At 72.5% G+C, this 57,054-nt stretch carries 51 protein-coding genes and 1 pseudogene (1 of these 52 only partly in view); 21 read left to right on the forward strand and 31 right to left on the reverse strand.

The genetic code is table 11. The features are described 5' to 3' along the window. The first annotated feature begins 84 nt into the window (after positions 1 to 84). Entirely contained in the window at positions 85 to 1,332 is a 1,248-nt protein-coding gene (locus JWP64_RS04605) for a DUF349 domain-containing protein (RefSeq protein ID WP_297492773.1), read from the forward strand. Positions 1,333 to 1,628: 296 nt separating this feature from the next. Beyond that, the gene (locus JWP64_RS04610) at positions 1,629 to 2,282 is read left to right on the forward strand and encodes a hypothetical protein (protein WP_297492625.1); all 654 of its coding nucleotides are present in this window, start codon (positions 1,629 to 1,631) and stop codon (positions 2,280 to 2,282) included. Here the strand turns inward: JWP64_RS04610 and JWP64_RS04615 are convergent. After that, positions 2,279 to 2,773 carry a hypothetical protein gene (locus JWP64_RS04615; protein WP_297492627.1) on the reverse strand — a complete coding sequence of 165 codons (495 nt, stop codon included), beginning with the start codon at positions 2,771 to 2,773 and terminating at the stop codon, positions 2,279 to 2,281. The genes JWP64_RS04610 and JWP64_RS04615 overlap by 4 nt on opposite strands. Next, entirely contained in the window at positions 2,770 to 4,260 is a 1,491-nt protein-coding gene (gene miaB / locus JWP64_RS04620; protein ID WP_297492630.1) for a tRNA (N6-isopentenyl adenosine(37)-C2)-methylthiotransferase MiaB, read from the reverse strand. The genes JWP64_RS04615 and miaB overlap by 4 nt, the downstream gene beginning before the upstream one ends. A 66-nt stretch (positions 4,261 to 4,326) precedes the next feature. On the opposite strand from miaB, the gene JWP64_RS04625 reads away from it, so the two are divergent. Next, complete coding sequence (locus JWP64_RS04625) at positions 4,327 to 5,304, forward strand: TAXI family TRAP transporter solute-binding subunit (protein WP_297492633.1); 978 nt, start codon at positions 4,327 to 4,329, stop codon at positions 5,302 to 5,304. Here the strand turns inward: JWP64_RS04625 and JWP64_RS04630 are convergent. After that, on the reverse strand, positions 5,280 to 6,728 hold the full coding sequence (locus JWP64_RS04630) for a HAMP domain-containing sensor histidine kinase (protein WP_297492635.1): 1,449 nt from the start codon (positions 6,726 to 6,728) through the stop codon (positions 5,280 to 5,282). The genes JWP64_RS04625 and JWP64_RS04630 overlap by 25 nt on opposite strands. Positions 6,729 to 6,732: 4 nt before the next feature. Continuing rightward, complete coding sequence (locus tag JWP64_RS04635) at positions 6,733 to 7,425, reverse strand: response regulator transcription factor (RefSeq protein WP_297492775.1); 693 nt, start codon at positions 7,423 to 7,425, stop codon at positions 6,733 to 6,735. 152 nt (positions 7,426 to 7,577) lie between these two features. Between JWP64_RS04635 and JWP64_RS04640 the strand changes: the two genes are divergently transcribed. The 4 genes from JWP64_RS04640 to JWP64_RS04655 all read left to right on the forward strand — a co-directional run bounded on the left by JWP64_RS04640 (position 7,578) and on the right by JWP64_RS04655 (position 10,914). Then, entirely contained in the window at positions 7,578 to 8,306 is a 729-nt protein-coding gene (locus JWP64_RS04640; protein WP_297492637.1) for an amino acid ABC transporter ATP-binding protein, read from the forward strand. Between the two features lie 41 nt (positions 8,307 to 8,347). Continuing rightward, positions 8,348 to 9,232, forward strand: a complete 885-nt coding sequence (locus JWP64_RS04645; protein WP_297492640.1) for a glutamate ABC transporter substrate-binding protein — start codon at positions 8,348 to 8,350, stop codon at positions 9,230 to 9,232. Positions 9,233 to 9,317: 85 nt separating this feature from the next. Next, entirely contained in the window at positions 9,318 to 9,965 is a 648-nt protein-coding gene (locus tag JWP64_RS04650) for an amino acid ABC transporter permease (protein ID WP_297492642.1), read from the forward strand. Positions 9,966 to 10,014: 49 nt separating this feature from the next. Then, positions 10,015 to 10,914, forward strand: coding sequence for an amino acid ABC transporter permease (locus JWP64_RS04655; protein ID WP_297492644.1), 900 nt, complete (start codon positions 10,015 to 10,017; stop codon positions 10,912 to 10,914). 3 nt (positions 10,915 to 10,917) lie between these two features. Here JWP64_RS04655 and JWP64_RS04660 read toward each other — a convergent pair whose 3' ends face one another. The 3 genes and pseudogenes from JWP64_RS04660 to JWP64_RS04670 form a co-directional block, all read right to left on the reverse strand. Beyond that, the gene (locus JWP64_RS04660; RefSeq protein WP_297492647.1) at positions 10,918 to 12,873 is read right to left on the reverse strand and encodes a S9 family peptidase; all 1,956 of its coding nucleotides are present in this window, start codon (positions 12,871 to 12,873) and stop codon (positions 10,918 to 10,920) included. A gap of 135 nt (positions 12,874 to 13,008) precedes the next feature. After that, a complete protein-coding gene (locus tag JWP64_RS04665) occupies positions 13,009 to 13,335 on the reverse strand; it encodes a hypothetical protein (RefSeq protein WP_297492650.1) in 327 nt (108 codons plus the stop codon). Further along, positions 13,332 to 13,626: pseudogene (locus tag JWP64_RS04670) on the reverse strand (excinuclease ABC subunit A); the annotation flags it as partial. The pseudogene JWP64_RS04670 and the gene JWP64_RS04665, both read right to left, overlap by 4 nt. Before the next feature lie 217 nt (positions 13,627 to 13,843). Here JWP64_RS04670 and JWP64_RS04675 point away from each other — a divergent pair. Beyond that, the gene (locus tag JWP64_RS04675; RefSeq protein WP_297492653.1) at positions 13,844 to 14,158 is read left to right on the forward strand and encodes a hypothetical protein; all 315 of its coding nucleotides are present in this window, start codon (positions 13,844 to 13,846) and stop codon (positions 14,156 to 14,158) included. A gap of 200 nt (positions 14,159 to 14,358) precedes the next feature. Here the strand turns inward: JWP64_RS04675 and JWP64_RS04680 are convergent, their stop codons facing one another. From JWP64_RS04680 to JWP64_RS04705, 6 genes are all read right to left on the reverse strand, one after another. After that, positions 14,359 to 15,108, reverse strand: coding sequence for a succinate dehydrogenase/fumarate reductase iron-sulfur subunit (locus JWP64_RS04680; protein ID WP_297492655.1), 750 nt, complete (start codon positions 15,106 to 15,108; stop codon positions 14,359 to 14,361). A 73-nt stretch (positions 15,109 to 15,181) separates the two neighbouring features. Then, positions 15,182 to 17,107, reverse strand: a complete 1,926-nt coding sequence (locus tag JWP64_RS04685; protein ID WP_297492658.1) for a fumarate reductase/succinate dehydrogenase flavoprotein subunit — start codon at positions 17,105 to 17,107, stop codon at positions 15,182 to 15,184. A gap of 5 nt (positions 17,108 to 17,112) precedes the next feature. Beyond that, positions 17,113 to 17,928 (reverse strand): hypothetical protein, encoded by an 816-nt coding sequence (locus tag JWP64_RS04690; RefSeq protein WP_297492661.1) that lies wholly within the window; start codon positions 17,926 to 17,928, stop codon positions 17,113 to 17,115. A 228-nt stretch (positions 17,929 to 18,156) separates the two neighbouring features. After that, positions 18,157 to 18,915, reverse strand: a complete 759-nt coding sequence (locus tag JWP64_RS04695; RefSeq protein WP_297492663.1) for a succinate dehydrogenase/fumarate reductase iron-sulfur subunit — start codon at positions 18,913 to 18,915, stop codon at positions 18,157 to 18,159. Beyond that, positions 18,912 to 20,855, reverse strand: coding sequence for a fumarate reductase/succinate dehydrogenase flavoprotein subunit (locus JWP64_RS04700; RefSeq protein ID WP_297492665.1), 1,944 nt, complete (start codon positions 20,853 to 20,855; stop codon positions 18,912 to 18,914). The genes JWP64_RS04695 and JWP64_RS04700 overlap by 4 nt, the downstream gene beginning before the upstream one ends. Position 20,856: 1 nt before the next feature. Continuing rightward, positions 20,857 to 21,591, reverse strand: a complete 735-nt coding sequence (locus JWP64_RS04705; protein ID WP_297492668.1) for a succinate dehydrogenase cytochrome b subunit — start codon at positions 21,589 to 21,591, stop codon at positions 20,857 to 20,859. Positions 21,592 to 21,668: 77 nt separating this feature from the next. Here JWP64_RS04705 and JWP64_RS04710 point away from each other — a divergent pair, with 77 nt between their 5' ends. After that, complete coding sequence (locus JWP64_RS04710) at positions 21,669 to 22,607, forward strand: LysR substrate-binding domain-containing protein (protein WP_297492671.1); 939 nt, start codon at positions 21,669 to 21,671, stop codon at positions 22,605 to 22,607. A 165-nt stretch (positions 22,608 to 22,772) separates the two neighbouring features. Here the strand turns inward: JWP64_RS04710 and JWP64_RS31380 are convergent, their stop codons facing one another. The 3 genes from JWP64_RS31380 to JWP64_RS04725 form a co-directional block, all read right to left on the reverse strand. Beyond that, on the reverse strand, positions 22,773 to 24,110 hold the full coding sequence (locus JWP64_RS31380) for a regulatory protein RecX (protein ID WP_366889396.1): 1,338 nt from the start codon (positions 24,108 to 24,110) through the stop codon (positions 22,773 to 22,775). A gap of 2 nt (positions 24,111 to 24,112) precedes the next feature. After that, positions 24,113 to 25,165, reverse strand: a complete 1,053-nt coding sequence (gene recA / locus JWP64_RS04720; protein ID WP_297492673.1) for a recombinase RecA — start codon at positions 25,163 to 25,165, stop codon at positions 24,113 to 24,115. Between the two features lie 253 nt (positions 25,166 to 25,418). Beyond that, positions 25,419 to 25,631, reverse strand: a complete 213-nt coding sequence (locus JWP64_RS04725) for a DUF3046 domain-containing protein (protein WP_297492676.1) — start codon at positions 25,629 to 25,631, stop codon at positions 25,419 to 25,421. Between the two features lie 59 nt (positions 25,632 to 25,690). Between JWP64_RS04725 and JWP64_RS04730 the strand changes: the two genes are divergently transcribed. Further along, entirely contained in the window at positions 25,691 to 25,843 is a 153-nt protein-coding gene (locus JWP64_RS04730) for a hypothetical protein (RefSeq protein ID WP_297492678.1), read from the forward strand. A 4-nt stretch (positions 25,844 to 25,847) separates the two neighbouring features. Here JWP64_RS04730 and JWP64_RS04735 read toward each other — a convergent pair whose 3' ends face one another. Continuing rightward, positions 25,848 to 26,414, reverse strand: coding sequence for a TetR/AcrR family transcriptional regulator (locus tag JWP64_RS04735; protein WP_297492681.1), 567 nt, complete (start codon positions 26,412 to 26,414; stop codon positions 25,848 to 25,850). Positions 26,415 to 26,470: 56 nt separating this feature from the next. Between JWP64_RS04735 and JWP64_RS04740 the strand changes: the two genes are divergently transcribed. Next, entirely contained in the window at positions 26,471 to 27,400 is a 930-nt protein-coding gene (locus tag JWP64_RS04740) for a DMT family transporter (protein ID WP_297492684.1), read from the forward strand. Further along, on the forward strand, positions 27,388 to 32,169 hold the full coding sequence (locus JWP64_RS04745) for an ATP-dependent helicase (RefSeq protein ID WP_297492686.1): 4,782 nt from the start codon (positions 27,388 to 27,390) through the stop codon (positions 32,167 to 32,169). The genes JWP64_RS04740 and JWP64_RS04745 overlap by 13 nt, the downstream gene beginning before the upstream one ends. A gap of 169 nt (positions 32,170 to 32,338) precedes the next feature. Here JWP64_RS04745 and JWP64_RS04750 read toward each other — a convergent pair whose 3' ends face one another. From JWP64_RS04750 to JWP64_RS04760, 3 genes are read right to left on the reverse strand one after another with little or no spacing between them, the layout of a single operon-like run. Beyond that, a complete protein-coding gene (locus JWP64_RS04750) occupies positions 32,339 to 32,965 on the reverse strand; it encodes a TetR/AcrR family transcriptional regulator (protein ID WP_297492689.1) in 627 nt (208 codons plus the stop codon). After that, positions 32,962 to 34,524: a class I adenylate-forming enzyme family protein gene (locus tag JWP64_RS04755; RefSeq protein WP_297492691.1), complete on the reverse strand. Its 1,563-nt coding sequence runs from the start codon at positions 34,522 to 34,524 to the stop codon at positions 32,962 to 32,964. Before JWP64_RS04755 ends, JWP64_RS04750 begins: the two co-directional genes overlap by 4 nt. Continuing rightward, a complete protein-coding gene (locus JWP64_RS04760) occupies positions 34,521 to 35,159 on the reverse strand; it encodes a nitroreductase family protein (RefSeq protein WP_297492693.1) in 639 nt (212 codons plus the stop codon). Before JWP64_RS04760 ends, JWP64_RS04755 begins: the two co-directional genes overlap by 4 nt. A gap of 150 nt (positions 35,160 to 35,309) precedes the next feature. Between JWP64_RS04760 and JWP64_RS04765 the strand changes: the two genes are divergently transcribed. From JWP64_RS04765 to JWP64_RS04775, 3 genes are all read left to right on the forward strand, one after another. Further along, positions 35,310 to 37,205 (forward strand): NAD(P)/FAD-dependent oxidoreductase, encoded by a 1,896-nt coding sequence (locus tag JWP64_RS04765; RefSeq protein WP_297492696.1) that lies wholly within the window; start codon positions 35,310 to 35,312, stop codon positions 37,203 to 37,205. Between the two features lie 135 nt (positions 37,206 to 37,340). Then, on the forward strand, positions 37,341 to 38,237 hold the full coding sequence (locus tag JWP64_RS04770) for an alpha/beta hydrolase (protein WP_297492781.1): 897 nt from the start codon (positions 37,341 to 37,343) through the stop codon (positions 38,235 to 38,237). Positions 38,238 to 38,319: 82 nt separating this feature from the next. Further along, positions 38,320 to 39,261 carry an alpha/beta hydrolase gene (locus JWP64_RS04775; RefSeq protein WP_297492698.1) on the forward strand — a complete coding sequence of 314 codons (942 nt, stop codon included), beginning with the start codon at positions 38,320 to 38,322 and terminating at the stop codon, positions 39,259 to 39,261. Here JWP64_RS04775 and JWP64_RS04780 read toward each other — a convergent pair. From JWP64_RS04780 to JWP64_RS04795, 4 genes are all read right to left on the reverse strand, one after another. Next, positions 39,258 to 40,493 (reverse strand): Ig-like domain-containing protein, encoded by a 1,236-nt coding sequence (locus JWP64_RS04780; protein ID WP_297492699.1) that lies wholly within the window; start codon positions 40,491 to 40,493, stop codon positions 39,258 to 39,260. The genes JWP64_RS04775 and JWP64_RS04780 overlap by 4 nt on opposite strands. A gap of 242 nt (positions 40,494 to 40,735) precedes the next feature. Next, entirely contained in the window at positions 40,736 to 41,194 is a 459-nt protein-coding gene (locus JWP64_RS04785; protein WP_297492701.1) for a hypothetical protein, read from the reverse strand. Between the two features lie 9 nt (positions 41,195 to 41,203). Beyond that, the gene (gene yidC, locus JWP64_RS04790) at positions 41,204 to 42,178 is read right to left on the reverse strand and encodes a membrane protein insertase YidC (protein WP_297492703.1); all 975 of its coding nucleotides are present in this window, start codon (positions 42,176 to 42,178) and stop codon (positions 41,204 to 41,206) included. A 104-nt stretch (positions 42,179 to 42,282) separates the two neighbouring features. Continuing rightward, positions 42,283 to 42,582 (reverse strand): DUF6412 domain-containing protein, encoded by a 300-nt coding sequence (locus JWP64_RS04795; protein ID WP_297492705.1) that lies wholly within the window; start codon positions 42,580 to 42,582, stop codon positions 42,283 to 42,285. Positions 42,583 to 42,700: 118 nt separating this feature from the next. On the opposite strand from JWP64_RS04795, the gene JWP64_RS04800 reads away from it, so the two are divergent. Further along, complete coding sequence (locus JWP64_RS04800) at positions 42,701 to 43,525, forward strand: DNA-formamidopyrimidine glycosylase family protein (RefSeq protein WP_297492707.1); 825 nt, start codon at positions 42,701 to 42,703, stop codon at positions 43,523 to 43,525. 92 nt (positions 43,526 to 43,617) lie between these two features. Here the strand turns inward: JWP64_RS04800 and JWP64_RS04805 are convergent, their stop codons facing one another. The 4 genes from JWP64_RS04805 to rimO form a co-directional block, all read right to left on the reverse strand. Continuing rightward, positions 43,618 to 44,433, reverse strand: coding sequence for a PspA/IM30 family protein (locus JWP64_RS04805; RefSeq protein WP_297492709.1), 816 nt, complete (start codon positions 44,431 to 44,433; stop codon positions 43,618 to 43,620). A 325-nt stretch (positions 44,434 to 44,758) separates the two neighbouring features. Then, positions 44,759 to 45,145, reverse strand: a complete 387-nt coding sequence (locus tag JWP64_RS04810) for a helix-turn-helix transcriptional regulator (protein ID WP_297492712.1) — start codon at positions 45,143 to 45,145, stop codon at positions 44,759 to 44,761. 134 nt (positions 45,146 to 45,279) lie between these two features. Continuing rightward, positions 45,280 to 45,924 (reverse strand): CDP-diacylglycerol--glycerol-3-phosphate 3-phosphatidyltransferase, encoded by a 645-nt coding sequence (gene pgsA, locus JWP64_RS04815; RefSeq protein ID WP_297492714.1) that lies wholly within the window; start codon positions 45,922 to 45,924, stop codon positions 45,280 to 45,282. After that, complete coding sequence (gene rimO, locus JWP64_RS04820; RefSeq protein WP_297492716.1) at positions 45,921 to 47,414, reverse strand: 30S ribosomal protein S12 methylthiotransferase RimO; 1,494 nt, start codon at positions 47,412 to 47,414, stop codon at positions 45,921 to 45,923. Before rimO ends, pgsA begins: the two co-directional genes overlap by 4 nt. A 45-nt stretch (positions 47,415 to 47,459) precedes the next feature. Here rimO and JWP64_RS04825 point away from each other — a divergent pair, with 45 nt between their 5' ends. From JWP64_RS04825 to JWP64_RS04835, 3 genes are all read left to right on the forward strand, one after another. Further along, positions 47,460 to 47,957 (forward strand): amino-acid N-acetyltransferase, encoded by a 498-nt coding sequence (locus JWP64_RS04825; RefSeq protein WP_297492719.1) that lies wholly within the window; start codon positions 47,460 to 47,462, stop codon positions 47,955 to 47,957. Positions 47,958 to 48,176: 219 nt separating this feature from the next. Continuing rightward, positions 48,177 to 49,007, forward strand: coding sequence for a helix-turn-helix transcriptional regulator (locus JWP64_RS04830; protein WP_297492721.1), 831 nt, complete (start codon positions 48,177 to 48,179; stop codon positions 49,005 to 49,007). 12 nt (positions 49,008 to 49,019) lie between these two features. Continuing rightward, entirely contained in the window at positions 49,020 to 49,526 is a 507-nt protein-coding gene (locus tag JWP64_RS04835; protein ID WP_297492724.1) for a tRNA (cytidine(34)-2'-O)-methyltransferase, read from the forward strand. Here JWP64_RS04835 and JWP64_RS04840 read toward each other — a convergent pair. The 3 genes from JWP64_RS04840 to JWP64_RS04850 form a co-directional block, all read right to left on the reverse strand. Continuing rightward, positions 49,495 to 50,304: a YceI family protein gene (locus JWP64_RS04840; RefSeq protein WP_297492727.1), complete on the reverse strand. Its 810-nt coding sequence runs from the start codon at positions 50,302 to 50,304 to the stop codon at positions 49,495 to 49,497. The two genes, JWP64_RS04835 and JWP64_RS04840, sit on opposite strands and share 32 nt — an antisense overlap. A 229-nt stretch (positions 50,305 to 50,533) precedes the next feature. Continuing rightward, positions 50,534 to 53,098: a DNA translocase FtsK gene (locus JWP64_RS04845; RefSeq protein WP_297492729.1), complete on the reverse strand. Its 2,565-nt coding sequence runs from the start codon at positions 53,096 to 53,098 to the stop codon at positions 50,534 to 50,536. 218 nt (positions 53,099 to 53,316) lie between these two features. Next, positions 53,317 to 54,744: a DHA2 family efflux MFS transporter permease subunit gene (locus tag JWP64_RS04850; RefSeq protein WP_297492731.1), complete on the reverse strand. Its 1,428-nt coding sequence runs from the start codon at positions 54,742 to 54,744 to the stop codon at positions 53,317 to 53,319. A gap of 126 nt (positions 54,745 to 54,870) precedes the next feature. On the opposite strand from JWP64_RS04850, the gene JWP64_RS04855 reads away from it, so the two are divergent. Both JWP64_RS04855 and JWP64_RS04860 read left to right on the forward strand, forming a co-directional pair. Then, positions 54,871 to 55,620 carry an IclR family transcriptional regulator gene (locus JWP64_RS04855; RefSeq protein ID WP_297492734.1) on the forward strand — a complete coding sequence of 250 codons (750 nt, stop codon included), beginning with the start codon at positions 54,871 to 54,873 and terminating at the stop codon, positions 55,618 to 55,620. Between the two features lie 186 nt (positions 55,621 to 55,806). Then, on the forward strand, positions 55,807 to 57,054 hold the 5' portion of the coding sequence (locus tag JWP64_RS04860) for an MFS transporter (RefSeq protein ID WP_297492737.1). Its footprint extends 57 nt past the window's final position; the window shows 1,248 of its 1,305 coding nt (coding positions 1-1,248); it begins with the start codon at positions 55,807 to 55,809; the stop codon falls past the right edge of the window.

The raw sequence follows: 57,054 nt of genomic DNA on the forward strand, positions 1-57,054 counted from the left end.
CCGCCCGCGGGCGGTGCCCGCCCGGGCCCGCCTCCCGGGCCGCGCCCCACCCCCGCCGCCGCACCCGTCGCGGAGACGCCCGCCGTGGCCGTCGAGCCGTCGCCCGTGCCACACGCGAGCACGGACCCGGCCCGGTGGGGCCGATTCGAGCCGGACGGCACGATCTACCTCTTCGCCGCGGAGGGCGAGCGCGTCGTCGGCTCGTTCCAGGCCGGCACGCCCGAGGAGGGGCTGGCGCACTTCGCCCGCCGCTTCGACGACATGCTCACCGAGACCGAGCTGCTCGCGGCCCGGCTCGCGACCGGCGGTGGGGACCCCAAGCACGCCCTGACCAGCGCCCGCGCCCTGCGCGACGGGCTGGCCGAGGCCGCCGTCGTCGGGGACGTCGCCGCGCTCGGGGCCCGGCTGGACGAGCTGATCGCCCGCGCCGAGGAGGCCGTCGGCGCCGCCCGGCACGCCCGGGACGCGCAACGGAGCGCGGCCGTCGCCCGCAAGGAGGCCCTGGCCGTCGAGGCCGAGGAGATGGCCGCCGAGTCCACCCAGTGGAAGCAGGCCGGCGACCGGTTCAAGGCCATCCTCGACGAGTGGCGGACGATCAAGGGCATCGACCGCAAGACGGACGAGGCCCTCTGGAAGCGCTTCTCCAAGGCCCGCGAGGCGTTCAACCGCCGCCGCGGCTCGCACTTCGCGGACCTGGACCGGCAGCGCGCCGGCGCGAAGACGCGCAAGGAGGAGCTGGTCGCCGAGGCCGAGTCGCTGACGGAGTCCGACGACTGGGGTCCCACGGCGGCCCGCTACCGGGACCTGATGACCGAGTGGAAGGCCGCGGGCCGCGCCCAGAAGGACGCGGACGACTCGCTCTGGCAGCGCTTCCGCGGCGCCCAGGACGCGTTCTTCGCCCGCCGCTCCGCCGTGTTCGCCGAGCGGGACTCGGAGTTCGCCGCGAACGCCGAGGCCAAGAAGGCCCTGCTCAACGAGGCCGAGAAGATCGAGACCCGGGACGCGGACGCCGCGCGGGCCGCGCTGCGGGACATCCAGGAGCGCTGGGAGGCCATCGGCAAGGTCCCCCGGGACGACATCCGTCCGCTGGAGTCCCGGCTGCGCGCCGTCGAGGAGAAGGTGCGCGACGCCGCGGACCGGGAGTGGAAGCGCACCGATCCCGAGGCCGAGGCCCGGGTCGCGCAGTTCCGTGACCGGGTCGCGCAGTTCGAGGCGCAGGCGGAGAAGGCCCGCGCCGCCGGGGACACCCGCCGCGCCGAGGAGGCCGAGCGCCAGGCCGCGACCTGGCGGGAGTGGCTGGAGACGGCCCAGCAGGCGGTCGAGGGCCGGTAGCCCGGCCCCGCAGTCCATGATCCCGATCCGGGCGGCGAAACGTGCGCGTGACGTCCGTTTCACCGCCCGATTCGTGATCTTGAGGGAGACCCCCTTCACGATCGCAACCAGGTCCGCGGATCCGGCTTCTCCGGCACGCCGGCGCGGCCATCCTGCGCGGATGCCCCCGTCCCCTTCAGCACCTGCTCGCCCGCCAGGACGGCCTCATCACGCTCGGCCAGGCGGCCTCCTGCGGGACGCCGCACCCGCGGTCCGCCGACGGGTTCGGAGCGGCGCCCGGCGGCGGGTCCGTCCCGGTGTCCGGGCTCGCCGCGGCCTTCCGGCACGAGCTGCTTCCCCGCGCACCCGAGACCGTCGAGGTCACGGTTCGCCGGAGATCCGGGCCGACGGCGCCGTCCGGGATTCGAGTACGCCGACGGGATCTCGACCGGCGCGATCTCGTCGGGATCCACGGCATCTGGGTCACCGACGTCCCGCTGACGGTGCTCGAGGTGGCGGCCGCCCTCGACGACGGCGTGAACGCGAAGCGAGCTCCCGCTGTGCGACGGCTGCTCGTCGCGGCGGCGGACCGCACGGACCCCGCCGCCGAACGGATCCTGATCAAGTTGCTCCGCGACGGCGGGCTCGACGGCTGGGCCCGCGGCATCCGGTTCGGCCCCTACGAGATCGACCTCGGGTTCCCGGAGGTGAAGGTGGCGATCGAGGTCGACGGGTGGGCGTGGCGCGTGGACGCGGACCGGTTCGCACGGACCGGAGGAAGCAGAACACGCTCGTCGTCGCGGCCGGCTGGACGGTGCCGCGGTTCACCTGGCACGACCTGCAGAAGCGGCCCACCCAGGTCGTCGCCGAGATCCGGGCCGCGCTCACAAGGGCGAGGTGATCACGATTCGGGCGGAGAGACGGACGCTACGCGTACGTCCGCCGCCCGGATCGCGAGCATGAAGACCTAGCGGCGCAGCGCGATCCTGGCCCAGGTCGCCGCCAGCACCAGCACCACCACGACCGCCAGCAGCAGGCCCGGCCCCGGGCCGTCGAGACCCTGCGGGATGCCGATCTGGCGGGACCAGATCGCCCACAGGCCGTTGACGAAGGAGATGCCGCAGCCCACCGCGGAGAGCCAGGCGACCGCCCAGAACCGTGTGGTCAGGGCGAGGGCGGACGTGATGACCCCGAAGGCGAGCGCGGTGACCGTGAACATCCGGGGCAGCACCCCGAACCACTCCGCGCCGACGAGGATCTGCCAGCCCGCGGCCGGCCCGACCCACGGCAGCAGCAGCGCGCCGATCAGCGCGACGACGCCGACCGCCACGACCATGGCGGTCGCGCCGGGGTCGAACCGCCGCTCCACCCGCTTCGCGACGCCCGCGAGCTCGATCTCCAGGGAGGACAGCTCCTCGGGGAAGGGACGGTCGGAGCGCTTGCCGTTCTGCGGCGAGGTCATCGATGAGCCCCTTCCGGGACGAGAGCGCCACAGCCGGGCGCGGGATCGGGCGAGGCGACAGGCGCCCCGAACGACGGTAGGCCGAGCCCGGTCGGAGCGCCACCAGGTCGCTGCCCGGTTTCGTGCGCGTCGCCCGCGCGGGTGCGGCGGTGGGCGAGCACGCCACCGTCGGAGACGAGATGGTGCGGCGCGCCGTAGTCGACCCGCACGGTGACGAGGTCACCGGGGCGCGGGGAGGCCGAGCCCGGCGCGAAGTGGACCAGCCGGCCGTCCCGGGCGCGACCGCTCATCCGGTGGGTTGCGCCGTCCTTGCGGCCCTCCCCCGTGGCGACGAGCACCTCGACCTCGCGGCCCTCGACCGCCCGGTTCTCCTCCCAGGAGATCTGTTCCTGCAGCTCGACGAGCCGCATGTACCGCTCCTGGACGACGGCCTTGGGCAGCTGGTCCGGCAGGTCCGCAGCCGGGGTCCCGGGGCGCTTGGAGTACTGGAACGTGAAGGCCTGCGCGAAGCGGGCCCGGCGCACGACCTCGAGGGTGCCCTCGAAGTCCTCCTCGGTCTCGCCCGGGAAGCCGACGATGATGTCCGTCGAGATCGCGGCGTGCGGGATGGACTCGCGCACCTCGTCCAGGATCGAGAGGAACCGCGCCGACCGGTACGAGCGGCGCATGGCCTTCAGGATCCGGTCCGAGCCGGACTGCAGCGGCATGTGCAGCTGCGGGCAGACGTTCGGCGTCTCGGCCATCGCGGCGATGACGTCCGAGGTGAAGTCCCGAGGGTGCGGCGAGGTGAAGCGGACGCGCTCGAGCCCGTCGACGGTCCCGCAGGCCCGCAGCAGCGAGGCGAACGCACCCCGGTCCCCGAACTCGGAGCCGTAGGCGTTCACGTTCTGCCCGAGCAGGGTCACCTCCAGCACGCCGTCCGCGGCGAGGGCCTCGACCTCCGCCAGGATGTCGCCCGGCCGCCGGTCCCGCTCCTTGCCGCGCAGCGCCGGGACGATGCAGAACGTGCAGGTGTTGTTGCAGCCCACGGAGATCGAGACCCAGCCGGCGTAGGCGGACTCGCGGCGGGCGGGCAGCGTGGAGGGGAAGACCTCCAGCGACTCCAGGATCTCGACCTCCGCGGAGGCGTTGTGCCGCGCCCGCTCCAGCAGCGTCGGCAGCGATCCCACGTTGTGCGTGCCGAACACCACGTCGACCCAGGGCGCCCTGCGCGTGATCGTCTCGCGGTCCTTCTGCGCCAGACACCCGCCGACGGCGATCTGCATGTCCGGGTTGGCGACCTTCGCGGGCCGCAGGTGGCCCAGGTTGCCGTAGAGCTTGTTGTCCGCGTTCTCCCGGACCGCGCAGGTGTTGAACACGACGACGTCCGCGACGTCCGGGTCCTGCGCCCGCGTGTACCCCGCCGACTCGAGCAGTCCGGCCATGCGCTCGGAGTCGTGCACGTTCATCTGGCACCCGTAGGTGCGGATGGTGTAGCTGCGGGTCACGCCCCCGAGGGTAGGCCCCGGGACGGCGGGGACGACAAGCGAGCCCCGGAGCGGGAGGATGATCGCGTGCCGCCGCCCCGCGCCCTCCCCCGCCGGACGGTGCTGCGTGCCGCGGGCGGGCTCGGGCTGCTTGCCGGCCTCGGCGGCGCCGCCGGGTGCGGGGCGCCGTTCGCGGACCGCCGGCTGCCGATCGCGGCCGGGGTCGCCCAGGGGGTCTACTCCCGGCTCGGGACGACGCTGTCCGAGATCTGGCGCGAGGACCTGCATCTGTCCACCCCGCCCGAGGTGCTCACGACGTTCGGTTCGCCGGACAACCTCGCCCGGCTGACGGCCGGCGCGGCGGAGGTCGCGTTCAGCCAGGTGGACACGGCCGCGGAGATGATCGGGACCGTCCCCGCCGACGGGCCGCGGGCCCTGCGCGGCCTGGCCCGGATCTACGACGACGCGCTGCACGTCGTGATCCGCCGGGACGCGCCCTACCAGCGGCTCGCGGACCTGCGCGGCGCCCGGGTCTCGATCGGCCCGCAGACCTCGGGCTACCGGGTCATCGCCCAGCGGGTGCTCGCGGCCGCGGGCCTGGACGCCGCCCGGGACGTCACGCCGTCCGAGCTCGGGCTCCAGGACGCCTGCGACGCCCTGCGCGCGGGCACGATCGACGCGTTCTTCTGGTCCGGCGGCCTGCCGACGACCGGGATCGCGACGCTGGCCCAGGAGCTGCCCGTCCGGCTGCTGGACCTCGGCGACGACCTGCCGGCCGTCCGCGAGCGCCACCCCGTCTACTCCTCCGGCACCGTCCCGGCCTCGACGTACGGAATCGGCGAGGCGGTCAGCACCCTGCTCACGCGCAACATCCTGTTGGTCCCGGCCTCGATGGAGGACGACCTCGCCGAGGCGCTGGTGCACTCCCTGTTCAACGAGCAGCAGCGGCTCTCCGAGGCGGGCCCCGCGGCCGTCACCATCGACGCGCGGACGGCGATCGGCACCCAGCCCGTCCCCCTGCACCCGGGGGCCGAACGCTTCTACCGGGAGTCCAAGGACGCCTGAGCCGGGGCCGCGGCGTGCGGGGCCCACGGCAGCCGCGCGGTGACCCGCAGGCCCCCTCCGCACGGCAGCTCGAGGCGCAGCGCACCCCCGGACAGTTCCGCGGTACGCGCCGCGATCGCCAGACCCAGCCCGGTGCCCTCGACGTTGCTCTGGCCCGGGCCGCGCCAGAACCGGTCCGTCGCCCGCTCCAGCTCGTCCGGGTCCATCCCGGGCCCGGAGTCCAGCACGGCGATGTCGACGCCGGGGTCGGCTTCGGCGTCGTCGGTCCGCACCGGGCGCACCGTCACGGTGATCGAGCCGCCGGCCGGCGTGAACTTGATCGCGTTGTCCAGCAACGCGTCCAGCAGCGTCTCGATCCCGCCGGGCGCCATCCGCACCCACAGGCCGCGGGCGCCGCCCCGGAGCAGCCGCAGCCCGGTGTGCTCGGCGAGCGGACGCCAGGCGTCGAGCCGGTCGTCGACGGCGCGGTCGATCTCGGTGACGGCGCCGGAGTCGCCGCTCGAATCCCGTTCCGCGCGGGCCAGGGCCAGCAGCCCGTCGAGGACGCCGGAGAGCCGCTCCGCCTCCTCCAGCGCCGCGAAATGCTCCTCCGCGGCCTCCGGCGGCACCCGGCCCTCGAGGTTGGACAGCCGCAGGCGCAGCGCGGTCAGCGGGTTGCGGAGCTGGTGGCTCGCGTCCGCGACGAACGCGCGCTGGGCGGCGAGCGCCTGGGTCACCGTCTCGGCCATCCGGTCGAACGACGCCGTGAGCCGGCGCAGCTCGGGCGGGCCGGTGCCGTCCGAGACCGGCTCGGCGGGCCGCCCGGCGAGCACGGAGCGCGCGACCCGGCCGGTGCCCTCGTCGAGCCGGCGGACCGGGCGCAGGATCCAGCGGGTCAGCGGCACCGCGACGAGCACGCCCAGGCACAGGGCCACCAGCACGGCCGCCGCCACCAGCGACCAGATCCTCAGCTCGCGCTCCCGCAGCGGCCCGGTCGGCGAGACGGTGATCGCGGCGCCGCGCACCTCGCCGTCGACGAGCACGGGTTCGGCCAGCACGATCGGCCGGGTGTCCCACGGCAGGAGCAGCGGGTACGAGGCGGAGCGGCGGCTGGCCAGCGCCACCTGTAATCGGGTCCGCCCCTCCGCGTCCAGCACCGGCGGGTCTCGCCGGGAGGCGGCGACGACCCGTTCGCTGCGGTCCACGATCGTCACCGCGACGCCGTAGACCTCGTCGTAGCGCGCCAGCTCCTCGGCCAGCCCGACCGCGCTGTCCTCGGTGATCGGCCGCTGGGCGCGCGAGGCGAAGAAGATCGTGTCCGTCAGCCGGTCGGTGAACAGGGTCTGCTGCTCGGCGCGCGCGTCGGCGATCGCGAGCGGCACCCCGAGCCCGACGGCGAGCAGCCCGACGAGCACGCACACGATCACCAGCAGCCGGGCCCGCACGGCGTCAGCCCACGTCCCGGCCCGCGCCGCCGGTCCCTCCCGAGCCCAGCCGGTAGCCGACGCCGCGCACGGTCTGGACCAGCTCCGGGCGGCCCAGCTTCGTGCGCAGGGTCGCGACGTGCACGTCGAGGGTCCGGTTGGCGCCCGGCCAGCTGCGCCCCCACACCTCGGCGACGATCCGGTTGCGCGTGCAGACCGCCCCCTTCGCCCCGGCCAGCAGGGCCAGGACCTGGAACTCCTTGCGGGTCAGCGCGACGTCCCGGCCGTCGACCGAGACCGCGTGGCGGCCCAGGTCGATCAGCACGCCGTCGACCGCGACGACCTCCAGGGCCGGCCCCGCGACGGTGCCCCGGCGGCGCTGCACGGCGTGCATCCGGGCCACCAGCTCGCCGACGTCGTAGGGCTTGACCACGTAGTCGTCCGCACCGGAGTGCAGGCCGAGGATCCGGTCGTCGACCTCGCCGCGGGCGGACACCACGATCACCGGGACCTCGCTGACGTCGCGGATCGCCCGGCACACGTCGACGCCGTCGACGTCCGGCAGGCCGAGGTCCAGCAACACGACGTCGACCCCGCCGAGATGGTCGACGACGCCGCGCCCGCGGTCCAGCCGGGTCGTTGTCATCCCGTGCCGGTGCAGGGCCGGCCGCAGTGCGGCCGCGATGCGGTCGTCGTCCTCCACGAGCAGGATGTGCACGTGTCCACCCTCCCCCGCTTGATCGACCATCGACGGGTCGTTATCAGAGCGAAACCCTAAAGGTTCACCAAAGTGGTGGACTCCGCTGTCCGATTCGCCCAGGCTCGCGCCATGCTCGGAGGACCCAGATGACAGCAACGACCGGTACTCCCATGATCTCGATGTCGGGTGTGGACAAGCACTTCGGCGATCTGCACGTGCTCCGCGACATCAACCTCGAGGTCGACGCGGGGCAGGTCGTGGTCGTGCTCGGGCCGTCGGGATCGGGCAAGTCCACCCTCTGCCGCGCCATCAACCGGCTCGAACCGATCGACAACGGCACCATCGCGATCGACGGCGAGGAGCTCCCGGCCGAGGGCAAGGCGCTCGCGGCGCTCCGGGCGGACGTCGGCATGGTGTTCCAGAGCTTCAACCTCTTCGCCCACAAGACGATCCTCGAGAACGTCATGCTGGCCCCGGTCAAGGTCCGCAAGGCGAACAAGGCCGACGCCGAGAAGAAGGCGCTCGCGCTGCTCGAGCGGGTCGGGATCGCGAACCAGAAGGACAAGTACCCGGCGCAGCTCTCCGGCGGCCAGCAGCAGCGCGTGGCGATCGCCCGTGCGCTGGCCATGGACCCGAAGGTGATGCTCTTCGACGAGCCCACCTCGGCCCTGGACCCCGAGATGGTCAACGAGGTCCTCGACGTCATGACCGGTCTGGCCGCCGACGGCATGACCATGGTCGTGATCACCCACGAGATGGGCTTCGCCCGCCGCGCCGCGAACCGGGTCCTCTTCATGGCGGACGGCGAGATCGTCGAGGACGCGAGCCCCGAGACGTTCTTCTCCGCCCCGAACTCGGACCGGGCCAAGGACTTCCTCGGCAAGATCCTCACGCACTGAGAGCCTCCCCACCCTTCCCGAACCAGAAAAGCGGAGAACCCATGAAGAAGTTGCGCATCCTGGCGGCCGGCGTCCTCGCCGGCTGTCTGGCCCTGACCGCCTGCGGGCAGTCCGGTAGCCCGGGCGCCTCCGCGCCCGTGGTCTCCGAGACGGCCGAGGCCAATGTCACGGTCGCCGGCTCCCCCACCTTCGACGCCATGAAGGCGCGCGACGGCGTCGTCGTCGGGGTCAAGGACGACCAGCCCGGCCTGGGCTTCAAGGACGCCACGACCGGCCAGTACTCGGGCTTCGACATCGAGATCGCGCGCCTGGTCGCCGCGAAGCTCGGCTTCGGCGCGGACAAGATCACCTACAAGACGGTCCCCTCCGCCGCCCGCGAGGACACCATCGCCCGCGGTGAGGTCGACTACTACGTCGGCACCTACACGATCAACGACAACCGCAAGAAGCTCGTGTCGTTCGCCGGCCCGTACTTCGTGGCGGGGCAGAGCCTGCTCGTCCGCGCGGACGACAGCACGATCACCGGCAAGGACACGCTCAAGGGCAAGAAGGTCTGCTCCGTCACCGGGTCCACCCCGATCCAGCGGGTGCGCGAGCAGGGCCTGACCGACCAGATCGTCGAGTTCCAGACCTACACCCAGTGCGTGGACCAGCTGCTGTCGAACCAGGTCGACGCCGTCACGACGGACGACGCGATCCTCAAGGGCTACGCGGCGCAGCAGCCGGACAAGCTCAAGGTCGTCGGTGAGACCTTCTCGCAGGAGCCCTACGGCATCGGCCTGAACAAGGACGACGCCGCCCTCCGCAACAAGATCAACGACATCCTGCAGGCCTCGTACGAGGACGGCACCTGGCAGAAGATCTACGACGAGACGCTCGGCAAGTCCGGCTCGCCGGCCTCGCCGCCCGCGATCCAGCGGTACTGACGCACCCTCCCGGGGCGGGCCGGTCTCCGGCCGCCCGCCCCGGCCCGTAGCCCGCGGCACGACACCGGCGAAGGAGCGACCCGCGGTGAACGTCCTGTTCGACAACCTGAGCCTCTACGGGAACGGGTTCCTCGGCACGATCAAGCTCTTCCTCGTCGCGGCCGTCGGCTCCCTGATCCTCGGGACCGTCCTGGCCGGCGCGCGGGTGAGTCCCGTTCCGGTCCTGCGCTCCTTCGGCACCCTGTACGTCAACACGATCCGGAACACGCCGCTCACGCTCGTGCTGTTCTTCTTCGCGTTCGCCTACCCCCGGCTCGAGATCGCCGACGTCTCGTTCTTCTGGCGCGCCTGCATCGGACTGATCCTCTACACGGCGGCGTTCGTGTGCGAGGTCGTCCGTTCGGGCGTCAACACCGTGCCGGTCGGGCAGGCGGAGGCCTCGCGGGCGCTCGGCTTCACCTTCGGCCAGACGATGACCGAGGTCGTCATGCCGCAGGCCATCCGCTCGGTCGTCCCGCCGCTGACCAACGTCCAGATCGCGCTGCTGAAGAACACGACGATCGCCGCCGGCTTCTCGGTGCTCGAGGCGGGCGGCATCTACGCCAACCTCTCCGAGCGCGGCTACAACGTGTTCGTCGGCCTGCTCTGGGTGGCGCTCGGCTTCCTCGTCCTGGTCCTGCCGCTGACGCTGCTGCAGCGCAACCTGGACCGGCGCTGGAGCACGGCCCGATGAATTCCCGGCCCCGAGACCAGCACCGGCCCCCGACCGCCAGGAGCGCTTCATGACCGCGGTCCTCTACGACATCCCGGGCCCGAAGGCCCGGGCCCGCAACACGATCCTCGGCGTCGTCGGCACCGCCGTCGTCCTGGCGATCGTCGGGTTCGTGATCTACCGCTTCATCGAGACCGGCCAGTTCGAGGGCCGGCTGTGGAGCTGGATCACCTACGTCAACATCCAGTACCTCCTGCTCGAGGCGCTCTGGAACACGCTCTCGGCCTTCGCGGTCGCGGCCGTCCTGTCGCTCGTGTTCGGCGCGGTGTTCGCCGCCGGCCGACTCTCCGAGCACGCGTGGCTCAGCCGCCCGTCGGTAGCGATCATCGAGCTCTTCCGGGCCGTACCGCTGCTGGTGCTGATCTTCATCCTGTTCTTCGGCGTGTCCCGCGGCCTCGGCATCGACATCCCGGCCTACTGGGCCGTCGTGCTGGGCCTGATGCTCTACAACGGCTCGGTGCTCGCCGAGGTGTTCCGCGCGGGCATCCGGGCGCTGCCGAAGGGGCAGAGCGAGGCGGCGTACGCGCTGGGCATGCGCAAGACGCAGGTGATGACGAACGTCCTGCTCCCGCAGTCCCTGCGCGCGATGCTGCCGACGATCCTCAGCCAATTGGTCGTCGTGCTCAAGGACACCGCACTCGGCTACATCATCCTGTACCCCGAGCTGCTCTACCAGGCGCGCTTCCTGGGCAGCCAGGGTCAGCTCGGCGCCCCGATCCTGCAGGTCGCGATGGTGGTCGCGGTCATCTACATCGCCATGTGCCTGATCCTCTCCGGGCTGTCGAAGCTGCTGGAGCGGCGCCTCAAGCGCAGCCCGAAGGCGGTCGGCACCGACCCGAAGGCCATGAACGAGGCCAAGGGTGATGTCCTCGCGTCACAGGCCCAGGGTGGCGGCGGCGGCGCGCTCTGAGACCTACAGGTTCTCGACGAGGACCGGCTCGATGCCCTCCGCCTCCGGCAGTCCGAAGCCGAAGACCTGGGCGTAGAAGGACAGCTCGGCCTCCAGCGCGCGGCGGATGTTCTCCGCGCGCCGGAAGCCGTGCTGCTCCCCCTCGAACACCAGGTAGGCGACGGGCACCTTGCGGGCCCGCAGGGCGCCGACGATCGCCTCGGACTGGTTCGGCGGGACGACCGCGTCCTCGGAGCCCTGCAGCACGATCAGCGGCCGGCTGAAGAGCTCGACGTGGTGGATCGGCGAGCGCTCCACGTAGACGTCGCGGGCCTCGGGATACGGCCCGACCAGGCCGTCGAGGTAGCGGCTCTCGAACTTGTGCGTGTCCGCCGCCAGCGCCTCCAGGTCCGCGACGCCGTAGTGGTCCGCCCCCGCCGCGAACGGCGTGTCCTCGCGGGCCAGGGCCGCCAGGGTCGTGTAGCCGCCGGCAGAGCCGCCGCGGATGGCGAGCCGGGTGCCGTCGACCCGGCCCTGCTCGGCGAGCCAGCGCGCGGCGGCCAGGCAGTCCGCGACGTCGACGATTCCCCAGGCACCCTTCAGCACGTCCCGGTAGGCCCGCCCGAAGCCCGTCGAACCCCCGTAGTTGACGTCGACGACGCCGAACCCGCGGCTCGTCCAGTACTGCACGTTCACCGACAGCACCGGTACCGCGGACGACGTCGGCCCGCCGTGGATCACTACGAGCAGCGGCGGGAGCTCCCCCTGCGGCCCCTCGTGCTCCGGGTTCGCGGGCGGGTAGAACAGCGCGTGCGCGGTCCGGGGCGCCCCCTGGCCGTCGACGGACGGGAACGAGACCGCCTCGGGGACGGACAGGTACCCGGTGTCCAGGCCGAGGTCGCGCGGCGGCCGCAGGGTCTCGGTGCGGCCGTCCGCCACGCTGACGCGGTGCACGCCCGGCTCCTCCGTCGGTGTCCCCGCGACGAGCACGACCTCCCCGGGCCCGCTCGCCCGCACCATGGCGATCGCGGAGAACGGCACGTCGACGTCGGTGAGAGTGCCGTCCGGCCGGCGCACGGCCAGGCCGTCGTACCCGGCCTGCCAGCGGGCGAAGACGATCTCCCCGCCGTCGAGCACCACGTACCGCGAGCCGCCGAGCGCCCACCCGGGCTCACCGATCTCGGCGTTGATCCGCACCTCCGGCACGATGTCCGTGCCCGGCAGCCAGCGGTAGACGTTCCACCAGCCGGTGCGGTCCGAGAGGAAGTGGAGGGCGCCGTCGGCGCTCCAGCGGGGTTCGGACACGGACTCCCCCGGGCCGCCCGCGACGATCGCCTCGTCCCCGGTGACGAGGTTCCGCCCGCTGAGGACGGTGTCGTCCCAGGGCATCGACGGGTGGTCCCAGGACACCCAGACCAGCCTGCGGCCGTCGGGGGACAGTCGTGGGCTCGCCACGAAGTCCGGGCCGGTGACCAGCACCTCAGGCTCCGACGGTCGGTCCGCCGACAGCCGGACGATCTCGTTGCGGACGTCGGCCGCGCCCTGCCCGTGCACCGGATGGTGCTCCCGGACCGCGACGAGCACGGAGCCGTCCGGCGACACGTCGACGTCCGCGTAGCGGTCCCCGCGGGTCAGCACCGACTCCGGCGTCAGGGGCTCGGGCTCACCGCCCGGCACGAGCCGGTAGAGCCGCTGGTCCGCCCAGTTGCTGAACCAGACGACGCCGTCGCGGACCTTCCACGCGCCGCCGCCGTACTCGTGGACGCCGGTACGGGCGTCGAAGCCGTCGGGAAGGAGGTCGGTGGTCGTGCCGTCGGCCGCCCGACGGACGAGCTGCGTGCGGCCTCCCTCGCCCGGCCGGCCCTCCGCCCACACGACCGCGTCCCCGTCGACCTGCACGCCGGCCAGCCGCACCGCCGCGGACAGGACCAGCTCGGACGTGATCGGGGTGGGCCAGGCACCGTACGGGGTGATCGTCACGGCATCAACGCTAGTCCGAGGCGACGGCGTCCGGCGGGCCGCCCGTGGCGCTTTCGTGTCGCGCCTCGACACCGACGCGGCACGAGCTCACCCGGCGGCCACCGCGCTCCCGGCACTTGTGACGTGTGGGCGGCCTCAGCGGATCCGGGCGGCGTCGCGCAGGAGCGCGGCCGCCCGCAGGAGGGCACCGGGGCGCAGCACCGGGAGCAGCCCGACGGCGCCGCTCAGGCCCGTCCACCAGCGCACCCGCCCGTCCTTGCGGAGCACGCCGACCGCGGGGGTCCCGCAGCCGGCGACCGTGCGCGGCAGGTTCGGATAGATCTCCGCCAGGCGCGGTTCCGAGCACGAGCGCACCCGGACCTTCACCGTGACGCACTCGGGCAGCTCCCGGGCGATCCGCGAGCAGCGCGGGCAGCCGGTGTCGTGGACGACGACCACCTCGCGCACGCCCGCTCTCGTCACCTGCTCATCGTGGCACCCACGTGCCGGGCGAGATGCTCCCCGGTGTGCGTCCCGGCGCTGAGCAGCTCGGCCGGGGTGCCCTGGAAGACGATCGACCCGCGTCGCCGCCGTCCGGCCCCAGGTCGACGACGTGGTCCGCGTGCGCGATGAGTCCAGGTTGTGCTCGATGACGATCACCGAGCTGCCCCCGTCGACGAGCCGGTCGAGCAGCTCCGGCAGGTGCCCGCAGTCCGACAGGTGCAGGCCGGCGGTGGGCTCGTCGAGGACGTACACGTGCCCCTCCTCGTGCATCCGTTTCGGGACGGGGACGGCGACGTTCCGGAGGTTGTTCTCGCGCGCTCCGGTGACGGAGATGAACCCCTGCTCGCCCGTGAACTCCTGCGGGACGGAGGTCCTCCTGGGGATCGGGCTCTTCGGACAGGCTGTAGACCGGACTCAAACTTGAGTATCATCGGTCGGCCGTCGGGTTCCGTTACCGTGGGTGGCTCCGACGCAGGCGGGAGCACCGATGAGCGAGCCGACCAGCACCCCACCCACGCCCGAGGAACCCACGGCGTCCGCGGCACCTGTCCCGACGCCGGTACCCGTGCCGATCGAGGACGCGCCGCTGCCCGCAGGCCCGGCACCGGACTACGACGAGCACGGCACCCCGAGCCTGGACTACGTCCGGGACAAGATCGAGGGCCGGCACGCGACTGCCCTGGGCTGGCAGGAGCTCACCGGGGACACCGAGGCTGCCCGCACCGCCGACGAGAAGTTCGAGGAGCGGGAGCAGAAGGGCAAGGACAAGCTCGCGGAGATCCGCAAGTCCCTCGGCCTCTAGCGCCTCGGCGCCGGCGCGCCTCCGGCACCTGTGCGCGGACCGCACGCCCGTCGCCCTGTGCGTGCGCAGCCTCGCTAGAACGAGGCTGCGCACGCACAACCCCGGCCGAGCTGCGCGAACATCCCGCGGCCGGTCGTTCCCAGGTCACCGACGGTTGTGCGCGCGGAACCTCGTTCTAGCGAGGTTCCACGCGCACAGGGTCAGTTGCGGCGGAACAGCTTGTTGCCGAGCCAGACGACCGGGTCGTACTTCCGGTCCACCACCCGCTCCTTCAGCGGGATCAGCGCGTTGTCCGTGATCTTGATGTGCTCCGGACAGACCTCGGTGCAGCACTTGGTGATGTTGCAGTATCCGAGGCCGTGCTCCTCCTGCGCCGCGACCTGCCGGTCCGCCGTGTCCAGCGGGTGCATGTCCAGCTCGGCGATCCGCATCAGGTAGCGCGGACCGGCGAAGTTCTGCTTGTTCTCCTCGTGGTCCCGCACGACATGGCAGGTGTTCTGGCACAGGTAGCACTCGATGCACTTGCGGAACTCCTGGCTCCGCTCCACGTCGACCTGCTGCATCCGGTACTCACCGGGTGCGACACCGGCCGGCGGCGCGAACGCCGGGACCTCCCGGGCCTTGGTGTAGTTGAACGACACGTCGGTCACGAGGTCCCGGATCACCGGGAACGTCCGCATCGGCGTCACGGTGACGACCTCGTCGTCGTCGAAGGTCGACATCCGCGTCATGCATGCCAGCCGGGGCTTGCCGTTGATCTCCACGCTGCAGGAGCCGCACTTGCCGGCCTTACAGTTCCAGCGGACGGCGAGGTCCTGGGCCTCGGTCTGCTGGAGCCGGTGGATGATGTCCAGGACGACCTCGCCCTCGTTCACCTCCGCCGGGTAGTCGACGAGCTCGCCCTTCTCGGAGTCCCCGCGCCACACGCGGAAGTGCTGCCAGTGGCTCATCCGAGCTCCTCGCTGATGCTCGTCGCCCGGCTTCGCCGGGACGCTGTGTTGAATGATGAGCTCGCACGCTCGCTCATGAGTCAGCTCCCCCAGCTCGGTGCCCGCCGAGCTCCTCGCCGGTGTAGTACTTCTTCAGCTCGTCGAGCTCGAACAGGTCGAACAGCTCCGGCCGCATCGGGATCTGCTCCTTGCGCGTCAGCTCCACGTTGTCCTCGCCGAGCGCGGAGCAGACCAGCAGGACGTGGCGCCAGCCCGAGTCCATCACCGGGAAGTCGTCCCGGGTGTGCCCGCCGCGGCTCTCCTGCCGCTCCAGCGCCGCCTTCGCCACGCACAGCGAGACGAGCAGCATGTTCCGCAGGTCCAGCGCGAGGTGCCAGCCCGGGTTGAACTCCCGGTGCCCCTCCACGCTGACGGTCCGGGTCCGCGTCGCGATGTCCTGGAGCTTCTTGAGCGCCATCTCCATCTCGTCTTCCTTGCGGATGATCCCGACGAGCTCGTGCATCGTCTTCTGCAGTTCCAGGTGGACGACGAACGGGTTCTCCCCGCCGTCGGTGGCACTCGAGAACGGCAGCAGGGCCCGCTCGACGGCGGCGTTCAGGTCGTCGGCCGTGACCTGCGGCCGGGTCCCCAGCGAGTCGACGTACTCCGCCGCGCTCAGCCCGCACCGCCGGCCGAAGACCAGCAGGTCGGACAGCGAGTTGCCGCCGAGCCGGTTCGAGCCGTGCATGCCGCCGGAGCACTCCCCCGCGGCGAACAGACCCGGCACCGTCGCCATCCCGGTGTCCGGCTCGACCTCGATCCCGCCCATCACGTAGTGGCAGGTGGGGCCGACCTCCATCGGCTCCTTTGTGATGTCGACGTCCGCCAGCTCCTTGAACTGGTGGTACATCGACGGCAGCCGCTTGAGGATCTCCTCGGGCGTCTTGCGCGAGGCGATGTCCAGGAACACCCCGCCGTGCGGGCTCCCCCGGCCGGCCTTGACCTCGGAGTTGATCGCCCGCGCGACCTCGTCACGTGGCAGCAGCTCCGGCGGGCGGCGGTTGTTGTCCGGGTCGGTGTACCAGCGGTCGCCCTCCTCCTCGGAGGTGGCGTACTGCTCCTTGAACACGTCCGGCACGTACTCGAACATGAACCGCTTGCCCTCGGAGTTCCGCAGCACGCCGCCGTCACCGCGGACGGACTCCGTGACGAGGATGCCCTTCACCGAAGGCGGCCAGACCATGCCCGTCGGGTGGAACTGCAGGAACTCCATGTTGATCAGGGTGGCGCCGGCGCGCAGCGCCAGGGCGTGGCCGTCGCCGGTGTACTCCCAGGAGTTCGACGTGACCTGGTAGCTCTTGCCGACCCCGCCCGTCGCCATGACGATCGCGGCGGTGTCGAACCGGACGAAGCTGCCGGTGTTGCGGAAGTAGCCGAAGCAACCGGAGATCGCGCCGCCGGTGGTGAAGAGCTCGGTGATCGTGCACTCGTGGAAGACCCGGATGTGGGACTCGTAGTCCCCGGTCTCCTTGAAGTCGTCCTGCTGCAACGAGACGATCTTCTGCTGCAGCGTGCGGATCAGCTCCAGGCCGGTCCGGTCGCCGACGTGCGCGAGCCGCGGGTACGTGTGCCCGCCGAAGTTCCGCTGGCTGATCTTGCCGTCCGGTGTGCGGTCGAAAAGCGCGCCGTAGGTCTCCAGCTCCCAGACTCGGTCCGGCGCCTCCTTGGCGTGCAGCTCGGCCATCCGCCAGTTGTTGAGGAACTTCCCGCCGCGCATGGTGTCCCGGTAGTGGACCTGCCAGTTGTCGTTCGGGTTGGCGTTGCCCATCGACGCCGCGCAGCCGCCCTCGGCCATCACGGTGTGTGCCTTGCCGAACAGCGACTTCGAGATGATCGCCGTCCGCTTGCCCTGCATCCGGGCCTCGATCGCCGCCCGCAGGCCGGCGCCGCCCGCCCCGATCACGACGACGTCGTACTCGTACGTCTCGACGTTCTCGGCGCTCATGTCGTTGTCTGGCATGCCGTTCACCCCACGATCCGCAGGTCGGAGATCCAGCCGGCCGAGACGGCCATGATGTAGGCGTCCGTGATGGCCAGGCTCGCGAGCGTGGCCCAGGCCAGCTGCATGTGCTTGCCGTTGAGCTTCGTGACCTGGGTCCAGGCCCGGTAGCGCACCGGATGCTTCGAGAAGTGGTTGAGCCGGCCGCCGATGATGCTGCGGCACGAGTGGCAGGACGCGGTGTAGAGCCAGAGCAGCACCACGTTCGCGACCAGGATGATGTTGCCCAGGCCGAGGCCGAACCCGCCGTCGGCCTTGATGAAGGACTGCACCGCGTCGTAGGTGTTGACCAGCGAGATCAGCGCCGCGATGTAGAAGAAGTACCGGTGCAGGTTCTGGAAGAGCAGCGGGAAGCGGGTCTCCCCCGTGTACTTCTTGTGCGGTTCGGCCACCGCGCACGCGGGCGGCGACGCCCAGAACGCCCGGTAGTAGGCCTTGCGGTAGTAGTAGCAGGTCAGCCGGAAGAGCAGCAGGAACGGCAGCGAGATCGCCGCGTAGGGCAGCCACCAGACGTCGGGCAGGAAGCGGCCGAAGTGGGCCGCCTGCTCCACGCAGCCGTTCGACACGCACGGCGAGTAGAACGGGGTCAGGTAGTTGTACTCGGGGACGAAGTACCAGTTCTGCATGAACGCGCGCACCGTCGCGTAGACGACCCACGCGCCGAGCCCGACGATGTTGAGCAGCGGTGGTAACCACCACCGGTCCGTGCGGAGGGTCCGCGCCGCGATCTGAGCCCGGCCCGCGGCCGTGGCCGAGCCGGACGTCGCTGTGGTGGATGACACGTCGTTGAGTCCTCATCTGTGTCGGACACGACGGTGTACGGGACACTGCGCCGTGTCGTGCGGATCACAGGGAGAGTACGACGCAGCTCACAGGGTGGGCGCGTCAGGTCGGGAACAAATCGCGGGGACGAGACGGGAGTCACAGAGCGCCCGGACGCGTCGCGCACGACGACGAGCCGGCCCCTCGTGGGGGTCGGGCTCGTCGTTGCGGGCCTGGTGCCGGTGCGCTCAGGCCTTGCGGCGCTTGCCCCGGACCGTGGCCGCGAGGTAGTCCTTGTTCAGCTGGCTGATCACGTCCAGCGGGATCTCCTTCGGGCACGCCGTCGCGCACGCGCCCGTGTTGGTGCACCCGCCGAAGCCGGCGTCGTCGTGCGTCTCGACCATGTTGACGACACGGTCGTAGCGCTCCGGCTGCCCCTGCGGCATCTCACCGAGGTGGGTCAGCTTGGCTCCCAGGAAGAGCGACGCCGAGCCGTTCGGGCAGGCCGCGACGCACGCGCCGCACCCGATGCAGTTCGCCGCGGCGAACGAGCGGTCCGCGGCGGCCTTCGGCACGGGGGTGGAGTGCGCCTCGGGGGCCGAGCCGGTGTTGGCCGAGATGTAGCCACCCGCCTGGATGATCTTGTCGAACGCGTTGCGGTCGACGACCAGGTCCTTGATCACCGGGAAGGCCCCGGCGCGGAAGGGCTCGACGGTGATCGTGTCGCCGTCGCTGAACTGCCGCACGTGCAGCTGGCAGGTCGTGGTGGCCTTCTGCGGGCCGTGCGGCTGGCCGTCGATCACCATGCTGCACGCGCCGCAGATGCCCTCACGGCAGTCGTGGTCGAACGCGACCGGGTCCTCACCCTGCAGGATGAGCTTCTCGTTGAGTACGTCGATCAGCTCGAGGAACGACATGTCCTCGGAGGCGTCCTCGACGCTGTAGTCGACCATCCGACCCTTGTCGGCGAGGTCCTTCTGCCGCCAGACGCGCAGGTTGAGTCTCACTTGTAGCTCCGCTGGGTGGGGTGGACGTACTCGAAGTTCAGTTCTTCCTTGTGCAGCACCGGGGACTCGCCGCGGCCGGTGTACTCCCAGGCCGCCGCGTAGGCGAAGTTCTCGTCGTCACGGGCGGCCTCGCCGTCCTCGGTCTGGCTCTCGGCGCGGAAGTGGCCGCCGCAGGACTCGCGGCGGTGCAGCGCGTCGAGGCACATGAGCTCGCCGAGCTCGAGGAAGTCCGCCACGCGGCCGGCCTTCTCCAGGCTCTGGTTGAGCTCCGCGCCTGTGCCCGGGATCTTCACGTTGTTCCAGAACTCGCGGCGCAGCTCGGGGATGAGGTCGAGCGCCTTGCGCAGCCCCTCCTCGGTACGCTCCATGCCGCAGTAGTCCCACATGATCTGGCCGAGCTCGCGGTGGAAGGAGTCCACCGTGCGCGTGCCGTTGATCGAGAGCAACGTGTCGATCCGCTCGTTCACCGAGTTGACGGCCTCGAGCACCTCGGGGGCGTCCGGGGCGACCTCGGGCAGCTTGTTCGACGCGAGGTAGTCCCCGATCGTCACCGGCAGCACGAAGTAGCCGTCGGACAGGCCCTGCATCAGCGCGGAGGCGCCGAGGCGGTTGGCGCCGTGGTCCGAGAAGTTCGCCTCGCCGGCGACGTACATGCCGGGGATGGTGCTCTGCAGGTCGTAGTCGACCCACAGCCCGCCCATCGTGTAGTGCACGGCCGGGAAGATGCGCATCGGCACGTCGTAGGGGTTCTCCCCCGTGATGCGCTCGTACATCTCGAAGAGGTTGCCGTACTTGGCCTCGACCGCCGGGCGGCCGAGACGGGCGATCGCGTCCGCGAAGTCCAGGTAGACGCCGAGACCCGTCGGGCCGACGCCGCGCTCCTCGTCGCAGACCTCCTTGGCCGCGCGGCTCGCGATGTCGCGGGGCACGAGGTTGCCGAACGACGGGTACTTCCGCTCCAGGAAGTAGTCCCGCTCGTCCTCGGGGATCTGGTTCGGGTTGCGGTCGTCGCCGAGGCGCTTCGGCACCCAGACACGGCCGTCGTTGCGGAGCGACTCCGACATCAGGGTCAGCTTCGACTGGTGGTCGCCGGAGACCGGGATGCAGGTCGGGTGGATCTGGGTGAAGCAGGGGTTCGCGAACAGGGCGCCCTTGCGGTGCGCGCGCCAGTTGGCCGTGACGTTGCAGCCCTTGGCGTTCGTCGAGAGGTAAAAGACGTTGCCGTAGCCACCGGTCGCCAGGACGACCGCGTCCGCGAGGTGCGTGGAGATCTCGCCGGTGACCATGTCCCGCGCGACGATGCCGCGGGCCTTGCCCTCGACGATGATCAGCTCGAGCATCTCGTGCCGCTGGTACATGTCCACGGTGCCCGCGTGGATCTGGCGCTCGAGGGCCTGGTAGGCGCCGAGCAGCAGCTGCTGGCCCGTCTGGCCGCGGGCGTAGAAGGTGCGGGAGACCTGCACGCCACCGAACGAACGGGTGTCCAGCAGGCCGCCGTACTCGCGGGCGAACGGAACGCCCTGGGCGACGCACTGGTCGATGATCTGCCGGCTGACCTCGGCGAGCCGGTGGACGTTCGACTCCCGGGCGCGGAAGTCCCCGCCCTTCACGGTGTCGTAGAAGAGCCGGTAGACGCTGTCGCCGTCGTTGCGGTAGTTCTTCGCGGCGTTGATGCCACCCTGCGCGGCGATCGAGTGCGCGCGACGCGGGCTGTCCTGGTAGCAGAACGACGAGACGTGGTAGCCGGCCTCACCCAGGGTCGCCGCCGCCGCGCCCCCGGCCAGGCCGGTACCGACGACGATGATCTTGACCTTGCGCTTGTTGGCCGGGTTGACCAGCTTGACGCCGAACTTACGACGCTCCCACCGGGTCTCGATGGGTCCGTCCGGGGCGGCCTTGTCGACGACCGGCGCGCCGACGGTGTAGTCCGAGAAGCTCATATCAGATCCATCCGAACGTGACGGAGATCGGGACGATCAGGAAGCCCAGGACCAGCAGTCCCGAGAACGCGGTGGCGATCGCCTTCAGGATGGGCTCCCGGCGGTTCGACGACCACCCGAAGGTCTGGGTGGCGCTCCACAGGCCGTGCCTAAGGTGGAAGAAGATCGCGAGCAGGGCGACGACGTACCAGATCGTCACGTACCAGCGGTCCGGCGCGAAGTCCGCGTGGACGTTGTCCCACACCGCGAGGTGCTCGCCGTTCGGGTTCAGCGTGCCGGTCGTCAGATCCAGGATGTGGTAGATGATGAAGAGCAGCACGATCACGCCGCCCCAGCGCATGGTGCGGGTCGTGTAGCTGCCCTTCACCTTGTTGCCGGCCGCGTACTTGACCGGGCGCGCCTTCTTCGCCCGCAGCGCCAGCAGCGTCGCGGCCCAGATGTGCCCGACCACCGCCAGCGTCAGGACGATCCGGATCACCCAGACGAAGCCCTCGTTGCCCAGGAGGGGCGCCAAGATCGTCCGGATCCAGACCGCGTAGCCGTCGATGTTCTCGGGGCCGAAGAAGATCTGCAGGTTGCCGAGCATGTGCACGACGAGGTAGAGGACCAGCAGCACGCTGCTGGCCGCGATCACGAACTTGAGCAGTACCGCCGGGAGGAGAGGCCGTCTGGCCGCCGGGGGCTTGGGGGTCGACGGCTTGCCGGCCGCACCCTTAGTAGACACCTGTGTCGCCACGACACGAAGTGCACTACTCAGATCGGCGGCCGTCCAATGCATCACGACGGCACGATCGATGCACGTACGCTATACACGTGACACTTCAGCAGCTTGCGTACTTCGTCGCGGTCGCCGACGTGCGCAGCTTCACTCGGGCGGCCGATCTCGTCGGTGTCGCCCAGCCCACACTGAGCAGGCAGTTGAGGTCCCTGGAGGACGATCTGGGCGCACCCCTGGTGAACCGGGGGAAGGCCGTGACGCTGACCCCGGCGGGTGAGGCGGTGCTGCCACTCGCCCGCCGGATGCTCGCCGACATGGACGCCGCCCGTACGTCCGTGGCGGAGATCGTCGGGCTTCGCAGCGGCCGGGTGCGGGTCGGCGCGACGCCGTCGTTGTGCATCGGCGTCATCGCGGACGCGCTGCGGCTCTTCCACGAGCGCCATCCGGAGATCCACCTCGAACTGGCGGAGAACGGCTCGCAGTCCCTCGTGCGCGACCTCGTCCGGGGCGCGATCGACGTGGCGCTGGTGATCGTCCCGCCGTCGGGGATCGACCCCGCGCTGCACACCCTGCCGTTGATGCGCGAACGCCTGTCCGTGGCCTCGCCGCGCTCCGGGAAGCCGCCGTCGAGCCGGGGGTCGATGACCGTGGCGGAGCTGTCCCGGCGGCCACTGGTGATGGTCCGCCAGGGCTACGACCTGCGCGAGGTCACACTGAACGCCTACCGGGAGGCGGGGGTGACGCCGAAGTTCGCCGTCGAGGGCGGCGAGATGGACGCGGTACTGCGGCTCGTGGAGGCGGGGACCGGGGTGGCGGTGGTGCCGGACCTGGTGTTCGCGGGCCGGCCCCGGTTGCGGCGGACCGTGCTGACGCCGCCGCTCTACCGGACGGTGGCGCTCGCGCGGCGGGCGGACATCGCGCCCACCCAGGCGACCCAGGCCTTCACGGACACGCTGTTGGGGTTCATCGGGGAGATCGGGCCGACCGGCGGCCTGTCGGCGGACGTGCATGTGCTGCACCGGCCGGAGGGGTAGGCGGCGATTCGGTGCGCGGCGCCGGGACGCTGCCGCCGCCGCGCGGGCCCGCGCGGCGGCGGGGAGCAGTGCGACGCGCGCGATTCTGCGCGATGCTCGCGGTCGACCGCGCGCGTGGGGGCGGACGGCGTGCGTGGCGCGCTGTCCCGGTCGACCGTGCGCGGTTCAGTCGAGGTCGGCGGGGCCGAGTTCGTCGTCCTCGGCGCCGTGGGCGGTGAGGGCCTCTCGGACCACGCCGTAGACGACGCCGGGCTGGTAGCCCTTGCGCGCGAGCATCCCGATGAGCCGGCGGCCGGCCTTCGCCCGGTCGTCCGGGGAGGCGATGGTCATGGAGCGGAGGCGCTTGTCCACCAGCTGGCGGGCGCGGAGCTCCTCGGACTCGGTGTCGACCTCGGCGAGGGCCTCCTCCGCGACCTCCTTCGCGACGCCCTTGCGCTGCAGCTCGACGGCCAGCGCCCGGCGGCCGAGGCCTTGTTGCCGGTGGCGGGAGCGGACCCACTGCCCGGCGAAGGCCTCGTCGTCGATGAGGCCGACCTCGTCGAACCGTTCGAGGACCCGGTTCGACACCGCGTCCGGAATGTCCTTCTTCCGCAGGGCCTGGGCCAGCTCCTGCCGAGTACGGGCGCGGTACTCGAGCAGGTTCAGACAGATCTCCTTGGCCGCGGCCTCGGGATCGGCCTCGGGGGCGACCGTGCCGGCCCTCCCCCGGCCGCTCGTGCGTCCGGTGCGCCGCGCTTCCGCCCGCCCGTCGTCGCCCGTGACGTCGGCGAGGGAGTCGTTCTCGGGGCCTTCCGCGGCGGACCCGTCGGAGCGAGGCCCGCGTGGGCGTCGAGTTCCGCGGTCCGGCCGCGGCCCGGCATCACCGGCGCGGCCACGGCGAGGTCGTGCGCCCGGCTCCTGACCGATTGCGTCTGCGTCCGGCGCCTGCCCGACGCCGCCGTCGCGGTCCGCTCCAGGCCCGGGATCCGTGGCCGGGTCAACGAAGAGGGAACGGCCGCGCGCGACGCCACTTCCCGAGCGGCGTGCACCCCTGCGATCAGGCTCCAGCGGCCCGCCCCGCGGTCCGGAGCGTTCCGCCCGGGAGACCCTGGCGCGCAGGCCGTCCAGGGACGCGACCCGGCCCGGGGGTGCGGGCGGGCCGAGCTCACCGGTACCCGGGTCACCGATCTGCATGATCGGCACGGCTTCGCGCGGCGCGCCGGCCTCGTCGAACTCCGCGATCCGGTACTCGCGCCCGGAGCCGCCGGAGCCGAAGTCCTCGAAGTCCATGACCCGCTGCTCGGCCTGCTCGCCGGCCGGGCGGCCGGCGAAGGACTCGAAATCCAGCGTCTCGACCTCGCGGGGCCTCTCCTCGGGATCGAATGCCTCGAACCCGAGGACCCGCGGCGGTTCCCGGCGTACCCGGCCCTCGGCGGGCCGGGTCTCGTCGACCGGGCGGATCCCCTCCGGCCGGGACCGGTCCGCCTCCGGACCGTCCGGGGAACCGTCGTGCGAGCGGGACACCGTCAGAAGTCGACCGGGGCGGGCAGCGGCTCGGCCGGGGCGTCGGCGTCGGCGTCGAGCACGGCGCCGATCCCGAGCTTCTCCTTGATCCGCTTCTCGACCTCGGCGGCGACGTCCGGGTTCTCCTTCAGGAACTTGCGGGCGTTCTCCTTGCCCTGTCCCATCTGGTCGCCCTCGTACGTGTACCAGGCGCCGGACTTGCGGATGATCCCCTGCTCGACGCCGACGTCGATCAGCGAGCCCTCGCGGCTGATGCCGACGCCGTAGAGCACGTCGAACTCCGCCTGCTTGAACGGCGGGGCCACCTTGTTCTTCACGACCTTGACGCGGGTGCGGCTGCCGACCATCTCGGTGCCGTCCTTCAGCGTCTCGATGCGGCGGATGTCCAGGCGGACCGACGCGTAGAACTTCAGCGCCTTGCCGCCCGTCGTGGTCTCCGGGGAGCCGAACATCACGCCGATCTTCTCGCGCAGCGGGTTGATGAAGATCATCGTGGTGCCGGACGTGCTCAGCGCACCGGTGATCTTCCGCAGCGCCTGGCTCATGAGCCGGGCCTGCAGGCCGACGTGGCTGTCGCCCATCTCGCCCTCGATCTCGGCGCGGGGCACGAGGGCCGCCACCGAGTCGATCACGATGATGTCCAGGGCGCCGGAACGGATCAGCATGTCCGCGATCTCCAGCGCCTGCTCGCCGGTGTCCGGCTGCGAGACCAGCAGGTTGTCCGTGTCGACGCCGAGGGCCTTCGCGTACTCCGGATCCAGCGCGTGCTCGGCGTCGATGAAGGCGGCGACGCCGCCCGCGGCCTGGGCGCTGGCCACGGCGTGCAGCGCGACCGTGGTCTTACCGCTGGACTCCGGGCCGTAGATCTCCACGACGCGGCCACGCGGAAAACCGCCCACCCCGAGCGCGACGTCCAGCGCGATCGAGCCGGTGGGGATGACGCCGATCGGCGGACGCGTGTCGTCTCCGAGGCGCATCACGGAGCCCTTGCCGTGGTTCTTCTCGATCTGGGCGAGGGCGAGCTGGAGCGCCTTCTCGCGGTCTGGAGTGCTCATCTGAGTACCTCGCTCGCTCGGGGTGCGGGACTGGGTTGACGGTGTTGACGACTTGCGGAGAGCCACACGAGAACCGTATTGGGTACCCCCGACAATTCCGGTGCCCACGTCCCGGCTGTGGACAACTTCAGCGCCGTGTGGACACCACACTATACGAACACGTGTTCGATATGGGCATCGACACGCTCATCGGCTATCCTGCCGCGCCGAGCGGCGCGACCGTCCGAGCGGGCCCCTCCCGGGCGGACCGGGCCTACCTGTCGTCGGCGCCCAGCCGGCGCGCGGGCGGGACGTCGTAGGCGTCGCAGATCGCCCGCCACGCGTTCTTCGGGTCGATGCCCGCCTCGATGGCCTGCTCGGCCGTCCGCCCGCCGAGCTCGGCGAACACGTGGTCACGGGCGAGGGATCCGGCGCGCGCGGCCCCGAACTCGCCCTCCATCAACTCCCGGAAGTGGCTCAGTCGCACCGGACCGAGGGTAGTCACGTCGCCGCCACACGGCCCCGGGCGTGGGTACGGTGACCGATATGCCCGATCCATCGACCCTCGTCCCCCTGGGCCTCGTCCAGGGAGATCCGACGGGTTTCTCGTCCCCGCTCGGACAGGTCGTCGTCGGCCTGGCCCTCCTGTCGGCCCTGGTCATGCTGATCCGGTGGTGGGTTCAGAACCGGCGACGGTGATCCGTCACGACCCCAGGAGCCGGGAGGCGGCTCGCCGCGCCTCCGCCGGGGCGTCCGACCGGCCGCCGGCCGTCGCAATGACGGTGGCGCCCTCGTACAGCACGTGCAGCGCGCCGCCGACCCGCCCCGGCTCGGCGAACCCGGCCTCGGCCGCCAGCGACGTGAGGCACTCCCGCATCCAGTCCTTCTCCGCGCGGATCACCGGTACGCCGGGATGGTCCGTGCCGCCGATCTCGGCGTAGGCGTTGACGAAGGCGCAGCCGCGATCCTGCTCGCGCAGCCAGGCGTCGAGAGCGTCGAACACCGCGAGCAGCCGCTCCCGACCCGCGGGAACGGCCTCGAGGTGGCCGCGCAGGAACTCCTGCCAGCGGACGGCGCGGCGCCGCAGGTAGAGCGCGACGAGAGCGTCCTTCGAGCCGAACCGGTCGTACAGCGTCTTCTTGGTGGTGCCGGCGACCTCGGCGATCAGCTCCACACCCACCGCCCGGATCCCGCGCCGGTAGAACAGCTCCGCCGCCGCGGTGGCCAGGCGTTCGCCTGCGGGCGTGAGCGGCTCGAGAACCTCGACCATGATTCCTCCCTCGACTCCACTGCGAGTATACCGACCGGTGTGGTTATCTCGCTCCCATGAGCAGAGGACGCAGCAACCTCGCCGTCTCGACGGCGTTCGTCGTGCTGTGGAGCTCGGGTTTCGTCGGGGCGGAGCTCGGCACCCGGTTCACCGTCGCGGACACCCTCCTGGCCTGGCGCTACGCGATCGCGGCGGCGGTGCTGTGGCTGGTCACGCTCGTCCGGCGGACGCGGATCCCACGGGGCGCGATCGGGCGGCAGGGCCTGCTGGGATCGCTGAGCCAGGTCCTCTACCTCGGCGGCGTCGTCACCGGCGTCGGGCTCGGGGTCCCCGCGGGCACGGCGGCGTTGGTCGCGGCGCTGCAGCCGCTGGTCGTCGCGACGGCGGCCGGGCCGGTCCTCGGCGAGCACACGACCCCGCGGCAGCGGATCGGGCTGGCCGGCGGGCTCGTCGGCGTCGGTCTGGTGGTCGCGGGCGACCTCGGGCCGGGCGACGCCCCGTGGTGGGCCTTCGTGCTTCCCGTCGGCGGGATGCTGGCGCTGTCCGCGGGGACACTCCTGCAAGGGCGGCTGCGGCCGCCCGAGAGCCCGCTCGTGGCGGTGACCCTGCAGACGAGCATCGCCGCCGTGCTGTTCGGCGCGGTCGCCGTGGGCGCCGGGGACGTGGCACCACCGGCCGACCCGGGGTTCTGGGGCGCGATCGCCTGGGTGGTCGTGCTGTCCTCGTTCGGCGGCTACGGCTCCTACCTGCTCGTCCTGCGCCGGAGCGGCGCGACGCGGGTCAGCACGCTGCTCTACCTCACGCCACCGACCACGATGGCCTGGACGTTCGTGATGTTCGGCGAGGTCCCGGTGGTGCTGGCCGCACCCGGTCTCGCACTGTGCGCCCTCGGCGTCTGGCTGGTGCTGGGGACGCCGCGGCGACGGACCGCGGAGCCGGCTCACGGCGCAAACTGTCGGACCCCCGGCGCATCATGGGGCACGTGACGGCGCTCGACGGTTTCTCCCCTGCCACCCAGGACTGGTTCCGGGGTGCGTTCGCCGCGCCCACGCCCGCCCAGGAGGGGGCCTGGTCCGCGGCGCAGGCAGGGCGGAACGCGCTGGTCGTGGCCCCGACGGGCTCCGGCAAGACGCTCGCCGCGTTCCTCTGGGCGCTGGACCGTCTCGCCACCGAGCCACCGCCGGAGGACAAGCAGCACCGCTGCCGCGTCCTCTACGTCTCACCGCTGAAGGCCCTCGCGGTCGATGTGCAGCGCAACCTCCGCTCGCCTCTCACCGGCATCCGGCAGGCGGCGCAGCGCCTCGGCGAGCCGGTCCCGGACATCACGCTCGGCATGCGCACCGGGGACACCCCGGCGGACGAGCGGCGCCGGTTCGCCCGCACCCCGCCGGACGTCCTGGTGACGACGCCGGAGTCGTTGTTCCTGCTCCTCACGTCGGCGGCGCGGGAGTCCCTGCGCGGCGTCCGCACGGTGATCCTCGACGAGGTGCACGCCGTCGTCGGGACCAAGCGCGGCGCGCACCTGGCCGTCTCGCTGGAGCGGCTCGACGAGCTGCTGCCGGACGGTCCCGCCCAGCGAATCGGCCTGTCCGCGACGGTCCGCCCGCTGGACGAGGTGTCCACGTTCCTGTCCGGCGCCCGCCCGGTCGAGGTGGTCCAGCCGAAGACCCCGAAGACCATCGAGGTGCAGGTGCAGGTGCCCGTGCCGGACCTCGCGGCACTCGACGAGCGGCCCGCGCCGGGCAGTGCGGACGAGGAGGTCGTGGGGTCCGCGGCCGGCACGGCGCAGCGCCCGTCGATCTGGCCGGCGGTCGAACGGCGGCTGCTGGACCTGGTGCGACAGCACCGTTCCACGATCGTCTTCTCGAACTCCCGGCGGCTCGCGGAGCGGCTCACGGCGAAGCTGAACGAGCTGGCGGCCGAGGACGCCGCCGAGGGTGCGGAGCCCGTCGCGCTCGACGCGTTCCCGGCCGAGGCGATCGGGCAGTCCGGCGTGGGCGGCGGGGCACCACCGACCGTTGCGAAGGCCCACCACGGCTCGATGTCGCGGGAGCAGCGGACGCTGGTCGAGGAGGAGCTCAAGTCGGGGCTCCTCCCCTGCGTCGTCGCGACGTCCAGCCTCGAGCTGGGCATCGACATGGGCGCCGTCGATCTCGTCGTGCAGGTCGAGGCACCGCCGAGCGTGGCCTCCGGGCTGCAGCGGGTCGGCCGCGCCGGCCACCAGGTCGGCGCGGTGTCCAAGGGCGTCGTGTTCCCCAAGTTCCGCGGGGACCTCGTGTCCTGCGCCGTCGTCGCGGAACGGATGACGTCCGGCTCGATCGAGGCGCTGCGGTACCCGCGCAACCCGCTCGACGTCCTGGCGCAGCACATCGTCGCCATGGTCGCGCTGGAGCCCTGGCAGCTGTCGGACCTGGCCGCGGTGATCCGGCGGGCCGCTCCGTTCGCGGCGCTGCCGGACTCCGCCCTGCACTCGGTGCTGGACATGCTTGCCGGTCGCTACCCGTCGGAGGAGTTCGGCGAGCTGCGCGCCCGCATCACCTGGGACCGGGTCACTGACCAGCTGCAGGGGCGCCCCGGTGCGCAACGGCTGGCGGTCACCTCGGGGGGCACGATCCCGGACCGCGGACTCTTCACGGTGATGACGCCCGGCGGTGCGGACGGCGCCGGCTCCCGGGTCGGCGAGCTGGACGAGGAGATGGTCTACGAGTCCCGGGTCGGGGACACCTTCCTGCTGGGCACGTCGAGCTGGCGGGTCGAGGACATCACCCACGACCGCGTGATCGTCACGCCCGCGCCCGGCGTGCCCGCGCGGATGCCGTTCTGGAAGGGCGAGTCGATCGGGCGGCCGCTGGAGCTGGGCCGAGCGGTCGGCGCGTTCGTCCGGGAGATGTCCGCGCTCGGCGAGGAGGACGCCCGCGCCCGGGCGACCACCGCCGGCCTGGACGAGTGGGCCACCGACAACCTGCTCGCCTACCTGCACGAACAACGGGACGCCACGCGTCACGTGCCGAGCGACCGGACGATCCTGGTGGAGCGGTTCCGGGACGAGCTGGGCGACTGGCGCCTCGTCGTGCACTCCCCCTTCGGTGCCCAGGTCAACGGGCCGTGGGCGCTCGCGATCGCCGCCCGGATGCGGGAGCGGCGCGGGGTGGAGGTGCAGGCGGCGAGCGCCGACGACGGGATCGTCCTGCGGTTGCCGGACGCGCTCGACGAGAACGGCGGCGAGGTCGTGCCCACGGCCGAGGACGTGCTGTTGGACCCGGCCGAGGTGGAGCAGATCGTCGTCGCGGAGCTCGGCGGGTCGTCGCTGTTCGCATCCCGGTTCCGGGAGTGCGCGGCCCGGGCGCTGCTGCTCCCCCGGCGTGACCCGAAACGCCGGAGCCCGTTGTGGCAGCAGCGGCAGCGTTCGGCGCAGCTGCTGACCGTGGCCGGGAAGTACGAGCAGTTCCCGATCACCCTCGAGGCGATGCGGGAGTGCGTGCAGGACGTCTACGACCTGCCCGGCCTGCGCGAGCTGATGAGCGACGTGGGCTCGCGGAAGGTGAAGGTGGTCGAGATCGCGACGCCCGCGCCGTCGCCGTTCGCCCGGAGCCTGCTGTTCGGCTACGTGGGGATGTTCCTCTACGAGATGGACGCGCCGCTGGCCGAGCGCCGTGCCGCCGCCCTGTCACTGGACTCCACGCTGCTCGCCGAGCTGCTCGGTTCCGAGGCGATCCGTGAGCTGCTGGATCCCGAGGTGCTCGCCGAGGTCGAGGCGTCCCTGCAGCGCACGGCGGAGGACCGGCGCGCTCGGAACGCCGAGGGCGCCGCGGACCTGCTGCGCTTCCTCGGCGACCTCACCGAGGCCGAGGGGCTGGCGCGCGGCGTGCAGCCCGGCTGGTTCACAGAGCTGGAGACCGCCCGCCGGGCGCTGCGGGTCCGGATCGCGGGTGAGGAACGGTTCATCGCGATCGAGGACGCGGGCCGGGTCCGGGACGCGCTCGGCGCGGCCCTGCCCGTCGGGGTGCCGGAGGCGTTCACCGAGCCGGTCGCCGACCCGCTCGGGGATCTCGTGCTCCGCTACGCCCGCACGCACGGTCCGTTCACCCCGGCCGGGTGCGCAGCGCGGTTCGGGCTCGGCGTCGCGGTGGTGTCCGGCGTGCTGGACCGGCTCACCGGCACGGGCCGCCTCGTCCGGGGCGAGCTGCGGCCCCAGGCCGCGGGCGGCGCGGACGGTGCCACCGAGTACTGCGACGCCGAGGTGCTGCGCCGCCTGCGGCGGGCCTCCCTCGCCCGGCTGCGGGCCGAGGTCGAGCCCGTCGAGCAGCGGGCGCTCGGCCGGTTCCTGCCGGCCTGGCAGGGCGTGCAGACCGGCGCCGCGGGCGAGCGGCGCGGCCGGATGCGGCGGGCGCCGGGAGCAGAGGACGTTCTCGGCGTCGTCGAGCAGCTGGCCGGGGCCCCGCTGCCGGCGAGTGCGCTGGAGTCGCTGATCCTGCCCGCCCGGCTGCCGGGCTACACGCCCGCGCTGCTCGACGAGCTGACGGCGGCCGGCGAGGTCACCTGGACCGGGTGCGGTCCGCTGGCCGGTAGCGACGGCTGGCTGGCCGTGGCGCCCACGGACGTCGCCGACCTACTGCTGCCCGAGCCGGACCCCGAGGTCGCGGGGACGCCGCTGCACCGCGCGGTGCTCGCGGCCCTGGGCCGGCCGGATCTCGACGCGCCCCCCGTCGGCGGTGGGGCGTTGTTCTTCCGCGAGCTCGCGGACCGGGCGGGGCAGGCGCTCGTCGAACAGGAGGAGCCCGGGCCCACGGACGACGCCGTGGTCACCGCGATCTGGGACCTGGTCTGGGCGGGACTGCTGAGCAACGACACTCTCGGCCCGCTGCGCGGGCGGCTCGGCGGCGGTGTGCGGTCCGGAGGCGGGCCTGCGCACCGGACCCGGCGGACGGCGGGCCGCGGGCGCTACGCGCAGCTCCGGGCCGGGCGTCCGTCGATGCCGAGCCGGAGCGGTCCGCCGTCGGTCGGCGGCCGGTGGGCGCTGGCCGTCGAGCGCGAACCCGATCCGACGCGCCGGGCGCACGCCCGCGCGGAGGCGTTCCTCGAGCGGCACGGCGTGCTCACCCGCGGGGCGCTCGGCACCGAGCGGGTCACCGGCGGGTTCGCCGCGGTCTACCGGGTGCTGCGCGCGATGGAGGACTCCGGGCGGGCCCGACGGGGTTACGTCGTCGAGGGGCTCGGGGCGGCGCAGTTCGCGGTGCCGGGCGCGATCGACCGGCTCCGGGCGATGTCCCGACCGGACGGGGCACCGGTCGGCCCGGGAAACGGCGACCGTGGCCGGGCCGACGACGGTTTCGGCGGGCTGCGCGCGGCGGGCGCCGGGCCGGGCGGATCCGCAGGAGGCGCGGGCCTGTCCCGGGTCGTCCTGGCTGCCGCCGATCCCGCCCAGCCCTACGGCGCGGCGCTCGCGTGGCCGGACACGGTCGGGGATTCCAAGCACCGGCCCGGACGCAAGGCCGGGGCGCTGGTCGTGCTGGTCGAGGGGGCTCCGGCGCTCTACGTGGAGCGCGGCGGGCGGTCCCTGCTGTCCTTCACCACCGAACGCGACGAGCTCGCCGCGGCGGCGCAGGCCTTGGCCGGGGCGGTGCACGAGGGCTGGCTCGGATCCCTGGCGGTCGAGCGCGCGGACGGGGTCGGGTCGCTCGGCTCGGAGCTCGCGGACGTGCTCACCGAGGCGGGCTTCCGGGTCACCCCCAAGGGGCTGCGGTTGCGCGCCTGACCCGGCGCGGCCCCGTCGACCCGGAGCGGCCCGGCGCGGCCCCGTCGACCCGGTGCGACGCGGTCGGCTCAGTGCGGCCCGGTCGCCCCGTCGGGACCGAGCGGCCCGGCCGGCCCGGTGGCCGAGAGCGGCCCAGCCGGCCCGGCCGGCCCCGAGCCGCCCGGCCGACTCAGAGCGGCCCGGTCGCGCCCAGCATCCGGCCCACGATCAGCTCGACGTACCCCTCGACGACGTCGGAGAGCTCCAGCTCCCGGCCCTCGACGAACCAGTTGCTGAAGCCGTTGAGCATGTCGCAGAGGCCGAAGGCGGCGAGCTGCGCGTCCGGCACGCCGAACTCCCCCGCGCGCATCCCGGCCGCGACCACGTCCCGCACCCGGCGCTGGTAGTGGCGCCGGTAGCCGTCGATCTCGGCGCGGTGCGCGGCCGTGAGCGACGCCAGCTCGTGCAGCGCGACGAGGTGCTCGACCCGCCGCCGGGCGAGGTGGCGCAGGTGGGCACGCACGAGCGTCGCCAGCCGCCGGGCGGGCGTGCCCGCGGCGTCGAGAAGCGGGAGGTTCTCCTCGTTCGGTTCCCGGGTGACGGTCAGGCAGATCGCGTAGAGGATCTCCTCCTTGGCCGGGAAGTGGTGGTAGAGGCTCGCCCCGCGGATCCCGACGGCGTCCGCGATCTGCCGCATCCCGACGCCCGCGTAGCCGTGCTCGGCGAAGATCCGGGCGGAGGCCGTCACGATCTCCTCCCGGCGCAGCCGGGTCCGCGCGTCCCGGGAGAGGGGCACGGCGGCGGCGGGCGTGCTCATCCGCCGCTCTTCCGCAGCTCCCGTTTGAGGATCTTCCCCTGCGGGTCCACCGGCAGCTCCGCGACGACGTGCACGGCCTTCGGGGTCTTGTACCCGGCCAGGTGCTCCCGGCAGAAGGCGACGATCCCCGCCGGATCCGGGGCGCATCCCTGCCGCGGGATCACGAACCCGGTGACGGCCTCGGACCAGTACTCGTCCGGCAGCCCGACGACGGCGGCCCGCAGCACGTCCGGGTGGGCGTGCAGCACCCGTTCGACCTCCTGGGACGACACGTTCATCCCACCGGTCTTGATCATGTCCTTGGCCCGGTCGTGGAAGAACAGGTTGCCCGCGGCGTCGATCCGCACCATGTCCCCGGTGTGCACCCAGCCGTCGGCCAGCACCTCGGCGGTCCGCTCGGGGTCGCGGTGGTAGCCGAGCATCACCGACGGCGAACGGCAGAGCAGCTCGCCGATCTCGGCCTCCCGGCCGTCGGCGTCGACGACCTTGATCTCGAGGTGCGTCACCGGGGTGCCGATCCAGGACGGGTCCCGGTCCGGGACGTCGTCGAGCGTGCGGAACCAGCCGACCGAACCGAGCTGCGCGAGCTCGGACTGGCCCCAGTACGTGCCCCACACCGCGTCCGGCGCCGCGGCCGCCCAGGAGGAGACGGCGTGCGGGGCGACCTGACCCCCGTAGGTCAGGCAGCGGCGCACCGTCCCGACCGAGTCCGTCCCGAACGCCTTCTGCGCGGCCAGGGCCAGGTAGAACGTCGGCGTCTGCGCGATCACGGTGACCCGCTCCCCCGCGATGATCTCCAGCGAGCGCGCGGGGTCGGTCGTCGCCGGGAGGACCAGCGTGGCGCCCATCAGGGTCAGCGTGGTTATCGAGCCGAGCCCGGCGATCGTGTGGAACGGCATGACGAACAGCCAGGTGTCGTCGGGGCCGGTCCGCAGGCCCCAGCTCCAGGCCGGCGCGGTGGAGATCAGGTAGTTGCGGTGCGGGATCAGCACGCCCTTGGGCGCGGCCTCCGTCCCGGAGGTGTAGACGATCATCGCGACGTCGTGCTCGTCGACGTCCGCCTCCGGCTCGGTGTCCAGGGCCTCGGCCAGCAGCGCGTCGATCTCGGGATAGGTCAGCAGCCGTGTGCCGTCCGGCAGGACGACGCCGACGACCTCGCGGAATTCCTCGTCGACCAGCACCACCCGCGGCTCGGCGTGCCCGAGCTGGTGCCCGACCTCGGGCGCGCGGTACATCGGGCTCACCCCGGTGAACGCGGCCCCGAGCTTGAGCACGCCGTAGTACGCCGCGACGACGTCGACCGAGTTCCGGGCCATCGACGCCACGACGTCGCCCCGCCCGACCCCGAGCCCGCGCAGGACGTGCGCGAACCGGTTGGCCCGGGCGTCGAGCTGGGCGTAGGTCGTGGCCGTCCGGGTCCCGTCCGGAGCGTGGCCGACGACGGCGACGGCGGCGGGCTTCGTCCGCGCGTGCCGGCGCAGCTGGTCGCCGATCGTGGCCCGGCCGAGCGGGGTCCGGTACTGCTCCGCCAGCTCCGACGGGCCGGCGAGGCCGGTCATGCGAAGAGCGGGGTCGTGTACGAGTCCAGCGACACGGTGTCCTCGACGGCGGCGCGGCTGAGCCGGCGCGGGAACCCCTTCGCCGGGTAGCCGATCGCGACGTGGGCCGCGGTGATCACGCCGTCCGGGATGTCCAGGAGCTTCTTGACCTCGGGCTCCGAGTGGCACAGCAGCGTCGTCACGGCCGAGGCGACACCCTGGTCGCGCAGCGCGAGGCAGAGGTTCTGCATGACCGGGTAGATCGAGGCGCCGCCCACCACGGACAGCCGGCCGAGCTCGTTGTCGGTCGGGTGCAGGCCGTCGATCTCCGCGCACACCACGACGATCGCGGGTGCCTCGGCCAGGTGCTCGGCGAAGTGGTCCGCGTCCGCGACGGTCTTCGGCAGCGCGCCGACCGCGACGTCTCCGATGCCGATCCCTGCGAGGTAGGCCTTCCACGGCGGCAGGTACAGGTCCGCGAGCGCCTGCTTGCGCGCCGCGTCCCGCACGACGATCCACCGCACCGGCTGCCGGTTCCCGCCCTGCGGGCCGAACCGGGCGGTGTCGAAGGCGCGGTGCAGCACGTCGTCCGGCACCGGGTCCGGGCTGAAGTACCGGCAGGTGCCGGTGGTCCGCATCGCCTCGGTCAGCTCCATTGCTGTTTCCCGCTCTCACCTGTCGGCGGTTAGGTTGGCGAGGGAAGCATGCTGTGGCGCCGGACACGCGTCAACCGTCGATCGCGCCGGACCGATACCCACGCAGCCTAACCACGGTTAGCCTGTGGTCCGGAGAAGGAGGGGTCGACGATGACCGCACCGGAACGCCCGCTCGACCGCACGCGGCTCACCGCGGCCCTGGAGCACGCGAACCTGCCCTCGCTGGTCGCGGTGCTCCACCAGCTCACGGGCGATCGGCGCTGGCTCGCCGATCCCTACCGCCCGACGCGCAGCCGCGGCATGGACGACAACGACCTCGGTGGCTTCTCCCCGGAGGTCCGTGCCGCGCTGCGGGCCGCCGCCGCGGACGCCGTCACCGCCTGGGCGGACGGGCGCCCGCCGGCCGTTCCCGCGCCCACGGGCGAGGTCCTCGCCGAGATCATGTCCGTGGCCGTCGGCGAACCGGTGCCGCCGGAGTACGCGGCGATGACGGCGGAGGACATGGGGTTCGCGCCCGCCCCGGTCCGTACGGCACCGCCGAACGACCTGCGGGTGATCGTCATCGGCGCCGGGGTCTCCGGCATCCTCGCGGCGATCAAGCTGGCGGAGGCCGGGATCGCGCACGTCGTCCTGGAGAAGAACGCCGACGTCGGCGGCACCTGGCTGGAGAACTCCTATCCGGGTGCGGGCGTCGACACCCCCAGCCACCTGTACTCCTACTCGTTCGCGCCGCGCGCCTGGTCGACGCACTTCGGCAAGCGCGACGAGGTGTGGGCCTACCTGCGCGACGTCGCGGACCGGCACGGGCTGCGGGAGCGGATCCGGTTCGGCACCGAGGTCGTCTCCGCCGTCTACGCCTCCGACGACCGGCGCTGGACGGTCCGCACGGCCACCGGGGAGATCCTCACCGCCGACGCGGTGATCAGCGCGACCGGGCAGCTCAACCGCCCGAAGGTCCCGCCGATCCCCGGCCTCGGCCGCTTCCGGGGACCGATCTTCCACACCGCGCACTGGCCCGCGGACCTGGACGTCACGGGGAAGCGGATCGCGATCGTCGGGACGGGGGCCAGCGCGATGCAGATCGTGCCCGCGATCGCGCCGGACGTCGCGCGGCTGACCGTCTTCCAGCGCTCGCCGCAGTGGGTGGCCCCCAACGACGTGTACTTCTCGCCGATCGAGCAGGGCGCGCAGTACCTGCTCGACCACGTCCCCTACTACCGGCTCTGGTACCGCACCCGGCTCGCCTGGAACACGAACGACCGCGTCCACCCCGCCCTGCAGAAGGACGACGCCTGGGAACACCCCGAGCGCTCGGTCAACGCCATGAACGACGCCCACCGGCGCGTGTTCACCCGCTACCTCGAGGCCGAGCTGGACGGGCGGCCGGACCTGGTGACGAAGGCGCTGCCGGACTATCCGCCGTTCGGCAAGCGGATGCTGCTCGACAACGGCTGGTTCGCCGCGCTGCGGCGGGAGAACGTGGACCTGGTCACCGAGGCGGTCGCGGAGATCACGGAGACGGGCGTCCGCGGGGTCGACGGCGCGGAGTGCGAGGCCGACGTCGTCGTGCTGGCCACCGGCTTCGAGACCCACAAGATCCTCTTCCCGATCGACGTCCGGGGCCGGTCCGGCCGGCGGATCGACGAGGTGTGGGGCCCCGAGGACGCGCGGGCGCACCTCGGCATCACCACGCCGGACTTCCCCAACCTGTTCCTGACGTGCGGCCCCGGCACGGTCCTCGGGCACGGCGGCAGCTACATCACCACGGCCGAGTGCCAGGTCCGCTACATCGTGGACCTGCTCGTCACGATGCTGGAGCGGGACATCGCCGCGGTCGAGTGCCGGCCCGAGGTGGAGGCGGAGTACGTGCGGCGTCACGACGAGGCGCACGAGCGGATGATCTGGACCCACCCGGGCATGGACAACTGGTACCGCAACGACGCGGGCCGGGTCGTCTCGGCGCTGCCGTGGCGGATCGTCGACTACTGGGCGATGACCCGGGAGCCCGATCTCGCGGACTTCCGCACGGAGCCGGCACGGCGCTGAGCCCGTGAGCGCGTGACGGACGACCCACCCGCGCGCGATGATCGAACGAGCAGGACCCCCCGACGACGTGGAGGACGCGTGAGCACGACCGAGACCGGATACGCTTTCGACCCCGAGCTCGCGGCCGCCGTAGCGATGCTGCCGACGCTCGACGTCAGCGACATCCCGGCCGCCCGGGCCACCATGAAGGAGCTGCGGGCCGGGCTGCCCGTGCCGGACGAGACGGGGATCAGTGTCACCGACGTGACGGTTCCCGGGCCCGCGGGCGCCCCGGACGTCACGCTGCGGATCTACCGGCCGGACGAGGTCACGGGCCCGATCGGGATCTACGACGTCCACGGCGGCGGATTCATCCTGGGCGACATCGACGCCTCGCACGCCGGCAACGTGGCCCTCGCCCGCGCCGTCGGCGCCGTCGTCGTCACCGTCGAGTACCGGCTGGCGCCGGAAGCCCCGTTCCCGGCCCCGCTGGAGGACGCCTACGCCGGGTTGGTGTGGTTCGCCGAGCACGCCGCGGACTACGGCGTGGAACCCGCCCGCATCGCCATCCATGGCATCAGCGCAGGTGGCGGCCTGTGCGCAGGCCTCGCGCTGCTCGCCCGGGACCGCGGCGGCCCCGCGATCGCGTTCCAGTACCTCGGCGTCCCCGAGGTCGACGACCGGCTCACCACGCCGAGCATGACGGCGTTCACCGACACCCCGATCTGGAACCGGCCGAACGCGATCGTCAGCTGGGACTCCTACCTGGGCGAGGGCGTCCCCGGCAGCGCGGACGTCTCGCCGTACGCCGCGCCCGCCCGCGCCACGGACCTCAGCGGGCTGCCGCCCGCGTACGTCTCGACGATGGCGTTCGACCCGCTGCGCGACGAGGGCATCGCCTACGGCCTGGCCCTGCTCGCCGCCGGGGTGCCGGTGGAGCTGCACCTGTTCCCGGGGACGTTCCACGGCTCGACCCTGATCGAGGGCGCCGCGATCTCGCAGCGGGAGATCACCGAGCGGGTCGCGGTGCTGCGCCGGGCGCTGGGGGTCTAGGAGACCTTCCCCACAACCGGGGCGGCCGCGCCGCCGGTAGACATGATCGGGTCAGCCGGCGCCGTCCCGAGGAGGTCCTCCCGTGGCCTATGCCTTCGATCCCGAGTTCGACGGCGTCCTCGCCGCGCTCCCGGGCTTCGGCGGGGACGTCGACCTGCCGACGGCCCGGCAGCGGCTCAAGGAGATCCAGGCCGGGGCACCCGCGCCGGACACCTCCGACGTCGAGATCACGGACCTGCTGGTCCCCGGTCCCGACGCGGAGGTGCCGGTCCGGATCTTCCGGCCGCACCGGCCGTCCGGGCCGATCGGGGTCCTGGACGTGCACGGCGGCGGGTTCATCATGGGTGACCTCGACGGCGGCATGGCGGCGAACGTCGCGATCGCCCGGTCCGTCGGCGCGGTCGTGGTCAGTGTGGACTATCGGCTCGCGCCGGAGTATCCGTTCCCCGCGGGGCTCGAGGACTGCTTCGCCGCTCTGAACTGGTTCTCCCGGCACGCCGGCGAGTACGGCGTGGACCCCGAGCGCATCGCGATCCACGGCATCAGCGCAGGCGGAGGGCTGTGCGCGGCGCTGGCGTTGCTCGCCCGGGACCGCGGCGGCCCGTCGATCGCCTTCCAGTACCTCGGCGTCCCGGAGGTCGACGACCGGCTCGCCAGCCGGAGCATGGCGGCGTTCGTCGACACCCCGATGTGGAACCGGCCCGCGGCCGTGCGCAGCTGGGAGTGCTACCTCGGCGAGGGTGCCCCCGGCATGGACGGCGTCTCCCCGTACGCCGCGCCGAGCCGCGCGACCGACTTCACCGGGCTGCCTCCGGCCTACGTCTCCGCGCAGGCCTTCGACCCGCTCCGGGACGAGGGGATCGCCTACGCCCAGGCCCTGCTCGCCGCCGGCGTGCCGGTGGAGCTGCACCTGTTCCCGGGCACCTTCCACGGCTCGCTGCCGTTCCTGGCGCAGGTGTCGAAGCGGGAGACCCGCGAGCGGGTCGCCGTCCTGCGGCATGCGCTCGGGGTGCCGCCTCGCTAGAGCGCCGAGCCCTCCTGCCACTGCGCCCAGCTCAGCTCCCAGTCCCCGTAGGTGTCGTAGAGCGGGAGCGCCGGGCCGCCGGAGTGGGTGATCTCGACGACGTCCCCGATGCCGAAGTGGTCGAAGAACCACTGGGCGTCCGCCGGGGCGAGGTTCACGCAGCCGTGCGAGACGTTCTCGTTGCCCTGCTGCCCGACCGACCAGGGCGCGGAGTGCACGAACTCGCCGTCGTTGGAGATCCGCAGGTCGAGGTCGACCTTCTCCTTGTAGTAGCCGGGCTGGCCCTCGCACACGCCGTAGGTGCAGGAGTCCATCGTGATGCTCGGCTGCTTGTCCGAGATGACGTGCGGGCCGGTGTGCGACGGGAAGCCGGGGGCGCCGAGGCTGATGTTCATGGTCTTGACCAGCTGCCCGTTGTCGAACAGCTGCATCTGCTCGGTGGCGCCGTCCGCCTTCGCCACCCACGCGTCGTGCACCTGGACGGTCTCGGTGCGGTCCGTCGAACCGTAGGTCCCGTTCCCGAGGTCGGCGCCGAACAGGTTGGCCTTCACCGTCAGCGTCGTGCCGGGCTGCCAGTACTGCTGGGGACGGTAGTGGACCTCGGTGTCCGAGAGCCAGTACCAGCCGCCGGCCTGCTTCGGGCTCGACGTGACGCTGAGCTGCTTCTCCGCGGCGGCGTGGTCGGTGACGGGGTGGTCGAAGCGGACGACGACCGGCTGCCCGACCCCTACGGACGCGGCGGACGGCGGCGGGACGAACGACGGGTACGCCTCGGCCTTCGGGGACACCGTCCGCACGCTGCCGTCCTGGTGGCCGGGGGCGCCGGAGCCGTCGAGCGTGTCGACGGCGACGTCGTAGGTCTCGCCGTAGGCCAGGGCTCCCGTCGACGTCCAGGAGGTCCCGTCCGGGGACAGGGTCCCGTCGACCTTCTTGCCGGACTTCGAGTCAGTCACGCTGACCGATCGCACGGTGCCCTGCTCGACCTTCACGGCGATGGGCTGCGTCGGGTTCAGCGGCGTCGATGCGTCCGGGGTGATCGAGACGACCGGCTGCGGAACCGCGTCGACGAGCGGGGCGGACGCCACCGGGTCCAGCCCGTCGCCGCCGGGGATCGAGCCGGCCGCGTCACCCGCATCGACGGCGACGGCCACACCGAGCCCGAGCACCGCCACCACGGCCACGCAGAGGACTGCCGTCGACCACTTCCGCGCGCCCGTGTTCGGCCACCGCATCGCCTGTGCCGCTCCTACCCGTACGGGCCCCGTCGAGCGATCTGCCCGGGCCCGCGACAGCCGCCATTCTGACCCTCCGGCGATCACCGCACGTACCCGGCCCGAGGGGTCCGATAGGGGCGTTCCGCACGTTGAAGGGGTGGTGTGAACCGGGTGATCCGGACAGGAGCGACGTTCTCCCGACTCCCGCCGGGTGCGGCTACGCCGAACGCCGCGGACGTGAGCGTGGTCTCATCTTCCGTTCACGCAGGCGGGCCGACCGCCGTGACGAGCGCCCGCACGGCCGCCTGCAGCGCCTCGAGATCGGGCCCGCAGGCCTCCGGCGCTCCGGGGGTCCCCGCGCCCACTGGCGTCGTGCACTGGTCCCGCGCCATTTGGCCCACCGCCGCGTCGACGGCGTCCGCGGCGCTGCTGACCCCGGGCTCGATCGCGAGGCCCTTCGAGTCCGCGCGCGCCGCGGGCGTCGAGTTCTCCACCTCGCGGACGAACCGGCCGCACCGGGGGTAGACCCCCGCCGGGTTCTTCGTGGTCGCGCACTCGTCCCGGGCGATCGAGGCGAGCTTGGTCTGCAGGTCCGCCAGCGAGGTGTTCTCCGCGGGCGCGTCCCCCGGTCCCGCGGGCCGCGCGGGCGCCGCGGACTCCCCGCATCCGGAGAGGGCGAGCAGCAGCACAGGGACGACGAGGACCAGACGGGAGCGCACGGGTCGAGGCTAGGCGCTCTGCTTCGACGGCTGCCGGTCGCCCATCGGCTTTCCGCCCGATTTGCGAGGTTTCGAGGTCACCGGCTTCTGCCCCGGCTTCGGCGCCCGTGCCCTCGTCTTCGCCTGCGCCGCGCGGACGACCACCGGTGCCCGTTCCGCCTCTCGGTCCAGCTTCTTCCCGATCAGGTGCTGCTGGGCCAAGGTCCAGCCGTTGTTCGCCAGCCAGTACACGAGGATCGCGATCGGGAACTGGAAGAACAGCCCACCGAGGATCGCGCCGAGCGGGAAGATCCACGGTGTGAGCTTCATGAACCCGGCCATCTGCGCGGCCTGCGGGTTGTCGTTTCCGACCAGCGCCTCCTGCTGCTGGCGCACCGACCAGCGTGCGGTGAAGTGGGTCGCGACCGCCGCGAGCACCATCAGCGGGACCGCCACCACGTAGACGTGCCAGCGCTCGACGGCGGCGCCGCCGAAGGAGTCCAGCAGGTCCTGCGGCATCGCGACGTATGCGGACAGCGGCGCCCCGAACAACCGGGCCTCGAGGAACGAGCGGACCAGGTCCGGTGAGAAGGCGTAGTTCGGGATGCCGGCGTTCTGCTCGAACGTCAGCCCGGGGCGGTTGAAGTACCGCAGCACGTGCAGCAGGCCGATGAAGACGGGCAGCTGCAGCAGCATCGGCAGGCAGCCGCCGAGCGGCGAGACGCCGTGCTCCTTGTGCAGCTTCTGGGTCTCCGCGGCGAGTCTCTGCCGGTCCGTTCCGTGCTTGCGCCTGAGCTCGGCCAGGTGCGGTGCCAGCGTCCGCATCGTGCGGGCCGAGCGCATCTGCGCCAGCACCGGCCTGATCATGATCGCGCGCAGGGTCAGCACGAGGAAGACCACCGACAGCGCCCAGGCGACACCGCTGCCCGGGCCCAGGACCAGGCCGAACACCTGGTGCCAGAACCACATGACGGCGGAGACGGGGTAGTAGACGACGTTCAGCACGGCGCACCCCGGAACGGGCGCGCGGGTGACACGGGCATGAGGGGACTCCTCCGGATCGGGACTCGGGTGTGATCACGAGATCCCGGCGGTGGAGCAGGGTGGAGCTACACCGCCGGGAGGAGCTCCGACGGCGCGCGGGCGCGGGTACGGCCCGCGGCGTCCGGATCGAGCTGGCGCAGCAGCCGTGACCGGGCGGCGCGGCGGTGTCCGCTGCGCCGGGTCACGGCCGGTCCGCGGGAGGAGGAGACGCGCAGGACGGTGGACGCGCGGCGGGCCAGGCCCAGCGCCCACAGGGCCGCGGCCCCGACGACGCCGACGACGGCCGCGGGTTCTCCCGCGGCCAGCACGTACCCCGTGAGCAGCAGGAAGACGGCGGGCACGAACGCGCCGAGACGTGCGATCACGGCGACCCTCCCCCTCTACTCGTCCTCGACGGTAGCAGCTGCCGGGTCCGGGGGGCTCGGGCCGGAACGCCGTCGCCCTCCCGGGCGCGCGGCGTTCCGCGCCGCTACCGTCGACACCGTGCCCGAGGGCGACACCGTCTACCTGGCCGGCAAGCGCCTGCACGCCGCGCTCGCCGGGCACACGCTGCTGCGCGGGGAGCTGCGGCACCCCCGGCTCGCGGGCGAGGACCTCACCGGCCGGACGGTCACCGGCGTCGCGTCCGTCGGCAAGCACCTGTTCACCCGCCTCGACGACGGCCGCAGCCTGCACAGCCACTTCAAGATGGACGGCGCCTGGCACCTCTACCGGCCGGGGATGGCGTGGCAGCGGCCGAGGCACGAGGCGAGGGCCGTCCTCGAGGTGCCGGACCGGGTCGCCGTGGGGTTCGCGCTGCACGACCTCGAGCTGCTCCCGACGGAGGACGAGTCCCGGCTCGTCGGGCATCTGGGGCCGGACCTGCTCGATCCCGCCTGGGGCGAGGAGCACGCCGCCGAGGCGCTGCGCCGGATGACGGCCCGGAGGGACCACGAGCTCGGCCTGGTGCTGCTGGAGCAGCGGGTGACGGCCGGCGTCGGCAACCTCTACAAGACCGAGGTCTGCTTCCTGCTGGGCGTCTCGCCGTGGACCCTCGTGCGCGACATCCCGGACCTGCCCGGGGTGATCGCGCTGTCCCGGAAGCTACTGCTGGCCAACGCGGACCGGCCGTCGCAGACGACCACCGGCTCGCTGCACCCGGCCGAGGCGCACTGGGTGTTCGAGCGGGGGAACCGCCCGTGCCGCCGCTGTCGCACCCGGATCCGGACCGCGGACCAGGGCGCCGGGATCTACGCCCGTCCCGCGTACTGGTGCCCGCGCTGCCAGCCCGGCCCGGCCCCACCCCCTGTGCGCGGCAGACGTCGCTAGAACGACATTGCCCGCGCACGACCCCTGTCGACCTACGGAAACGACGAACGCCGCCCTCCCGGTGCGGGTGGGCGGTGTTCGACGCGGTGCGATCAGGCGGTGCCGGTCTGCCCCTGCGGGGTGCTCTGCGGGGAGGCCGGGATCTGGGTGGTCGGCTTGTCGGCCGTCACCTCGCCCGCGACCGGGGTGCCGTGCAGGGACGCCCGGATCTGGTCGAGGCGGCTGGCGCCCGCCAAGTCCGTGGACGACTGCTGGACCTCGAGCATGCGGCCCTGGACCGAGTTCTGGGCCAGCTCCGCGGACCCGAGGGCGTTCGCGTAGCGCTTCTCGATCTTGTCCCGGACGTCCTCGAGGGACGGCGTGTTGCCGGGCGCGGCCAGCTCGCTCATCTGGCGCAGCGAGTTCGCGGCCTGCTCCTGCATCTTGGCCTGCTCGAGCTGGCTGAGCAGCTTGGTGCGCTCGCTGATCTTCTGCTGCAGCATCATCGAGTTGCGCTCCACGGCCTGCTTCGCCTGCGCCGCGGCGCCGATCGACTGGTCGTGCAGCGTCTTGAGGTCCTCGACGCCCTGCTCGGCCGTGACGAGCTGGGTGGCGAACGCCTGGGCGGACTGCTCGTACTGCCCGGCCTTCGCCTCGTCACCCTCGGCGCGGGCCTTGTCCGCGAGGACGAGTGCCTGGCGCGCCGACGCCTGGAGCTTCTCGATCTCCCCGAGCTGCCGGTTGAGCTTCATCTCGAGCTGCCGCTGGTTGCCGATCACCGCGGCGGCCTGCTGGGACAGCGCCTGGTGCTGGCGCTGCGCGTCCTCGATGGCCTGCTGGATCTGCACCTTGGGGTCCGCGTACTCGTCGACCTTCGACGAGAACAGCGCCATCAGGTACTTCCAGGCCTTCGTGAAACCGTTGGCCATCTGTTCCGCCTACCTCCGCTGCGTTCTCTTCCGACCACCGCATCCCGCTCCACCGCAGTGTCCCCCCGCGGCGGTCGAGCCGGCGTCGCTGAACAACCTCTGTACCGCTGCCCCGACCGAGGTGGCGTGTGCTGATGCCACCCAGGGGGCCATCGTGGCACCGGAACGGGCACATCGGCCACCGAACGGCGACGATATCGGGGATCGTCCGGAGGCCGCCGTCCGGGCGACCCGGAGACCAGGCTACCGGTACCCGCGCCGACCCCGGGTAGATCCAGGGGTAAGGGACGAACCGGACAGGTTGTGGGCTCGTCCGTGATCGGTCTCAGGCCGCGGCGGAGACGGACGCGACCGGTGCGGTCGGCGTCCCGGGTGCGGCGAGGCCGCTGCCGACGGGGGCGAGGCGCAGGTCCGCGTGCCGCTGCCCGATCGGGACGAGGGTGTCCCGCCGGCCGGCGCCGGCGAACTCGAGGCCGCTGTCGCGGGCCATGTCGTCGATGACCTCGGCGAGCAGGTCCGGCAGCGCGATGTCCAGGGCCTCGCAGATCGAGGCGAGCAGCTCGCTGGACGGCTCCTTGCGCCCCCGCTCCACCTCGGACAGGTAGCCCAGGCTCACCCGGGCGGCGCGCGACACGTCGCGCAGGGTGCGACGACGCAGCGTGCGGGCACGCCGAAGGCTGCCACCGATCGCCTCACGCAGCAGCACGGCCATGCGACCCCTCCTCGTCCGCCCGGTACCACCGCCCGTCCCGGAGGAGGGTGGTGTGTTGTCACCGTACCGACTTCCGGCGTCCCGCGTCCCCGGCGCGCCTCGCCGGACCCGTCCGCTGAGGGCGAACACTCCCGTCAGGGAACCTTCCGGCCGAGGGCGGCGGCGCGCAACCGGAGCGCGCGGAACACGTAGTCCAGGCCCGTGACCACGGTCAACACGAGCGCGAGCAGGAGCAACGCCGTCTGCAACCAGGCCATCGGGTCGCTGATCGCGGGCAGCAGCTGCGGCAGCGGCAGCACGTAGAGCCCGATCGCGATCGTCTGGACGAAGGTCTTGGCCTTGCCGCCGCGGCTCGCCGGGATCACCCCGTGGCGCAGCACCCAGAACCGCAGCACGGTGACGCCGACCTCGCGGCCCAGGATCACCACGGTGATCCACCACGGGACGAGCCCGAGGATCGACAGCCCGATCAGCGCCGAGCCGGTGAGCGCCTTGTCCGCGATGGGGTCCGCGATCTCCCCGAACGACGTGACGAGGCCGCGTTTGCGGGCGATCTCGCCGTCGAGCCGGTCCGTGATCGCCGCGACCGCGAAGAGGCCGAACGCGAGGAGCCGCCAGTCCGCGTCCAGGCCGTCGACGCGGAAGAGCGCGACGACGAAGAACGGCACCAGGGCCAGCCGGACGCCGGTGAGCACGTTCGCGATGTTCAGTATGGGCGCGGTGCCCGGCAGCGGTGCCTCTCCCGGCGGCACGCGAGCACCTGCCGGGACGTCACTCATCCGGTCACCTGCGCGGCCTCGCTGACGGTCCCCGCGGCCACCACGACCTCCCGCGGCGACACGACCAGGTCCGTCCCCTCGGTGTCCACGACGACCGCCCGGACCAGGTCCCCGACCCCCAGGGGCTTCCCGTCGAGCTCGTCGGCGTCGAACACGCACTCGCCGTCGACCTCGGGCGCCTGGTGCGCGGCCCGGCCGACGCAGTCGTTCTCCTCGTCCGAGAGCGACTCGACCAGCACGACGACCTCGGTGCCCACGCGGTCCTCGGCAGCCTGCGCCATCAGCTCGTCCACCAGAGCGGACACCCGCGTGACCCGCGCCGTGACCTCCTCGGCGGAGAGCTTGCCGTCGTAGCCCTCGGCCTCCGTGCCGTCCTCGTCGGAGTAGCCGAAGACGCCGACCGCGTCGAGCCGGGCGCCGGTGAGGAAGGCCTCCAGCTCGGCCAGGTCCTCCTCCGTCTCGCCGGGGAACCCGACGATCACGTTGCTGCGGATCCCGGCCTCCGGCGCGAGGGCACGGATGCGCTCGCAGAGGTCCAGGAAGTCGGGGCGCGAGCCGAAGCGGCGCATCCGGCGCAGCACCGTGGCGCTCGCGTGCTGGAACGAGAGGTCGAAGTACGGGGCCAGCCCGGGCGCCGTCGCGATGACGGAGATCAGGTCGGGGCGCATCTCAGCCGGCTGCAGGTAGCTGACGCGCACCCGCTCGATCCCGGGGACCGCGCCGAGCTTCGGCAGCAGCTCCACCAGCGCGCGGGTGCCGCCGGGCAGGTCCTTGCCGTACGACGTCGAGTTCTCGCTGACCAGCACCAGCTCCCGGACGCCCTGCTGGGCGAGCCACTGCGCCTCGGCCAGGACCTCCTCCGGCGGGCGGGACACGAACGAGCCGCGGAAGGACGGGATGGCGCAGAAGGCGCAGCGCCGGTCGCACCCGGAGGCGAGCTTGAGCGACGCGACCGGGCCGGACGACAGGCGCCGGCGGGAGATGTCCGGGACCCAGTTGTGGCCGGGGATCGCGACGTCGTTGCTGGCTGCGGGGCGCTGCACCGGGGAGATCGGCAGCAGCGTGCGCCGGTCCACCGGGACGTGCGGGGTGGGCGCGTGTCCGTCGAGCAGGTCACCGAGGCGCTCGGCGAGATCCGGGTAGGCGTCGAAGCCCAGCACCGCGTCCGCCTCGGGCAGGCTCGCCGCCAGCTCGGCGCCGTATCGCTCGGCCATGCAGCCGACCGCGACGACCTTCGCGCCGCTGTGCCGCGCGACGTCCGACGCGGACAGCAGGGTGTCGATCGAGTCCTTCTTCGCCTGCTCGACGAAGCCGCAGGTGTTCACGACGATCACGTCCGCGGGCTCGCCGTCGGCTTCCGCGTCGACGAGCTCCCAGCCGCTGCCGGCCAGGCGGCCGGCGAGCTCCTCGGAGTCGACCTCGTTGCGGGCGCACCCCAACGTCAGCAGGGCGGCACGCCGCGGGGCGGCCTCGGGAGAGGAAGATTGCACGGCTCACAGGGTAGACGCCGGTCCCATGATCTACGCTCCGGCGTCGTGGCAGCGGTGGCCGTACGACGGGCCAGGGCCCGCGACGTGACGACGATCAAGTCCTTGGTGGACAACTACGCCGGAAAGGTCCTGCTGGCCAAGGAGATCATCACCCTCTACGAGGCGATGCCCGAGTTCCTGGTCGCGGAGGTCGACGGCGAGGTCGTCGGGTGCGGGGCGCTGCACGTGCTCTGGGAGGACCTGGGCGAGATCCGCACGGTGGCGGTCCACCCGAAGGTGCTCGGTCGCGGGGTCGGGCACGCGATCGTCCAGGCGCTCATCGAACAGGCGCGGGAGTTCGGCCTGCAACGGCTGTTCGTGCTCACCTTCGAGCGCCAGTTCTTCGGCCGGCACGGGTTCGCCGAGATCGACGGGACGCCCGTCTCGCAGGAGGTCTTCGCGGCGATGCTGCGCTCCTACGACGCCGGTGTCGCCGAGTTCCTGGACCTGGCGCACGTCAAGCCCAACACTCTGGGGAACGTCCGAATGATGCTGCACCTGTGAGGCCGTGATGATCGATATCCACCGGTCCGTCGTCGACGCGATCCGCGCCGGGTGACGTGGAGACGCTCGAGGCGCTGCTGGCGGAGCACCCGTCGCCGGCGAAGGCCCGGCCGGATCGGGCCCGGACGCTCCTGCACGTCGTCGCGGACCGGCCGGGTCACTTCCCGCGGGGCGCGGAGACGGTCACGGCGGCTGTCCGAGCCGGGCTATCCTCGGCCCATGGCTGCCGCGGAGGAGCAGTTCGTGCGCGCCGCCCCGAGCCCGCGGCTGCGGCCCTACGTCGGCGGCTACGTCGGCTACCGGACGGGCGCCACCGCCCGCGGGACCCACCAGGGCGTCCCGAGTGCGCACCTCACGCTCCTCCTCTGCCTCGACGGCACCGTCGAGATGCTCCGGATGCCGGACCCCACCCGCACCCCCGGCACGTTCGACGCGTTCGTCGGCGGCCTGCACGTCGAGCCCGCGGTGATCGCCTCCGGCGCTCCGCAGACCGGCCTGCAGATCGACCTCACCTGGCGTGGCGCCCGCACCCTGCTCGGCCTGCCCGCCGCCGCGCTGCGGGGCGACGTCGTCGACCTCGGTTCGCTGCTCGGCCGCACGGCGCACGCGCTGCTGGACCAGCTGGCCTCGACCCGGACCTGGCGGTCGCGGTTCGCGCTGCTCGAGGCGGCGCTGGGGCGGCTCGCCGCGGCCGGCGAGGAGCGCGGGCGGGAGCCGCTCCCCGAGGTCGGGTACGCGTGGGACCGGCTCGGGGAGACGGGCGGGACGCTGCGGATCGAGGAGCTGGCCCGGGAGGTGGGCTGGAGCCGGCGGCACCTCGCCGGACGGTTCCGGGACGAGATCGGGCTCGCCCCCAAGTCCGCGGCCCGGGTGATCCGCTTCGAGCGGGCGTGCACGCGGCTGCGGGCCCCGGAACCCCCGGGGCTGGCCGAGCTGGCGGCGGACTGCGGCTACGTCGACCAGGCCCATCTCGCGCGGGACTTCCGGGAGCTGGCGGGCCTGACGGCGACGGCCTGGCGGGCCGAGCGGCCCGAGGCGTCGGGCACCTGAGAGGCGGAGACCGTGTTCCGGATCGTCTTCCACGCCCCCGAGATCCCGCCCAACACCGGCAGCGCGATCCGGCTGGCGGCGAACACCGGGGCGGAGCTGCACCTCGTCGAACCGCTGGGGTTCTCCCTCGACGAGCGCAACGTCCGGCGGGCGGGCCTGGACTACCACGAGCTCGCGCAGCTGCACGTCCACCGCGATCTCGACGAGCTGTGGGCCGCGGTCCTGCCCGGCCCGCGCGTCTGGGCCTTCACCACGTCCGCGACCACCGGCTACACCGAGGTCGCCTACGCGCCCGGGGACGTCCTGCTGTTCGGCTCGGAGTCCACCGGGCTGCCGGAGGCCATCGCGCACGCGGCCGAGGTGAGCGACCGGGTCCGGCTGCCGATGCAGCCGGGCTCCCGCTCGCTCAACCTCGCCAACGCGGCGTCGATCGCCGTCTACGAGGCGTGGCGCCAGCACGGTTTCGCCGGCGCCGCGCCGGCGGCGACTACTGGCGGATCGCCTGGACGTCCAGGGTGATCTCGATCGTCGAGCCGATGACCGGCAGCCCGTGGGCGAGCATCTGCTGCCAGTTGAGGGTGAAGTGCTCGCGGTGCAGCTCGGTGGTCGCGATGGCGCCGGCCCGGACGCCGTTCCACTCCTGCAGGCCCAGGAAGGTCGTCTCGAGCGTGACGTCACTGGTCAGGCCGTGCAGGGTGAGGTCCCCGTCGACCTGCCAGCGGTTGCCGCCGAGCTGCGTGAAGCGGCCGCTGGAGAAGCGCAGCTCCGGGTGCCGCTCGACGTCCAGGAAGTCCGCCGAGCGCAGGTGGTTGTCCCGGGCCTCGACGCTGGTGTCGATGCTGGCCGCGTCGATCACGACGTCGACCGAGGACTCCTCGAACGGGTCCGCGATGTGGATCTGGCCGCGGAAGGAGTTGAACCGGCCGTAGACCTTGGACATGCCGATGTGCCGGGCGATGAAGCGGACCGACGTGTGGTCCGGGTCGATGTCGTAGAGCCCGGGCGGGGGCGGCAGCAGCGACTCGTCCGTCGCCAGGTTCAACGGCGGGATCTCCGCGTGCCTGCCCCACTCGACCTCGACGGCGCTGCCCGCGCCGCGGTAGCCACCGGCCTCGACGCGGACGCGGTACTCGCCGGGGACGACGGCGGCGGCGAAGTAACCGAAGGGGTCGCTGTCCGCGTGGGCGATACGCCGGCTCGCCCGGTCCAGCACCGAGATCTCGGCACCGGCCAGCGGCCTGCCCTCGCCGTCACGGACCTGACCGCTGAGCAGGCCGCCGGTGAGCGGGATGGGCACGAGGGCATGTCTGCCCGTGTTGCCCCCGCGGACACGACGACTTTTGCTCCAGAACATGGGACAAACCTTCCGACAGGCGACACGACGACCGGCACGCGATGGGGGGAGCCGCAGCGACCGATCGGTTGTACACAATGACACGCTCGGTCACTGTTTCACCAGTGGATCAGGTACTTGACCGTTCACCCAGCTGGAGTGTGGTGACAGTGCGTCACTGGCGACGGTAGACTCACTCGTCCGTGTCGGGTTCCGGTTCCGGGCCGCCGCCACCCCGCATGAGCCAGAGAACGCTCTCGAGCTCGTCCGGCTTGATGAGCACCTCGCGGGCCTTCGAGCCCTCGGACGGACCGACCACGCCGCGGGTTTCCAGCAGGTCCATGAGCCGTCCGGCCTTCGCGAACCCGACGCGGAGCTTGCGCTGCAGCATCGACGTGGAGCCGAACTGCGACGTGACGATCAGTTCGGTCGCCTGCAGGAGCACGTCCAGATCGTCTCCGATGTCCGAATCGATCTCTTTCTTCTCGCCCTGCTTGGCGGCCGTGACGCCGTCCAGATACGTCGGTTCGGCTTGATCCTTGGTGAAGGACACCACATCGGAGATCTCCTCGTCGCTGACGAAGGCCCCCTGCATGCGGACGGCCTTGCCCGCCCCCATGGGCAGGAAGAGTCCGTCGCCCATGCCGATGAGCTTCTCGGCGCCGGGCTGGTCCAGGATGACCCGCGAGTCCGTGAGCGACGACGTGGCGAACGCCAGCCGGGACGGCACGTTGGTCTTGATCAGGCCCGTGACGACGTCCACCGACGGCCGCTGGGTCGCGAGCACCAGGTGGATGCCCGCCGCTCGGGCCTTCTGCGTGATCCGGACGACCGCGTCCTCGACGTCCCGCGGCGCGGTCATCATCAGGTCCGCGAGCTCGTCGACGATGCAGAGGATGTAGGGGTAGGGCCGGTAGACCCGCTCGCTGCCGAGCGGCGCGGTGATCTCCCCGGACCGCACCTTGCGGTTGAAGTCGTCGACGTGGCGGACCTTGTTGGCCTGCATGTCCTGGTAGCGCTGCTCCATCTCCTCCACCAGCCAGCTGAGCGCGGAGGCCGCCTTCTTGGGCTGGGTGATGATGGGCGTGATCAGGTGCGGGATGCCCTCGTACGGGGTGAGCTCGACCATCTTCGGGTCGATGAGGATCATCCGGACCTCCTCGGGCGTGGCCCGGGAGAGCAGCGAGACCAGCATCGAGTTGACGAAGCTGGACTTGCCGGAACCCGTGGACCCCGCGACGAGCAGGTGGGGCATCTTCGCCAGGTTGGCGCAGAGGAAGTGGCCCTCGATGTCCTTGCCGAGGCCGATGACCATGGGGTGCTGCTCGGTGCGCGCGGTCGTCGAGCGCAGGACGTCCCCGAGCCGGACCATCTCGCGGTCCGTGTTCGGCACCTCGATGCCGACCGCGGACTTGCCCGGGATCGGCGCGAGGATCCGGACGTTGTCCGTGGCGACCGCGTAGGCGATGTTCTTGGAGAGCTGGGTGATCTTCTCGACCTTCACGGCCGGGCCCAGTTCGATCTCGTAGCGGGTGACCGTCGGGCCGCGGGTGAAGCCGGTGACCTGCGCGTCGACGTTGAACTGGTCCAGCACCCCGGTGATGGCCTCGATCATGGCGTCGTTCGCGGCGCTGCGCGTCTTGGGCACCGGACCGGTGGGCAGCATGTCCGCGGGCGGGAGCTTGTACTCCGTCTCGCTGACGGGCTCGCGGATCGCGAGCGACATCTGCTCGGCCTCGCCGGACTCCGGGACCGTCTCCGCGGGCGGGGTGGCGACGACGGCGGCGGGCGCCGGGCGGCTCCTCCGCGCCGGCGGGGTGACCGGGACGTACTCCTCTTCCTCCTCGGGGGTGGGGGGAGGCTCCTCGTCCTTGAACGCCTCCGCCTCGCTCGCGGCGGCCTGCCGGCGGCGCGTCGGGCGACGGCGCGCGGCGGCCGGCAGGGTCTCCGCGACCTCGTCCCCGGGCTCGTCGTGCACGTCCTGCTCGTCGTCCTCGTGGCCCACGTCGGGCTTGCCGAGCAGCCGGCGGAAACGGTTGGGGACCTCGCGCAGCGGGATCCCGGTGAGGACGAGGAAGGCGTAGAAGCTCAGCAGCAGCAGGATCGGCACCGCGACCCACACCGTGACGCCGCTGACCAGCGGCGTCGAGGCGACGTACCCGACCGCGCCGCCACCGGTGGCCCACTGCGCGGGCTCGTCCGGGGACCCGGCGAACAGGTGCACGAGGCCGAGCACGCCGAGGCCGAGCAGCAGCGTGCCGACGGCGATCCGCGGCCGCGCCTCGGGATGCGCCGGCGTGGTCATCAGGACGATGCCGACGCCGAGCAGGATGACCGGCAGCAGCACGCCGGCGAGGCCGAACACGGCCCCGACCGCGGTGGAGAACCCCTGGCCGACCGGGCCGCCCGCGCCCCACCAGACGCCCGCGCCGGCGATGACGGCGAGCACGATGAAGCCGACGCCCAGGCCGTCCCGGCGGTGCGCGGGGTCGATCTCCCGGGTGCGCCCGACGGCCTTGCCGGTGGACCTCCCCACCTTCACGACCCCGCGGCCGACCGCGTCGATCCCGCGGTCGATCAGGTCCGGCCCCTTCTGCGGCGCCGGGCGGCGGGCGGGCGCCTTGCGACCGGAGGCCGGCTTGCGCGACGAGCCGGTGGCGCGGGAACGAGACGCGCCCGAGCCACGGCCGGAACCGGCGGCGGCCCGGGTGCCGCCTCCCCTGCCCGCGGCGCCACCGGTGGTCGAGCGTCCTGCCATGGCGGACACGGTAGCCGGGACGGGCCCGGGGGTCCGGTTCCGACGCACCCCGCGGCCGACGCGGGACCCTCGGTCCGGTCACACGCCCGACGCCCGGTCACCGGCCGAACTCCCGGGCGTGACACCCCGCCGGTGGCGCTCCGAACCCCCGCGAGTCGCTCTCTGGCACCCCGCGGGTCGTGGTCCCCGGCCCCGCGAGTCGGGCCCAGGGCCGGCGCTCAGGCCGTCGCGTCAGCCGGCGCGCGGCGGCCGATCAGGAGCGTGAGCGGCAGCGCGACCGTCGCGATGACCGCCGCGCACAGGAACGCCGCCCGGGCCCCCGCGACGTCCGTGCCCGTAGCCGCGTCCGTCGACGCCAGCGACATGACGGTGATGAACAGGGCCGTCCCCGCCGCGCCTGCGACCTGCTGCAGCGTCGCGAGGATCGCGCTGCCGTGGGAGTCCAGGTCCCCGGGCAGCTGGCCGAGCGCGTCGGTGATCAGCGGTGTGAGCATCAGCGACAGCCCGACGACCAGCACGACGTGCATCCCGATGATCATCCAGAGCGGGGAGGACGCGCCCAGCGTCGTGAAGGCCCAGAGCGCGAGCGCCAGCACGACCGCACCGGGGACGACCAGCGGCCGGGCGCCGATCCGGTCGTAGAGGCGCCCGACCACCGGCCCGAGCAGACCCATGACGAGCCCGCCGGGCAGGACCGCCAGACCCGTGACGAAGGCGCTGACCTTCAGCACGTCCTGCAGGTAGAGCGGGAGCAGGATCAGCGCCCCGAACAGCGACATCATGCTCAGCACGACGAGCAGGATCGCCACCGCGAACGGCCGGAACCCGAGCGGGCGCAGGTCCAGCAGCGCCCGCCCCTCGCGCTGCAGACGGAGCTGGCGCAGCACGAACACGACCATCGCGACGGCCCCGACCGCGGTCGGGATCCACGGGTTGACCAGGGCCTCCCCCCGGGCGGCCTCGCCGACGCTGCTCAGCCCGAAGACCAGCCCGCCGAACGCGAGCGCGGAGAGGATCACGGACAGGACGTCGAGCGGGATGCGCCGCGTCTCGGCCACCACCCGGAGCCACCGCACCCCCGCCGCGAGCGCGATCAGCGCGATCGGCAGCACGATCCAGAACATCCACCGCCAGCCCAGCGCCGTGAGGATGACCCCGGAGATCGTCGGCCCGATGGCCGGTGCGACGGCGATGACGACCGTGATCGTGCCCATCATCGCGCCGCGCCGCTCCTGCGGGACGAGCCGCAGCACGGTCGTCATGAGCAGCGGGACCATCACCGCGGTGCCGAAGGCCTGCACGACCCGGCCCGTCATCAACATCCCGAAGCCGGGCGCGAGCGCGGCGATCAACGTGCCGAGGCTGAACGACGTCATCGACGCGATGTAGATCTGCCGCGGCCGGAACCGTTGCAGCAGGAAGCCGGTGATCGGGATGACCACCGCCATCGTCAGCAGGAAACCGCTGGTGAGCCACTGTGCGGTGCCGACGGTGATCCGTAGGTCGACGATCAGCGCGGGCAGCGCGACGCTCATGATCGTCTCGTTCAGGATCATGACGAACGCCGAGCCGACCAGCAGGCCGATCGCGAGGTTCGCGTTCACCGGCGGATCGGTGCCCGCGCGGCTGGTGGCCTGGCCGCTCATCCGAGGATCTCCCGTCGTTCGCGAGGCCCGGCCGGCGCGGGGCGGCCGTCCGGGAGCGATGGTTCGACGCTATCCGGGGTGCCCCGACACCGGCCAGCGAGTTCGCTGCCGGTGGAGAATGTCGGTGTGGACGCGGCACGGGCGACGGGACCGGTGCTCGGCCGAGCCCTGCGCATCCTCGGCGCCTTCGGCCCGCAGCGTCCCGCGATGAGCCTCAGCGAGCTCGCCCGTCAGGCAGGCCTGCCCGTCTCGACGGTGCACCGGATGGTCGGCGAGCTCGTCGAGTGGGGCGCGCTCGAGCGGGGGGCGGACGGCGGCTACCGCGTCGGACTACGGCTCTGGGAGCTCGGCGCGCTCGCCCCGCGCGGCCCCGGCCTGCGGGAACGCGCGCTCCCGTTCCTCGAGGACCTGTCCCTGATCACCCGGGAGAACGTCCAGCTCGCCGTGCGGGAGGGCATTGAGGTCGTGTTCGTCGAACGCATCGCGGCGACCGGTGCGGTGCGGGTGCTCACCCGGGTCGGCGGCCGCTTCGCCCTGACGGCGACGGGCGTCGGTCTGGTCCTGCTGGCGCACGCCCCGGTCGACGTCCAGGACGAGGTGCTCGGCGCCCCGATCTCCCGGCACACGTCCTGCACGGTCACCGACCCCGACGTGCTGCGGCACCTGCTCGCCGACGTCCGGACGAACGGGTTCGCGATCAGCGACCGCCAGGTCACGATGGACGCGCTGTCCGTCGCCGCCCCGCTCCAGGACCGGACCGGGCAGGTCGTCGCGGCCGTCTCGCTGGTCGTCAGGTACGGGAGCGCCTCCGCGCACTCCCTGGTCCCGCTGGTCCGGACCAGCGCCCGGGCGATCTCGCGAGCACTCGCCGACTGAGGACAGGCCCTAGTTCTTTTCCGGCATCCGGAAAGGGTCTTCGTTCGACCTTGCTCGGTCCGCACGATGGCGGCACGGCCCACCCGGGAGACCCGGATCACGGCTGACCACCACAGCAAGCGACAACGGAGTGCGCCTGTGTCCTCTTCACCTGCTTCTCTGCGGGCAACGCTCGACGACAGCCCGATGCGCCGCTTCCAGTGGTCCGCCGTCGCCGTCTGCGTCTTGCTCAACATGCTCGACGGCTTCGACGTCCTGGTCATGGCCTTCACCGGCAAGTCCGTCTCGACGGAGTTCGGCCTCAACGGCGCCCAGCTCGGCCTGCTGCTCTCGGCGGGCCTGGTCGGGATGGCCCTCGGTGCGCTGTTCCTCGCGCCCTTCGCGGACCGGATCGGCCGCCGACCGATGATCCTGATCTGCCTCGCCGTCGCGAGCGTCGGGATGCTGCTGTCGGCCGCGAGCCAGTCGTCGACCCAGCTCGGGCTCCTGCGGGTCCTGACCGGGATCGGCATCGGAGGCATCCTGGCCAGCAGCAACGTCGTCGCGGCCGAGTACGCGTCGAAGCGCTGGCGCGGCCTGGCCGTCAGCCTGAACTCCACCGGCTACGCGCTCGGCGCGACGATCGGCGGCCTCATCGCCGTCGTGCTGATCTCGGAGTTCGGCTGGCGCTCGGTCTTCCTGTTCGGCGGCGTCGCGACGGCCGTCTCCATCCCGCTGGTCATGCTGACGCTGCCCGAGTCCCTGGACTTCCTGCTGACCCGCCGCCCGGCCAGCGCCCTCCGCAAGGTCAACGCGCTGGCCGGCAGGCTCGGGCAGCCCGAGCTCGCCGACCTGCCCGAGCCCGCGACCACCGCGGGCGTCGGTTCCGGGTTCAAGCGGCTGCTCGAGCCCGGCATGCGCCGGGTCACGCTCCTGATGTGGGCCGCGTTCTTCCTGGTCATGGCCGGTTTCTACTTCGTCACGAGCTGGACGCCGACGCTGCTCGTCCAGGCCGGGATGTCCGCCACCCAGGGCCTGACCGGCGGCACGCTGCTCAACCTCGGCGGCATCTTCGGCGCCGCGCTGCTCGGCGCGCTCGCGGCCCGCTGGACGCTGCGCGCCGTCCTGATGACCTACCTGGTCGCGACCGCGGTGATGCTCGCGGTGTTCCTCGCGGCGAGCTCGTCGCTGGCCGTGGCGTTCGCGCTCGGCTTCCTGGTAGGGCTTTTCGTGAACGGCTGCGTCGCCGGCCTCTACGCGCTGACGCCGGCGATCTACGGGCCGGACGTGCGGACCACCGGCGTCGGCACCGCGATCGGCATCGGCCGGATCGGCGCGATCCTCTCCCCCACCGCGGCGGGCGCCCTGCTCGACGCCGGCTGGACGCCGCAGAACCTCTACCTCGCCGTCGGGGTGGTCTTCGTCGCCACCGCGGCCCTGCTCCTGCTCCTGCGC

The organism is Pseudonocardia sp., from assembly GCF_025465255.1.
In the GTDB taxonomy this organism is placed as follows: domain Bacteria; phylum Actinomycetota; class Actinomycetes; order Mycobacteriales; family Pseudonocardiaceae; genus Pseudonocardia.

Coding starts and splice junctions, on each gene's coding strand:
- JWP64_RS04730 (WP_297492678.1), top strand. CDS start 25,691: ATGCCCGATCCATCGACCCTCGTCCCCCTGGGCCTCGTCCAGGGAGAT.
- JWP64_RS04845 (WP_297492729.1), bottom strand. CDS start 53,098: ATGGCAGGACGCTCGACCACCGGTGGCGCCGCGGGCAGGGGAGGCGGC.
- pgsA (WP_297492714.1), bottom strand. CDS start 45,924: ATGAGTGACGTCCCGGCAGGTGCTCGCGTGCCGCCGGGAGAGGCACCG.
- JWP64_RS04680 (WP_297492655.1), bottom strand. CDS start 15,108: ATGAGCCACTGGCAGCACTTCCGCGTGTGGCGCGGGGACTCCGAGAAG.
- JWP64_RS04770 (WP_297492781.1), top strand. CDS start 37,341: ATGCTGCCGACGCTCGACGTCAGCGACATCCCGGCCGCCCGGGCCACC.
- JWP64_RS04760 (WP_297492693.1), bottom strand. CDS start 35,159: ATGGAGCTGACCGAGGCGATGCGGACCACCGGCACCTGCCGGTACTTC.
- JWP64_RS04765 (WP_297492696.1), top strand. CDS start 35,310: ATGACCGCACCGGAACGCCCGCTCGACCGCACGCGGCTCACCGCGGCC.
- JWP64_RS04850 (WP_297492731.1), bottom strand. CDS start 54,744: ATGAGCGGCCAGGCCACCAGCCGCGCGGGCACCGATCCGCCGGTGAAC.
- JWP64_RS04810 (WP_297492712.1), bottom strand. CDS start 45,145: ATGGCCGTGCTGCTGCGTGAGGCGATCGGTGGCAGCCTTCGGCGTGCC.
- JWP64_RS04735 (WP_297492681.1), bottom strand. CDS start 26,414: ATGGTCGAGGTTCTCGAGCCGCTCACGCCCGCAGGCGAACGCCTGGCC.
- recA (WP_297492673.1), bottom strand. CDS start 25,165: ATGAGCACTCCAGACCGCGAGAAGGCGCTCCAGCTCGCCCTCGCCCAG.
- JWP64_RS04805 (WP_297492709.1), bottom strand. CDS start 44,433: ATGGCCAACGGTTTCACGAAGGCCTGGAAGTACCTGATGGCGCTGTTC.
- JWP64_RS04750 (WP_297492689.1), bottom strand. CDS start 32,965: ATGAGCACGCCCGCCGCCGCCGTGCCCCTCTCCCGGGACGCGCGGACC.
- JWP64_RS04700 (WP_297492665.1), bottom strand. CDS start 20,855: ATGAGCTTCTCGGACTACACCGTCGGCGCGCCGGTCGTCGACAAGGCC.
- JWP64_RS04745 (WP_297492686.1), top strand. CDS start 27,388: ATGGGGCACGTGACGGCGCTCGACGGTTTCTCCCCTGCCACCCAGGAC.
- JWP64_RS04740 (WP_297492684.1), top strand. CDS start 26,471: ATGAGCAGAGGACGCAGCAACCTCGCCGTCTCGACGGCGTTCGTCGTG.
- JWP64_RS04675 (WP_297492653.1), top strand. CDS start 13,844: ATGAGCGAGCCGACCAGCACCCCACCCACGCCCGAGGAACCCACGGCG.
- JWP64_RS04615 (WP_297492627.1), bottom strand. CDS start 2,773: ATGACCTCGCCGCAGAACGGCAAGCGCTCCGACCGTCCCTTCCCCGAG.
- JWP64_RS04780 (WP_297492699.1), bottom strand. CDS start 40,493: ATGCGGTGGCCGAACACGGGCGCGCGGAAGTGGTCGACGGCAGTCCTC.
- JWP64_RS04645 (WP_297492640.1), top strand. CDS start 8,348: ATGAAGAAGTTGCGCATCCTGGCGGCCGGCGTCCTCGCCGGCTGTCTG.
- JWP64_RS04830 (WP_297492721.1), top strand. CDS start 48,177: ATGGCTGCCGCGGAGGAGCAGTTCGTGCGCGCCGCCCCGAGCCCGCGG.
- JWP64_RS04655 (WP_297492644.1), top strand. CDS start 10,015: ATGACCGCGGTCCTCTACGACATCCCGGGCCCGAAGGCCCGGGCCCGC.
- JWP64_RS04640 (WP_297492637.1), top strand. CDS start 7,578: ATGATCTCGATGTCGGGTGTGGACAAGCACTTCGGCGATCTGCACGTG.
- JWP64_RS04685 (WP_297492658.1), bottom strand. CDS start 17,107: ATGCCAGACAACGACATGAGCGCCGAGAACGTCGAGACGTACGAGTAC.
- JWP64_RS04755 (WP_297492691.1), bottom strand. CDS start 34,524: ATGACCGGCCTCGCCGGCCCGTCGGAGCTGGCGGAGCAGTACCGGACC.